This is a genomic window from Amycolatopsis stemonae (genome assembly GCF_054781455.1).
The window spans coordinates 56,561-111,809 of record NZ_BAAGUJ010000009.1; the positions used below are offsets into that span (position 1 = coordinate 56,561).

The 55,249-nt window shown below is 71.0% G+C and carries 53 protein-coding genes (2 of these 53 cut by a window edge); 28 read left to right on the forward strand and 25 right to left on the reverse strand.

Annotated elements, in window-relative coordinates; genetic code table 11:
- The 3 genes in view from ACYVLJ_RS29930 to ACYVLJ_RS29940 are tightly spaced (at most 17 nt apart) and all read left to right on the forward strand, a layout consistent with a single transcriptional unit that may run on beyond the window.
- Window positions 1–1,555, forward strand: the 3' portion of a protein-coding gene (locus ACYVLJ_RS29930; protein ID WP_460441171.1) for a GMC family oxidoreductase. The gene continues 113 nt to the left of window position 1, outside the view; only the last 1,555 of its 1,668 coding nucleotides appear in the window; its start codon lies off the left edge, out of view; it ends in the stop codon at window positions 1,553–1,555.
- Window positions 1,552–2,370 (forward strand): Rossmann-fold NAD(P)-binding domain-containing protein, encoded by an 819-nt coding sequence (locus ACYVLJ_RS29935; RefSeq protein ID WP_460441172.1) that lies wholly within the window; start codon window positions 1,552–1,554, stop codon window positions 2,368–2,370. Before ACYVLJ_RS29930 ends, ACYVLJ_RS29935 begins: the two co-directional genes overlap by 4 nt.
- 17 nt (window positions 2,371–2,387) lie before the next feature.
- Window positions 2,388–3,566, forward strand: coding sequence for a Gfo/Idh/MocA family protein (locus tag ACYVLJ_RS29940; protein WP_460441173.1), 1,179 nt, complete (start codon window positions 2,388–2,390; stop codon window positions 3,564–3,566).
- 768 nt (window positions 3,567–4,334) lie between these two features.
- On the opposite strand, the gene ACYVLJ_RS29945 is transcribed toward ACYVLJ_RS29940, so the two are convergent.
- Genes ACYVLJ_RS29945 through ACYVLJ_RS29955 form a run of 3 tightly spaced genes read right to left on the reverse strand, consistent with a single transcriptional unit; the run spans window position 4,335 to window position 6,867 of the window.
- On the reverse strand, window positions 4,335–5,198 hold the full coding sequence (locus ACYVLJ_RS29945) for an esterase/lipase family protein (protein ID WP_460441174.1): 864 nt from the start codon (window positions 5,196–5,198) through the stop codon (window positions 4,335–4,337).
- Between the two features lie 14 nt (window positions 5,199–5,212).
- Complete coding sequence (locus ACYVLJ_RS29950) at window positions 5,213–6,088, reverse strand: amidohydrolase family protein (protein WP_460441175.1); 876 nt, start codon at window positions 6,086–6,088, stop codon at window positions 5,213–5,215.
- Window positions 6,085–6,867 (reverse strand): HpcH/HpaI aldolase family protein, encoded by a 783-nt coding sequence (locus ACYVLJ_RS29955; protein WP_460441176.1) that lies wholly within the window; start codon window positions 6,865–6,867, stop codon window positions 6,085–6,087. Before ACYVLJ_RS29955 ends, ACYVLJ_RS29950 begins: the two co-directional genes overlap by 4 nt.
- 176 nt (window positions 6,868–7,043) lie before the next feature.
- On the opposite strand from ACYVLJ_RS29955, the gene ACYVLJ_RS29960 reads away from it, so the two are divergent.
- The 4 genes from ACYVLJ_RS29960 to ACYVLJ_RS29975 are packed head-to-tail and all read left to right on the forward strand — an operon-like array spanning window position 7,044 to window position 11,153.
- Window positions 7,044–8,129, forward strand: a complete 1,086-nt coding sequence (locus ACYVLJ_RS29960) for a hypothetical protein (RefSeq protein WP_460441177.1) — start codon at window positions 7,044–7,046, stop codon at window positions 8,127–8,129.
- Between the two features lie 18 nt (window positions 8,130–8,147).
- The gene (locus tag ACYVLJ_RS29965) at window positions 8,148–9,311 is read left to right on the forward strand and encodes a DUF5624 domain-containing protein (protein WP_460441178.1); all 1,164 of its coding nucleotides are present in this window, start codon (window positions 8,148–8,150) and stop codon (window positions 9,309–9,311) included.
- Entirely contained in the window at window positions 9,308–10,153 is an 846-nt protein-coding gene (locus ACYVLJ_RS29970; RefSeq protein ID WP_460441179.1) for an alpha/beta fold hydrolase, read from the forward strand. The genes ACYVLJ_RS29965 and ACYVLJ_RS29970 overlap by 4 nt, the downstream gene beginning before the upstream one ends.
- 22 nt (window positions 10,154–10,175) lie before the next feature.
- Window positions 10,176–11,153: an alpha/beta hydrolase fold domain-containing protein gene (locus ACYVLJ_RS29975; RefSeq protein WP_460441180.1), complete on the forward strand. Its 978-nt coding sequence runs from the start codon at window positions 10,176–10,178 to the stop codon at window positions 11,151–11,153.
- Here the strand turns inward: ACYVLJ_RS29975 and ACYVLJ_RS29980 are convergent.
- A complete protein-coding gene (locus tag ACYVLJ_RS29980) occupies window positions 11,135–11,764 on the reverse strand; it encodes a TetR/AcrR family transcriptional regulator (protein ID WP_460441181.1) in 630 nt (209 codons plus the stop codon). The genes ACYVLJ_RS29975 and ACYVLJ_RS29980 overlap by 19 nt on opposite strands.
- Window positions 11,765–11,846: 82 nt before the next feature.
- On the opposite strand from ACYVLJ_RS29980, the gene ACYVLJ_RS29985 reads away from it, so the two are divergent.
- Window positions 11,847–12,488 carry a cysteine hydrolase family protein gene (locus tag ACYVLJ_RS29985; protein ID WP_460441182.1) on the forward strand — a complete coding sequence of 214 codons (642 nt, stop codon included), beginning with the start codon at window positions 11,847–11,849 and terminating at the stop codon, window positions 12,486–12,488.
- An 11-nt stretch (window positions 12,489–12,499) separates the two neighbouring features.
- Here ACYVLJ_RS29985 and ACYVLJ_RS29990 read toward each other — a convergent pair whose 3' ends face one another.
- Entirely contained in the window at window positions 12,500–13,135 is a 636-nt protein-coding gene (locus tag ACYVLJ_RS29990; protein ID WP_460441183.1) for a TetR/AcrR family transcriptional regulator, read from the reverse strand.
- Between the two features lie 102 nt (window positions 13,136–13,237).
- Between ACYVLJ_RS29990 and ACYVLJ_RS29995 the strand changes: the two genes are divergently transcribed.
- Entirely contained in the window at window positions 13,238–13,750 is a 513-nt protein-coding gene (locus ACYVLJ_RS29995) for a YceI family protein (protein ID WP_460441184.1), read from the forward strand.
- Between the two features lie 137 nt (window positions 13,751–13,887).
- Here the strand turns inward: ACYVLJ_RS29995 and ACYVLJ_RS30000 are convergent, their stop codons facing one another.
- Entirely contained in the window at window positions 13,888–14,253 is a 366-nt protein-coding gene (locus ACYVLJ_RS30000) for a winged helix-turn-helix transcriptional regulator (RefSeq protein ID WP_460441185.1), read from the reverse strand.
- A gap of 111 nt (window positions 14,254–14,364) precedes the next feature.
- Here ACYVLJ_RS30000 and ACYVLJ_RS30005 point away from each other — a divergent pair, with 111 nt between their 5' ends.
- The 4 genes from ACYVLJ_RS30005 to ACYVLJ_RS30020 all read left to right on the forward strand — a co-directional run bounded on the left by ACYVLJ_RS30005 (window position 14,365) and on the right by ACYVLJ_RS30020 (window position 18,582).
- Window positions 14,365–15,309, forward strand: coding sequence for a carboxymuconolactone decarboxylase family protein (locus ACYVLJ_RS30005; protein WP_460441186.1), 945 nt, complete (start codon window positions 14,365–14,367; stop codon window positions 15,307–15,309).
- A gap of 41 nt (window positions 15,310–15,350) precedes the next feature.
- On the forward strand, window positions 15,351–17,048 hold the full coding sequence (locus ACYVLJ_RS30010; RefSeq protein ID WP_460441458.1) for an FAD-dependent monooxygenase: 1,698 nt from the start codon (window positions 15,351–15,353) through the stop codon (window positions 17,046–17,048).
- Complete coding sequence (locus ACYVLJ_RS30015) at window positions 17,045–17,950, forward strand: fumarylacetoacetate hydrolase family protein (protein ID WP_460441187.1); 906 nt, start codon at window positions 17,045–17,047, stop codon at window positions 17,948–17,950. The genes ACYVLJ_RS30010 and ACYVLJ_RS30015 overlap by 4 nt, the downstream gene beginning before the upstream one ends.
- A 62-nt stretch (window positions 17,951–18,012) precedes the next feature.
- Window positions 18,013–18,582 carry an NADPH-dependent FMN reductase gene (locus ACYVLJ_RS30020; protein WP_460441188.1) on the forward strand — a complete coding sequence of 190 codons (570 nt, stop codon included), beginning with the start codon at window positions 18,013–18,015 and terminating at the stop codon, window positions 18,580–18,582.
- Window positions 18,583–18,691: 109 nt separating this feature from the next.
- Here ACYVLJ_RS30020 and ACYVLJ_RS30025 read toward each other — a convergent pair whose 3' ends face one another.
- Window positions 18,692–19,111, reverse strand: coding sequence for a hypothetical protein (locus tag ACYVLJ_RS30025; RefSeq protein ID WP_460441189.1), 420 nt, complete (start codon window positions 19,109–19,111; stop codon window positions 18,692–18,694).
- 38 nt (window positions 19,112–19,149) lie between these two features.
- On the reverse strand, window positions 19,150–20,121 hold the full coding sequence (locus ACYVLJ_RS30030; protein WP_460441190.1) for an Lrp/AsnC family transcriptional regulator: 972 nt from the start codon (window positions 20,119–20,121) through the stop codon (window positions 19,150–19,152).
- Window positions 20,122–20,238: 117 nt separating this feature from the next.
- On the opposite strand from ACYVLJ_RS30030, the gene ACYVLJ_RS30035 reads away from it, so the two are divergent.
- On the forward strand, window positions 20,239–21,861 hold the full coding sequence (locus tag ACYVLJ_RS30035) for an amidohydrolase (RefSeq protein WP_460441191.1): 1,623 nt from the start codon (window positions 20,239–20,241) through the stop codon (window positions 21,859–21,861).
- A 455-nt stretch (window positions 21,862–22,316) separates the two neighbouring features.
- Here the strand turns inward: ACYVLJ_RS30035 and ACYVLJ_RS30040 are convergent, their stop codons facing one another.
- From ACYVLJ_RS30040 to ACYVLJ_RS30055, 4 genes are read right to left on the reverse strand one after another with little or no spacing between them, the layout of a single operon-like run.
- A complete protein-coding gene (locus ACYVLJ_RS30040; RefSeq protein WP_460441192.1) occupies window positions 22,317–24,299 on the reverse strand; it encodes an acetoacetate--CoA ligase in 1,983 nt (660 codons plus the stop codon).
- Window positions 24,289–25,212 (reverse strand): VOC family protein, encoded by a 924-nt coding sequence (locus tag ACYVLJ_RS30045; RefSeq protein ID WP_460441193.1) that lies wholly within the window; start codon window positions 25,210–25,212, stop codon window positions 24,289–24,291. The genes ACYVLJ_RS30040 and ACYVLJ_RS30045 overlap by 11 nt, the downstream gene beginning before the upstream one ends.
- A 26-nt stretch (window positions 25,213–25,238) precedes the next feature.
- The gene (locus ACYVLJ_RS30050) at window positions 25,239–26,102 is read right to left on the reverse strand and encodes a fumarylacetoacetate hydrolase family protein (protein ID WP_460441194.1); all 864 of its coding nucleotides are present in this window, start codon (window positions 26,100–26,102) and stop codon (window positions 25,239–25,241) included.
- 26 nt (window positions 26,103–26,128) lie between these two features.
- Window positions 26,129–27,910 carry a Rossmann-fold NAD(P)-binding domain-containing protein gene (locus ACYVLJ_RS30055; protein ID WP_460441195.1) on the reverse strand — a complete coding sequence of 594 codons (1,782 nt, stop codon included), beginning with the start codon at window positions 27,908–27,910 and terminating at the stop codon, window positions 26,129–26,131.
- A 182-nt stretch (window positions 27,911–28,092) separates the two neighbouring features.
- Between ACYVLJ_RS30055 and ACYVLJ_RS30060 the strand changes: the two genes are divergently transcribed.
- Window positions 28,093–28,791 (forward strand): GntR family transcriptional regulator, encoded by a 699-nt coding sequence (locus tag ACYVLJ_RS30060; protein ID WP_460441196.1) that lies wholly within the window; start codon window positions 28,093–28,095, stop codon window positions 28,789–28,791.
- Window positions 28,792–28,843: 52 nt separating this feature from the next.
- On the opposite strand, the gene ACYVLJ_RS30065 is transcribed toward ACYVLJ_RS30060, so the two are convergent.
- Window positions 28,844–29,785, reverse strand: coding sequence for an amidohydrolase family protein (locus tag ACYVLJ_RS30065; RefSeq protein WP_460441197.1), 942 nt, complete (start codon window positions 29,783–29,785; stop codon window positions 28,844–28,846).
- A 74-nt stretch (window positions 29,786–29,859) separates the two neighbouring features.
- Between ACYVLJ_RS30065 and ACYVLJ_RS30070 the strand changes: the two genes are divergently transcribed.
- Window positions 29,860–30,624: a helix-turn-helix domain-containing protein gene (locus ACYVLJ_RS30070; RefSeq protein WP_460441198.1), complete on the forward strand. Its 765-nt coding sequence runs from the start codon at window positions 29,860–29,862 to the stop codon at window positions 30,622–30,624.
- Between the two features lie 738 nt (window positions 30,625–31,362).
- Here ACYVLJ_RS30070 and ACYVLJ_RS30075 read toward each other — a convergent pair.
- The 3 genes from ACYVLJ_RS30075 to ACYVLJ_RS30085 are packed head-to-tail and all read right to left on the reverse strand — an operon-like array spanning window position 31,363 to window position 32,932.
- Window positions 31,363–31,506 (reverse strand): hypothetical protein, encoded by a 144-nt coding sequence (locus tag ACYVLJ_RS30075; RefSeq protein WP_460441199.1) that lies wholly within the window; start codon window positions 31,504–31,506, stop codon window positions 31,363–31,365.
- Window positions 31,503–32,324 carry a hypothetical protein gene (locus tag ACYVLJ_RS30080; protein WP_460441200.1) on the reverse strand — a complete coding sequence of 274 codons (822 nt, stop codon included), beginning with the start codon at window positions 32,322–32,324 and terminating at the stop codon, window positions 31,503–31,505. Before ACYVLJ_RS30080 ends, ACYVLJ_RS30075 begins: the two co-directional genes overlap by 4 nt.
- Window positions 32,321–32,932, reverse strand: coding sequence for a hypothetical protein (locus ACYVLJ_RS30085; protein ID WP_460441201.1), 612 nt, complete (start codon window positions 32,930–32,932; stop codon window positions 32,321–32,323). Before ACYVLJ_RS30085 ends, ACYVLJ_RS30080 begins: the two co-directional genes overlap by 4 nt.
- A gap of 211 nt (window positions 32,933–33,143) precedes the next feature.
- Here ACYVLJ_RS30085 and ACYVLJ_RS30090 point away from each other — a divergent pair, with 211 nt between their 5' ends.
- On the forward strand, window positions 33,144–33,593 hold the full coding sequence (locus ACYVLJ_RS30090; protein WP_451981676.1) for a DUF1931 family protein: 450 nt from the start codon (window positions 33,144–33,146) through the stop codon (window positions 33,591–33,593).
- A gap of 8 nt (window positions 33,594–33,601) precedes the next feature.
- Here ACYVLJ_RS30090 and ACYVLJ_RS30095 read toward each other — a convergent pair whose 3' ends face one another.
- Both ACYVLJ_RS30095 and ACYVLJ_RS30100 read right to left on the reverse strand, forming a co-directional pair.
- Window positions 33,602–34,636: a hypothetical protein gene (locus ACYVLJ_RS30095; RefSeq protein WP_460441202.1), complete on the reverse strand. Its 1,035-nt coding sequence runs from the start codon at window positions 34,634–34,636 to the stop codon at window positions 33,602–33,604.
- Window positions 34,636–35,136, reverse strand: coding sequence for a SigE family RNA polymerase sigma factor (locus ACYVLJ_RS30100; RefSeq protein ID WP_451981682.1), 501 nt, complete (start codon window positions 35,134–35,136; stop codon window positions 34,636–34,638). The genes ACYVLJ_RS30095 and ACYVLJ_RS30100 overlap by 1 nt, the downstream gene beginning before the upstream one ends.
- A 129-nt stretch (window positions 35,137–35,265) precedes the next feature.
- On the opposite strand from ACYVLJ_RS30100, the gene ACYVLJ_RS30105 reads away from it, so the two are divergent.
- Window positions 35,266–36,660 (forward strand): M1 family metallopeptidase, encoded by a 1,395-nt coding sequence (locus ACYVLJ_RS30105; protein WP_460441203.1) that lies wholly within the window; start codon window positions 35,266–35,268, stop codon window positions 36,658–36,660.
- Here the strand turns inward: ACYVLJ_RS30105 and ACYVLJ_RS30110 are convergent.
- Window positions 36,657–38,024, reverse strand: coding sequence for a serine hydrolase domain-containing protein (locus ACYVLJ_RS30110; RefSeq protein WP_460441204.1), 1,368 nt, complete (start codon window positions 38,022–38,024; stop codon window positions 36,657–36,659). The genes ACYVLJ_RS30105 and ACYVLJ_RS30110 overlap by 4 nt on opposite strands.
- 142 nt (window positions 38,025–38,166) lie before the next feature.
- Between ACYVLJ_RS30110 and ACYVLJ_RS30115 the strand changes: the two genes are divergently transcribed.
- The 6 genes from ACYVLJ_RS30115 (at window position 38,167) to ACYVLJ_RS30140 (ending at window position 44,962) form a co-directional block, all read left to right on the forward strand.
- Complete coding sequence (locus ACYVLJ_RS30115) at window positions 38,167–39,582, forward strand: amidohydrolase family protein (protein ID WP_460441205.1); 1,416 nt, start codon at window positions 38,167–38,169, stop codon at window positions 39,580–39,582.
- Window positions 39,582–40,526 carry a dipeptidase gene (locus ACYVLJ_RS30120; protein WP_460441206.1) on the forward strand — a complete coding sequence of 315 codons (945 nt, stop codon included), beginning with the start codon at window positions 39,582–39,584 and terminating at the stop codon, window positions 40,524–40,526. Before ACYVLJ_RS30115 ends, ACYVLJ_RS30120 begins: the two co-directional genes overlap by 1 nt.
- A complete protein-coding gene (locus ACYVLJ_RS30125; protein WP_460441207.1) occupies window positions 40,523–41,713 on the forward strand; it encodes an NAD(P)/FAD-dependent oxidoreductase in 1,191 nt (396 codons plus the stop codon). The genes ACYVLJ_RS30120 and ACYVLJ_RS30125 overlap by 4 nt, the downstream gene beginning before the upstream one ends.
- Entirely contained in the window at window positions 41,710–42,072 is a 363-nt protein-coding gene (locus tag ACYVLJ_RS30130; protein WP_451981700.1) for a RidA family protein, read from the forward strand. The genes ACYVLJ_RS30125 and ACYVLJ_RS30130 overlap by 4 nt, the downstream gene beginning before the upstream one ends.
- A gap of 47 nt (window positions 42,073–42,119) precedes the next feature.
- A complete protein-coding gene (locus ACYVLJ_RS30135; protein ID WP_460441208.1) occupies window positions 42,120–43,325 on the forward strand; it encodes a PucR family transcriptional regulator in 1,206 nt (401 codons plus the stop codon).
- 200 nt (window positions 43,326–43,525) lie between these two features.
- Window positions 43,526–44,962, forward strand: coding sequence for a sialidase family protein (locus ACYVLJ_RS30140; protein ID WP_460441209.1), 1,437 nt, complete (start codon window positions 43,526–43,528; stop codon window positions 44,960–44,962).
- 16 nt (window positions 44,963–44,978) lie between these two features.
- Here ACYVLJ_RS30140 and ACYVLJ_RS30145 read toward each other — a convergent pair whose 3' ends face one another.
- From ACYVLJ_RS30145 to ACYVLJ_RS30155, 3 genes are read right to left on the reverse strand one after another with little or no spacing between them, the layout of a single operon-like run.
- Window positions 44,979–45,728, reverse strand: a complete 750-nt coding sequence (locus tag ACYVLJ_RS30145) for an MBL fold metallo-hydrolase (RefSeq protein WP_460441210.1) — start codon at window positions 45,726–45,728, stop codon at window positions 44,979–44,981.
- 12 nt (window positions 45,729–45,740) lie between these two features.
- Window positions 45,741–46,967, reverse strand: a complete 1,227-nt coding sequence (locus ACYVLJ_RS30150; protein WP_460441211.1) for an RNA polymerase sigma factor — start codon at window positions 46,965–46,967, stop codon at window positions 45,741–45,743.
- Window positions 46,964–47,287 carry a YciI family protein gene (locus ACYVLJ_RS30155; protein WP_460441212.1) on the reverse strand — a complete coding sequence of 108 codons (324 nt, stop codon included), beginning with the start codon at window positions 47,285–47,287 and terminating at the stop codon, window positions 46,964–46,966. Before ACYVLJ_RS30155 ends, ACYVLJ_RS30150 begins: the two co-directional genes overlap by 4 nt.
- A gap of 246 nt (window positions 47,288–47,533) precedes the next feature.
- Between ACYVLJ_RS30155 and ACYVLJ_RS30160 the strand changes: the two genes are divergently transcribed.
- Entirely contained in the window at window positions 47,534–48,256 is a 723-nt protein-coding gene (locus tag ACYVLJ_RS30160) for a dienelactone hydrolase family protein (protein WP_460441213.1), read from the forward strand.
- Window position 48,257: 1 nt separating this feature from the next.
- On the opposite strand, the gene ACYVLJ_RS30165 is transcribed toward ACYVLJ_RS30160, so the two are convergent.
- The gene (locus ACYVLJ_RS30165; RefSeq protein ID WP_460441214.1) at window positions 48,258–49,166 is read right to left on the reverse strand and encodes a class I SAM-dependent methyltransferase; all 909 of its coding nucleotides are present in this window, start codon (window positions 49,164–49,166) and stop codon (window positions 48,258–48,260) included.
- A gap of 45 nt (window positions 49,167–49,211) precedes the next feature.
- Window positions 49,212–49,598, reverse strand: a complete 387-nt coding sequence (locus ACYVLJ_RS30170; protein ID WP_451981724.1) for an STAS domain-containing protein — start codon at window positions 49,596–49,598, stop codon at window positions 49,212–49,214.
- 262 nt (window positions 49,599–49,860) lie between these two features.
- Here ACYVLJ_RS30170 and ACYVLJ_RS30175 point away from each other — a divergent pair, with 262 nt between their 5' ends.
- The 3 genes from ACYVLJ_RS30175 to ACYVLJ_RS30185 are packed head-to-tail and all read left to right on the forward strand — an operon-like array spanning window position 49,861 to window position 54,190.
- Window positions 49,861–51,243, forward strand: a complete 1,383-nt coding sequence (locus ACYVLJ_RS30175; protein WP_451982241.1) for an FAD-binding oxidoreductase — start codon at window positions 49,861–49,863, stop codon at window positions 51,241–51,243.
- On the forward strand, window positions 51,240–52,625 hold the full coding sequence (locus ACYVLJ_RS30180; protein WP_460441215.1) for a carboxylesterase/lipase family protein: 1,386 nt from the start codon (window positions 51,240–51,242) through the stop codon (window positions 52,623–52,625). The genes ACYVLJ_RS30175 and ACYVLJ_RS30180 overlap by 4 nt, the downstream gene beginning before the upstream one ends.
- Complete coding sequence (locus ACYVLJ_RS30185; RefSeq protein WP_460441216.1) at window positions 52,625–54,190, forward strand: helix-turn-helix domain-containing protein; 1,566 nt, start codon at window positions 52,625–52,627, stop codon at window positions 54,188–54,190. The genes ACYVLJ_RS30180 and ACYVLJ_RS30185 overlap by 1 nt, the downstream gene beginning before the upstream one ends.
- A gap of 57 nt (window positions 54,191–54,247) precedes the next feature.
- Here the strand turns inward: ACYVLJ_RS30185 and ACYVLJ_RS30190 are convergent, their stop codons facing one another.
- Window positions 54,248–55,249: the end of a bifunctional YncE family protein/alkaline phosphatase family protein gene (locus ACYVLJ_RS30190; protein ID WP_460441217.1), read on the reverse strand. Its footprint extends 1,740 nt past the window's final position; the window shows 1,002 of its 2,742 coding nt (coding positions 1,741–2,742); its start codon lies beyond the right edge, outside the window — the gene reads right to left on this strand; the stop codon is at window positions 54,248–54,250.

Below are 55,249 nucleotides of genomic sequence, written 5' to 3' on the forward strand. Positions count from 1 at the left end.
CTACACCCAGGAGGACTTCCTGGTGAAGCAGGACGAGCTGCGGTACTACCAGCGCGGCGCCATCGTCGCCGGGGTCGACGTCGACCCGGTGACCTGGCGGGCCGGGGAAAACCAGTCCGCAAGCGTGCTGCCGTGGTCCGCGGGCGAGCTCGGCTCCGACGAGCCGCTGTACGGCCTGCCTTCCATCGGCACCGGGGGCGGCACGCTCCACTGGGGCTGCGCCGCGTACCGGTTCCGGGAAGCCGACTTCCGGATGCGCTCGGCGATCGCCGAGCGGTTCGGGAAGGAGGCGCTGCCGGAGGGCACCCTGGCGGACTGGCCGATCAGCTACGCCGATCTCGAGCCGTACTACGAGAAGGTCGAGCGGGAACAGGGCATCTCGGGCCGGGCCGCGGACAACCCGTTCGGGCCGCCCCGCGAGCACGACTACCCGATGCCGCCGGTCACCCAGGGGCCGGGCGACGTGCCGTTCGTCGAGGCGACCCGGCGCCTCGGGCTGCACCCGTTCCGGCAGCCGCTGGCGATCAACTCGGTCGAGTACCGCGACCGGCCCGCCTGCGTGAACTGCGGGTTCTGCCACGGGTATCCCTGCCACGTCGGTGCGAAGTCGACCACGCAGGTCACCTCGGTGCCGGCCGCCAAGGCGACCGGGAACCTCGACCTGCGCCCGTTGAGCCGGGTGCTGCGGATCCACCGCACCGGCGATGGCTCCCGGGTCACCGGAGTGACCTATGTGGACGCGACGGGCACCGCGCACGAGGTCCGGTCCGACCTGGTGGTGCTGACCGCCTACGCCCTGGAGAACGTGCGCCTGCTGCTGGTTTCGGGGATCAACCGGGACGGCCAGGTCGGCCGGAACTTCATGACACACAACTTCGGCTGGTTCACCTCCGTCCTCCCCGAGCCGACGAACCCGTTCCTCGGCACGTTCAACGCCTCCAGCGCGGTCGACGACTACACCTCGGAACTGGTGCCGGACAACGACCTCGGCGTGCTCTGGGGTTCGCCGATCATCAGCGTCACCGGGGACCTGCAGCCCATCGAGGCCTACCACCTGATGGACCCGAAGGTGCCGAAGTGGGGCCTGTCGCTCAAGCACTGGCTGCGCGACAACTACCTGCACCTGCACCGGATGTATTCGCAGACCACGAACTTCCCGCACCCCCGCCACTACTGCGACCTCGACCCGGACGTCAAGGACCGCTGGGGCCAGCCCGCGCTGCGGATCACGCACGACTGGGAGCCCCACGACGCCAACTCCGTCACGCTCATGGGCCGCTACAAGGAGAAGATCGCCCGCGAGATGGGTGCGAAGGACTACTGGACGGACGCCCCGCGGCCGCCGTACCACCTGTCCACCCACGACGTCGGCGTGCACCGCATGGGCGAGGACCCGGCGACCTCGGTCACGAACGTCTACGGCGAGGTGCACGAATGCCGCGGCCTGTTCGCGGTCGGGGGCGGGCAGTTCGTCAGTTACGGCGGGTACAACCCGAACCAGACGATCCAGGCGTTGGCCTACCTGAGCGCCGAACACCTGCTGGAGCGGGGATGAGCGGCCGGTTCGACGGCAAGGTCGCCTTCGTCACCGGGGCGGGGCGTGGCCAGGGGCGCAGTCACGCCGTGCGGCTCGCCGCCGAGGGTGCGGACGTCGCCCTGCTCGACCTGGGCCGCGCCGGAACGGTGGAGCACCCGCCGTACCGCACCGCGACGATCGACGACCTCGAAGCCACCCGGGCGGAGATCGTGGCACTCGGCCGCCGGTCCGAAGTGTTCGAAGCGGACGTTCGCGACCACGAGTCCTTGGTGCGGGCGGCGGACGAGACCGTCCGCCGGCTCGGCGGGATCGACTACGTGATCGCGAACGCGGGCATCACCGACGGCTTCCACCGGACCTGGGAGCTGCCGCCGTCGCACTGGCGGACCATGATCGACATCAACCTCACCGGCGTCTTCCACACCTGCCACGCGACCGTGCCGCGGCTCATCGAGCGCGGCGCCGGTTCGGCGCTGGTGCTGATCAGCTCGGGCGTCGGCATCAAGCCGGTGCCGCGGCTCGCGCACTACGTCGCGGCGAAGATGGCGTTGCGCGGGCTGAGCGCTCTCCTCGCCGCCGAGCTCGGCCCGTACGGCATCCGGTGCAACACCGTGCACCCCGGCGGCATCGACACCGAGATGACCACCGCGATGGTCGAGCTGAACCAGGTGCCGCGCGAGGAGCTGCTGGCGGGCTTCCGGGCCGGGCAGCTGCTGCCGGGCGACCTCGGCATCGGCGACTCGACGGCCGCCGTGCTCTGGCTGCTCTCGGCAGAGGCGCGCATGATCACCGGCCTGGAAATGACCGTCGACGCCGGCGAAAGCAAGAAATGAACCAGAAAGGGCAAGGCATGTCTTCGGAGAAGGTGCTGCGCGTCGGCATCGTCGGGCTGGAGTTCGGCGCGGAGTTCATCCCGATCTACCAGCGTCACCCCAACGCCGAGATGTACGCGATCTGCCAGCGGACCGAGTCGAAGCTGAACGAGGTCGGCGACCGCTACGGCGTCGACGTGCGCTACACCGACTACGCGCGGATGCTCGCCGACCCGGACATCGACGTCATCCACATCAACACCCCGCTGCAGCTGCACGCCGACCAGGTCGTCGCCGCGCTGGAAGCCGGCAAGCACGTCGGGTGCACCATCCCGATGGCCACGTCGGTGGCGGACTGCCGCCGGATCGTCGAGGCGCAGCGGCGCACCGGGCTGACGTACATGATGATGGAGACCACGGTGTACAGCCGCGAGTTCTTCTTCCTCGAGCAGAACTACCTCGGCGGCCACCTCGGCCGGCTGCAGTTCTTCCGGGCGTCGCACCACCAGGACATGACCGGCTGGCCGTCCTACTGGGACGGGATGCCGCCGATGTACAACGCCACCCACGCGATCAGCCCGACGCTCGCGCTCGCCGGGCACCAGGCCGAGTACGTGCAGTGCCTGGGCTCGGGCTCGGTGTTCGACCGCATGAAGGATGCCTACGGCTCGCCGTACGCGATCGAGTCGACGCATATCAAGTTCCTCGACAGCGACGTCGTCGCCGAGGTCACCCGGCACCTGTGGGCCGTCGCCCGCGAGTACCGGGAGAGCTTCGACGTCTACGGCTCGATCCGCTCCTTCGAATGGGCCCAGACCGAGGACGCCGCCCACGTGCTCTACCTCGGCGAGACGCCCGAGCGCGTCGAGGTGCCCGACTTCGCGCACCGGCTGCCCGAGGAGATCCGCTCGTTCACCACGGCCGGTGTGTACACCGACGACGGCGAGACCGAGCACCGTTCGTTCGTCCAGGGCGGCGGGCACGGTGGTTCCCACCCGCACCTGGCCCACCGGCTGCTGATGTCGGTGCTCGGCGAGGCCGAGCCCTACCCGAACGCGGTGCAGGCCGCGAACATCACCTGCGCCGGCATCCTGTCCCACGAGTCCGCCCTCCGCGGCGGCGAACGGGTGCACCTGCCGGAGTGGACCTTGTCCGACGCGAAACCGCACGTCGTCGAGCTGGCGCAGGACGTCGAACCCCCGTGGGCCGCGGCCTGAAGCACCGGGGTCCTCCCGGCGGGGCACCCGCCGCGCCGGGAGGACCCCGCCGCCGTGCCTCGACCGGTGGCAGGCTTCCCCGTCGACAGCGGCTCGTTCGCGGGAGCAGCGATGGCGGGTACGGCGTCGACGATCGGCCTCCTATCGAGAGCCGACATGCGCTCGGAGGTGATCCGCGCATCGCCGCAGGGGACTTTTCTTTGCCACAAAGGCCAGGAGCACTACTCGGGCGGTGCGCCGGCTGACCGTCGACCGGCCGCAGCCGTCGGGCAGCATGCGGTGCAGACCGGTCGCGACAACGGACGCGACATCGAGGTCCGATCGAGCGCCGCGTTGATGATGATGCCGTCGATCAGCGCCGTCGCGAGTACGTCGCGATGGCCTCGCGGCATCCATAGCCTACGCGCGACATGTCCCGCTCGACGTCCTCGCGGCGGCGGCCGGTTAGAGCACGGTACAGCCGATGCCGCAGTATGGGACTTCTTCGGCATCACGAAGGACGGTCACGCGGCCGTTTGTGCGCATGAACATGACCCTCTCACGCCATACTCGCTCAGCCGCGGGTTTACCTGATCAGGAGTAACCTCGGCCGCTCTGAACTAGCCGGCAGCGAGCGGACGCCAGTTTCCGGCTGGCCCGACGACAGCTGCGTTGACATTCGCAGATCGGGTTGTCAGCTGGTGGTCTCCTGTTCCCGATCGTCCAAGTCGACACCAGCAGACCAGGCCGTGCCCCACAGCGCCGGAGGAGGCCGCACAGCAACGTGGCTTAAATCGGCAGACCAAGAGCGCACACCACCGGGACCGGGTGCGCCGGGTCCAGCGCGTTGCGGGCCATGGTCACGACGCCGGTGTCGTAGACGAGCCCGACATGGCCGACCGGGTCGAGGGGGCAGGTGTCCTGGACGTAGGCGTTGCGGACGCCGGGTTCGGTGATGAAGGCATTGCCGGGTGGGGTGACCACCTCATCGTGCCGGGTTTCGAGCACGGTGTATTGGACGCCGGATTGGGCGATCGGGCCGGCGGTGAGGGCTTGGACGGCGCTGCCGTCGGGCTCGACTTCCGCGCACGGTGCGCACCCGGCTTGCAGCAACTGGTCGAGCTGGGGGCGCAGGCCGAGCAGGTCCGCGACGGTGACCAGGTTGCTGAAACTGGTGCCGTGGGTGGGTGGGGCGAGGGCGACGACCCGGCCGGTCCGGTCGGCGTAGCCGAGGATCTTGGGGATGTAGAGCGCGAGGAAGGCGCCCTCGGAGTGGCCGAGAATGTCCACTTTGGCCGCACCGGTGGTGGTGCGCACCCGATCGATGAAGGCGGCGATCTGCTGGGCGGAGGTGGCGATCGGCTTCAGCCCACCGAAGGGCAGCGCCGGGTCGGGCCGGCCGTAGGTGAGTGCGAACACGCAGTAGCCTGCGTTGGCGAGGTACGGTCCGAGCACCGGGAAGCTGTCGTCCGCGGTGCCGCCCAAACCGTGCAGGGCGACGACGGGATCCGGGTGCGCCGCCGACGGGCGGCAGTTCCAGTCGTCGTACCCGGAACTTGGTGCCGACGCTGCGTCGGCGACGCCGGCGCCCGTCAGCAGCGCACCGGCCGCGACCAGCGCGGGCAGGATAGTCAAGCACTTCTTTGTGCGCATGAGAACTCTCCTGATCAGTCCGAGTAGAACAACTTTTCCGGTGTTCCGACGAGGATCCGGTCGCGGTCGGCGCCATCGGGGGCCCAGTCCGCGAGCAGGTTGAGCACCTCGCCGGTGTCTCGCTGCCCGTCGGGCAGATGCGGCCAGTCCGAACCCCAGATCAGGCGGTCGGGGCGGGCCTCGACGAGCGCCCGGCCGATCCATTCCACAGTGGACAATGGCTGGTCCTTGGCGATCCGGTACGGCCCCGACAGCTTGATGTGGCAGTAGCCGCCGGCCAGGACCGTCACGAGCCGGTCGAAGTCGGCTCGGGTCAGGCCGTCCGATTCCTTCATGTAGCCCATGTGATCGATGACGAAGGGTTCTTCGAACCCGGCGAAGAACGGCAGCAGGTCCCGCACGATCGTGCCCGGCGCGTAGAACTGGAGGTGCCAGCCGCGGGGCCGGGCCCGGTCCGCCATGCTCCTGATGTAGGCGATGACATCCGCGATCGGCCAGGTGGCGCGGGCGAACAGGTCCAGCCGGATCGCGCGCACGCCCGCGGCGTGGAAGTCGTCCAGCTCGGCATCGCCGACATCGTCGGCGAGCCGGACCACTCCGCGGCAGCGAGGTCCGATCGCCCGCAATGTCCGCAGCAGCAGGCTGTTGTCGGTGCCGTAGAACGTCGGCTGCACCAGCACCATCCGGTCGATGCCGAGCCATTCGGTCAGGCGCAGATACTGCTCGACCGTGCCTTCGGGGAAGGTGTAGAGCGGGTCGGGCACGGAGGGAAAGCCGGGTTCGAAGACGTGGAAGTGGGTGTCGCACGCGTTGTGCGGCAGGGCGAAACGCGGTGGTGTGGTGGACTCCGCCGGCCGCATGGGCGTGGTCTGGAGGATGTCGGTGGTCATGCGCGGTCCTGGTGGTGGGGGGTTTCGCGATGTTCGGCTTGCGCGCGTGCGGCGGCGGCCGAGGTCGCCTGGTGGAGCAATGCGGTGTCGTTGCCGGTCAGCACGAGGGGGCACACGCCGAGCGGGACAAGCGAGCGGTGGATCGCGGGGTCGTTGATGCCGCCGACCATCAGCAGCTTGCCGTGGTCGCGGCAGGCTTGCGCGGCGGCGGCGACCGCGTCGCGCAGCCGTGGGTCGTCGTAGCGTCCGGGCACGCCGAGCTCCGCGGTGAAGTCGTTGGCGCCGAAGACGAGCATGTCGACGCCGTCGACCGACGCGATCGCGTCGACGGCGTCGATTCCCTCCGGGGTTTCCACCATGATCAGCACGACCACCTCGGTGTCCGGCGGCGGCATCGCGGTCGGCGAGCGCTGACCGCGCGGCGGGAACCGGCAGGCTCTCGCGATCCGTTCGGCCTCCTGCGCGGTGTCGACGCGGGGCGCGATGATCCCGCGGGCTCCGCCGTCGAGCAGCCGGCCGATCATGCCGTACTCGCGCTCCGGTATGCGCACGATCGGGGTCAGCCCCAGAGCGTCGGCCGCAGTGCACAGCGTGGCGGCGGTGTCGGTCGACATGGCGGAGTGTTCCAGGTCGACCATGACGGCGTGGTGGCCCGTCGACCGGGCTGTGTGGACGGTGTCGAGCGTGCGGCCGGCGCGGATTCCCAGCATCAGCGTCAGTTCGCCGGCGCGCAGCCGAGCGAGCAACGTGCCAGATCCGGAGCGGGGTGGCTGGAGCATGGGACCTCACTGCCATCGAGGTGAAGATGGATTCATCTTCACCACAGCGGGCGGGGCATGTCAACCCAGCCGAGGCGGGGCACCCGATCAGTGGATGCGACCACTCAGTCTGGTCACCACGGGTTGACAAGGATGCCGCAACACATGAAGATGAATTCAGATTCAGTGGAGGTCACGTGGTCCGATACCTCAGCGAAGTGGCAAGCGTGGCGACGTCGGGCGCCCGCGCGGTCGAACCAATCGAGCTCGACGGCCTGCGCCTGCTGGCGATTCCCCAGCTCGCCTACGACGTGCCCGGCGAGCCGGCGAACATGAACGGCGGCGACAGCAACACCGACCTGCTGCTCCTGTGCCACGGCGAGCAGGGCTACCACCGGTGGCAGACCCTGCCCGCGCCCGGCGGTGAGGACGCTGAGTTCTTCCGGATCGGCGACCGCGCGTTCCTCGCGGTGGCGAGCATCCGCCACGGCACCGGGCCGTACGAGTTCGGTGTCGATTCGTCGATCTTCGAATGGAACGGCGACCGGTTCGAGCCGTTCCAGGCTATCCCCGGGTACGCGGCCAAGCAGTGGAAGCACTTCGAACTCGACGGCCGGCACTTCCTGGCCCTCGCACAGGGTGTGGTTCTGCCCGGGCAGGAGGAAGAAAACCTCCCGTCGCGGATCTACCGCTGGAACGGCACGACGTTCGAGCACTTCCAGGACGTCGACTCACGATGGGCGTACAACTGGCACGCGTTCTCGGTGGACGGGTACCGGTTCCTCGCCCACGCCGATCACCTGTGCCCGTCGGTGCTGTACCGCTGGACTGGTGCGAAGTTCGAGCCGCACCAGCAACTCGCGCCCAGTCACGGCCGGGCCTTCGCACACTTCACCCACCAAGGTGCGGTCTACCTCCTGGTGGCCCGGCTCCAGGACGATTCGGTCCTGCTCCGCTGGGACGGTTCGCGATTCGTCGAGCACCAGATCCTGGCCGGGCCCGGCGCCCGCGAGTTCGCGGTGATCGAGAGCGAGACCGGGCTGTACGTGCTGCGGGTGAACTTCGTCCTCGGCACTCCCGCCGATCCGACGACCGCGCTCTCCTCCCAGCTCTACCGGTGGCAGGACGGCGCTCTGGTCGTGGTCGAGGAGTTCCCGACCACCGGCGGCACGGATGCCGCGGTGCTCCGCGACAAGGACGGCCTGCTGGTCGCGGTGTCCAACAGCCTGTCCGCCGACGTCCGGTTCTCGGCCCGGACCGTGCTCTACCGCTTCACCGGATGATCAGGGGAGAACCACGCCATGCCCGACAACCAGAGCCCCGAGCTCGTCGACCTGTTCACCACCTACACGGCCGCGGCCGACAGCCTCGGCGCGCACCTCACGCGCACCGCGACCGAGCACGGTGCGGCCGACCCGCTGATCGTCGCCACCTCCGCCGATTTCGCGCTCTACCCCGGCGACGGCAAACCGCCGACGGTCGAGGGATTCAGGTTCTCCACGCGCGGTTTCAAGGAACTTGCGGGTATCTCCCACCTCGGCCCGGCGGTGGCCAGCCTGGTCCAGCTCAAACAGCGGTACGGCGACAGTAGCTGGCGGGCCGAGGCGCAGCGCCTGCTGTCCCAGGTGGACCGGTCCCGGGCCGCGAACAGCGTCGAACTGTGGCGGGACACCATCGCGGTCGAGGCGTATCGGGGCCGGGAACAGGCGATCGCCGACATGGTCGACTACAGCTGCGCGGTCACCGCCCGCTACCTGCGCGCCGCGCTGGCCGATGCCGGCTACCTGAACGAACGCACCCTGCGGTCGGACTACCTGGACGGCGGCGCGGTCGGTGCCAACCGGATGATGATCGCGACGTTCTTCCTCGCCGGCATGGACATCTCCTTCCGCATCCTGCGCTGGTTCGACGAGCAGGACGTCGACTGGGACCGGGCGATGGTGGTCATCGCCGGCCAGCAAGGGCGTCCGACGGCCGGGGTCACCTGGAACACCTCGAGCATCGCCACGATGGTGCGCGGAGCGTCGCGCTACCGGCTCCCGCTGGAGCGGATGTACCTGGCGCCGCACGCGCCCACCTTCGCCACCCCCGTCGGCGGCGACCTGTCCGAGGTGATCGCGTTGGAGGAGCCGTTGCGCCGCATCTGGTTCTCCACCCGCGGCATCGTGGAACTGGGCGAGCTGATGTTTCCCGAGCAGCCGCGCTTCACCCCGGGCCAAGCCGACGTGCCGGATCTCGCGGCCGCCGGGGTCGCCGAGATCAGCGAAATGCCGGTCATCCACGGACCGGACGACTGGCCCGCGCTGGTCGCCCGGCTGCGCATGGTCCTGGAAGACCCGCGCCAGCTGTTGTCCGGCTGCGTGACCGATTACGCGGTCAGCCAGCTCGTGGCCGCCGGCAACGATCCCGCCAAGGTCGTCGTGCCCGGTCTGGACGGAGTCACCTATCCCCGGGGCCTCTCGTGATCGTGCTGGAGCTGGACCAGGCGCGCTTCCTCGACGTCGAGGCCGGCCGAATCGCCTACTACGAGAGCGGTTCGGGACTGCGGCCGATCATCTGGGTGCACGGCCTGCCGTTGGACTCGCGCTCCTGGGCGGCGCAGCAGGAGTTCTTCGACCGCGACGCCCGCAACGTGTTCCTCGACCTGCGCGGCTACGGAGCTTCCGACAAGCTCCCGTCCACTGTGGATAGCATCACCGCGCTCTACGTCCAGGACCTGGCGGAGCTGATCACTCGATTGCGGCTGCATGACCCGATGCTGGTCGGGTTCGCCTCGGGCGGGCATGTCGCCCTGCGCTTCGCCGCGCAGCACCCGGAACTGGTCGGGAAGCTGGCGGTACTCAACGGCTCGCCGAAGTTCCGGCGCGGCGAAGACTGGCCCTACGGCTTCGACGCCGCCGCCATCGGCCACTTCACCCAAACGGCGGCGCGAGGCGGGATCGAGGCGCTGACCGACGCCGTGCTGCACCCGGACGACGTCTTCGCCGACGTCTCACCGGAACGCAGCGCCGAACTCGCCGCGTGGTTCCGTTCGATGAGCCGTCAGGCCGGCGTCGGTACCCTGCTCGGCTTCTTCACCGACATCGCGGCGGACGATCATCGCGCCGACCTGGCGAAGATCGTGGCGCCGACCCTTCTGCTCAGCAGCGCCCTGGGCCGGGAGGTGCCGCTCGACGTCGCGCTGCAGATGCGCACCGCCATCCCGAACGCCCTGCTCGCCGAGCTGCCCGGCGCCGACCACTTCGCCTTAGCCACCCGGCCTGAGCTGACGAACCGGCTCCTGCACAACTTCTTCGTCACGCCATGAAACCCCACGAAAGGTCGGCGCCATGACCGTCCCGAGCCAGCCACTTCCCGCGTTCCCGCTCCCGATCGCGACCGACATCGCGCCGGCCGACACCACCGACACCGCCCTGCTGGACCCCCGGCCGGGCGAGCAGATCGGCGTCGGCGCCGTCGAACTGCGCCGGTACGACGACATCGTCTACCGCACCACCCCCCGAACCCTGTCGCTGGATCTTCTGCGCCCGGCGAGCGACGAACGGCTCCCCCTGCTGGTCTACCTTCCCGGCGGCGGCTTCATCATGGCCAACAAAGCCAACGCTCCCGTGCTGCGCACGTTCGTCGCCGAATCCGGCTTCGTGGTCGCGAGCGTCGAATACCGGACGGCGAGCGACAACGCGACCTACGCAGACTCGGTCCGCGACGTCCACGCCGCCATCGCCTACCTGCGGGGACACGCCGACGACTACGGAATCGACCCGCGTGCAGTCGGTGTCTGGGGCGAATCGGCCGGCGGCTACGTCGCGGCCATGACCGGCGTCACCAACGAACTGGCGCGGTTCGGCGCCGGACCGGGGTCCGGGGGCCGGGTGGACGCGGTGGTCGACAGCTTCGGCGCCTCCGACCTCGCCACGGTCGGCGCCGACTTCGACGCCGCGTTCCAAGCGCACTTCCGCGACACCGTCACCCATTTCTCAGCCTACCTGGGCGCCCCGGGCGCGGCCCTGCCGGAGATTCCCGAGGAGGTCACCGCGGCCGACCCGGCGACATACGCGAGCGCGGCGACCCCGCCGTTCCTGCTGCTCCACGGCAGCAAGGACATGCTCATCTCGCCCAGCCAGACCCAGCACCTGCACCAGGCCCTGCTCGCCGCGGGCGCGGACAGCACCCGTTACCTCCTGGAGGGCGCCAACCACGGCGACATCGCGTTCCTCGGCCACCCCGACAGCGGACTGCCCTGGTCGAGCACGACCACCATGGGCATCATCACCGCGTTCCTGCACCGTCACCTCGACCGGCCGTGACCGCCGCGCTTCCGAGGCGGCCCGAGCAGGCCGGTGGCGATCAGCGAGGTGAGGGTCTCGACCGCCACGTCGGCGTCGGGAGCGGTCCCGTCCTCGGCGAACTGGCTATAGCAGAAGGACTCCAGCAGGCACACCACCGCCAACGCCGCCATCCGTGCGCGCTCGGTGGGCACCTCGGCCCAGGCCGGGGTGGCCAGGATGTGATCGGCCCACACGTCAACCTGCCGATCACGCAGTCCGTGGTGGAACCGCTCGAACTCCGAGCTCAGCATGGACGCCTGGAGGATGCCCCGCCGTTCGGGCAGGTAGCGCTCGTAGGTGGCCCAGAACGCCTCGACATGAGCCCGGATGTCCCCGACCGTCGCCAAGGTGTGGTCCTCACCCATGTGCTCCACGACCACGGTGTGCAACGCCTCGTCGAAGTCCGCCGCGAGCGCCCGCAACAGCGCGTCCTTGTCGGTGAAGTAGCGGTAGAACACCCCTGCTGCCTTGCCGGCCTCGGAGGTGATGTCGGTGACCTTGATCTCCGCGTAGCTCCTGGACACCAGCAGCCTGCGGGCGGCGTCCTTCAACGCCGCCTCGGTCCGCTCGCCCCTGGTCGTCTCGGCCACCACAACTCCTAAAGGTGAAGATGGCGTCATCTTCACATCGTGTTGCCCACGTGTCAACCAGCCCATCACCGGAGGAACGACGATGTCACTCGAAGCCCTGACCCCGGACAACACCACGATCGTGCTCGTCGACTACGCCGTCGGATTTGCCACCATCCTCGGCTCGCACGACCTGTCCCAGCACCTCAACAACGTCGTCGGCTTGGCCAAGACGGCGGTCCTCTACGGCAGCGGTCTCGTGGTGACCAACGGGCTGCCGAGCAAGCCGTCCGGGCCGCTGTACCCGGAGCTGCTCGACGTCATCGGCGACCGGCCGGTGATCGAGCGCGCGACCCAGTTCAACAGCTTCCTCGACGAGGATTTCGCCGCGGCGGTCGCGGCGACCGGCCGCAAGAAGCTGGTGATCGGCGGCGTCGCGACGGACGGCTGCGTGCTGCAGACCGTGCTCGGCGCCCTGCGGGCCGGCTACGAACCGCACCTGGTGGTCGACGCGACGGCGAGCACGTCCCGCGAGGCTCACGAGACCGCGATCACGCGCATGGTGCAGCTCGGAGTCGTGCCGCTCACCTGGTTCTCGCTCGCCGCGGAGTTCCAGCTCGACCCGCGTTTCGACAACGCACCGCACCGCGGGAAGCTGATGGCCGACCACATGCCCGCCATGATGATGGGCGCCCGCACGTATTTCGCCGGCCAGGCGCTGGCCGCCGGTGCGACGGCGAAGTGATCCGGCTCGCGCTAGAGCCCGCGACCGTCCGGGCTGATGCCGCGCAGCGTGATGTCGAAGTGGGCTCGGCACAGCGCCGGCAGGTCCCATGCGGGTGAGAGCAACCACTGCGCCTTCAGCCCGTCGGTGATCGCCACCAGCGACCGGCCGAGGCCGACCGGGTCGACGCCGGACCGGATGTCCCCGGCCGCGATCGAAGCCCGGACGGCCTCGGCGTTGTTCTGGCACATGAGCTGATAGCGCTGCGCGAAATAGGAGGCGGCCGGATGGCCGGGCACTGTGGCCGCGGCGGCGGTGGTCACGAACAGGCGGGTGAGGCCCGGCTGCGCCACCTCGTCCGCCAGTACCTCCAGGACGTGACCCAGCAGCACCCGCAGGCCCAGCTGTGGGTCGCTGAAGCGCGACGCCCAGTCGATGTCCTTCGCCCGCAGGACCGCCAGTAGCAGCGCATCCTTGCCGTTGAAGTGGTGCAACAGGCCGGTTTGCGACGTTCCGGCTTCGGCCGCGATCCGGGCAACCGGTGTCTCGTGGAAGCCGTGCTCGGCGAACAGGCGGGTCGCCGTCTCCACGATGGCGATCCGCTTGCCGTCCGCCGCGTGGTAGCTGCCGGTGCGGCGCCGGGTGCGAGTACGAGGTGCTGGCTCCACGCATGAAGCCTACGTGGTCGAAGGCTTCCGGAATAAAAGCAGAGCGGTACTCTGTTTTTAACGGTGCTGCCGTCCCGGGCAGCCCTCACCGATGGAGACCCCATGTCCGTGACAACCCGGCCCGGCACCTGGACCGTCGATCCGACCACGAGCTCCGCCGAGTTCGCCGTCCGCAAGATGCTGGTCAAGACCGTGCGCGGCGCGTTCCCGATCCTCGAAGGCGCGGTGCGCATCGATCCGGACGGCACCCCGGACAGCGTCACCGCCACCCTTGACGCGACCGGCTTCGCCAGCGGAAACCAGCACCGCGACGACCACATCCGCAGCGCCACCTTCCTGGACGCGGCGACACACCCGACACTGTCGTTCATCGCGACAGCGATCAAGCCGGGCGAAACCGGCACCTGGCACCTCGACGGTGTGCTCACCGTCCGCGGCACGCGCAGCGCGGTCACTCTGATCGCGACCATCGACCGGCTCGACCCCGAAACGGCCGACGTCACAGCCACCACAAGCATCAGCCGACGGGCGGCCGGCGTCGCCACCTGGCCCAGGTTCATGATCGGCGACCGGGTGGACATCACGCTGACCATCGCCCTGCGCGCGCAAAAGTGACCGCGGCCTGACGCTCGCCCGGTGGGCGCGTGCGACGCCTACCGCGCCGTTCACCGAGCATTCCGGCGGCGCCGTCCTTGACCGGGGCGCCGTTGGCCGGAACCGCGCCGGCGCCCCTGGCCGCCGCGAGCGCTTCGTCACTGCCCGGGGTGCTCGGCGTCGTAGCGCGCACGGCTGCGACGGATGTGGTCCTCGTGCTGGAGCGCCCAGCCGATCAGTTCTTCGAGCTTGATCTCCAGTGAGCTGCCGACGTCGGTCAGCGCGTACTCGACCTGCGGTGGGGTCGCCGGCGTGACCGTGCGGTCGATGAGGCCGTCCCGTTCGAGCTTGCGCAGGCTCAGGGTGACCATCCGCTGGGACACCCCGGGCAGCAGGCGGGACAGCGCGGAATACCGCAATGGCCCGTCCTTGAGCAGGGACAGGATCACCACGCCCCATTTGTCGTCGACCCGGGCCAGAACGTCCCGCATCCATTCGTTGCGCTCGTCGGGCCGTGCGGGCACGCGAACACCGATGTTCGTTTCCCACAACGATGTGCCGTCTTCCGCCATCGGTCATCGCCGTCCACACTCGAAGGTCCGATCTCCGGTCCAGATTACCCGGGAGGACCCCGCATGGCATCAGCTCAATGGCACGAAGACGAGCTGTACGAGCGTGGGTTGCGCATCCGCCGTGAGATGTTCGGACCGGCCGGCGCCGAAGAACAGACCGACTCCGCAACCGAATTCACTGCCAAGCTGCAGGACATCGTGACCCGGCACTGCTACGGCGACATCTGGGCGCGGGCCGGCTTGGACCGCCGGGAGCGCAGCCTGGTCACCCTGGCCTTCCTGGTGGCACTCGGTCGCCGGCACGAGATCGGCATCCACGTCGAAGGCGCGGTCGCCAACGGCGTGACGGTCGAGGAGATTCGCGAGCTGCTCCTGCAAGCCGTTCCCTACTGCGGCCTTCCGGCGGCCGTGGACGGATTCGCGGTGGCTGAGCGGATCCTCGCCGTCCCCCTGCATCGGACTGAACCGACTCCGAAAGACGAGGCCCCCATGGGCAAACCGAGCAAACTGGCACACGTGGTCCTGCAGACCAACCAGCTTCCCGCGCTCCGCGACTGGTACTGCACCGTCCTGAACGCCGAGCCGGCCTTCGACAACGGAAAGCTGGCTTTCCTCCGGTACGACGACGAGCACCACCGGATCGGCATCGTCGCGCTGGACGACTACGAGGAGCACGAGCGGCCGGCCGTCGGTCTGCAGCACATTTCCTTCACCTACGAGTCGTTCGAAGCCTTGCTCGAAAACTACGAACGACTCAAGGCCGCCGGAATCCGGCCGACGGTGGCCGTCAACCACGGGCCCACCATCTCGATCTATTACGCCGACCCCGACCGGAACACGATCGAGACTCAGGTCGATGTGTTCGAAACCCCCGAGGAGGTCGACGATTTCATGAACGGGCCGCTCTACCAGAACAACCCCTGGGGCACGGACCTCGATCCCGAGGACATGCTCACCCGGCTGCGAGGCGGGGAGACGTTCGAGTCCCTGACCGCCCGGCGGAGCTGAGGGTGGACCGAGCGACCGCCGACATCGAGGTCCCGGTCCTCGTGATCGGCGCGGGCCCGGCGGGCCTGACCGCAGCTCATGTTCTGGGACGCCTGGGCACCCGGTGCCTCCTGGCGGAGCGCCGGTCGGCGGTGGGCACGCTACCGCGGGCGACCGGCATCCGGATCCGGACGATGGAACTGTTCCGCGCCTGGGGAATCGACGACGCCGTCATCCGGCGCTCGTTCCCGGTACGCGACGGCGGCGAGTTCGCGTGGGTGCACACGCTCGCCGGCGAGCAGTTCGGACGGACCAGCATGGCCGAACTGCAAGACGGTGGTGCCCGGCGTGCGGCGACCCCGATGGAGGTCGTTTTCAGCCCGCAGGACCAGATCGAGCCGGTCCTGCTGGACGGGCTCGACCACAATCCGAACGCTGAAGTCCGGCTCTCGACCGAGATCACGTCCCTGACCGAGGACGACGACGGGATCGTCGCGACGGCCGAGGACCAGGTGACCGGCGCGGTGACCCGGATCCGCGCCCGGTACGTGCTGGGCGCCGACGGTGCGGGCAGCTTCACCCGCAGGTGTCTGGGCGTGGTGTTGGCCGGGCCGGACGCGCGAGCCTCCTTCGTCAACATCGACTTCCGCGCCGATCTGCAGCTGTATGCCGGGGATCGTCCCGCTGCCTTGTATTTCGTCCTGAACAGCCGGTCCAGCGGCACGATCGCGGCCCGGGACGGCAGGCACCGCTGGTACTTCAGCGTGCTGGCGGGCGGCGCGACCACAGTGGACGCCGCCGACCCGGAAAGCTGCGTGCAGGCGGTCCGCGATGCGGTCGGCGTGCCGGATCTCGCGGTGGAGGTCGAAAGCGTCCGGTCGTGGCAGATGGACGCCAAGGTGGCCGCGCACTGGCGCCGCGGCAACGTCTTCCTGCTGGGTGACGCCGCGCACCGTTTCCCGCCGACCGGTGGTTTCGGGATGAACTCGAGTATCCAGGATGCGCACAACCTGGCCTGGAAGGTGCACGCGGTGCTCGCCGGCTGGGCCGGTCCCGGACTGCTCGACTCCTACGAGGCCGAACGAAGGCCGATTGCGCAGTTCAACGCGAAACAGTCCTGGCGCAACATGGACCTGATGACCGAGACCGGCTTCGACCCGCAGGTCTACGCCTTCGCGGCCGGGCTCGAGGCCGAGTTCGACGCTCCGGAGCGTCCGCTGCGCGCCAGGATCCGCCGTGGGATTCCGGTGCAGCGTCCGCAGTTCGACGGGCTCGGGCAAGACATCGGATACGCCTACACGTCGTCCGCGGTGATTTCCGATGTCCCGGCGCCGAGCCTGGAGCAAGATCCGGAGTTCGAACCCTCGGCCGCGCCGGGACGGCGAGTCCCGCACCACGCAGTGCTCCGCAACGGCGTCGAGGTGTCTCCGCTGGATCTCGTGGAAGGCCGGTTCACGCTGTTCGCCGGCGAGGACGGCGCGCGCTGGGCGGACGCAGCCCGCGAAGCCGCTCGACTCCGTGGCGTTCCCCTGCGCGCGTTCCGGGTCACCTCGGGACCGGAAACCGGAGCCACCGAACTGCAGGACCCTGCGGGGACATGGGGAAAGTCGGCCGGGGTCGAGGCCGACGGAGCCAGCTTGGTCCGACCGGACGGTCACATCGCGTGGCGCACCTCCGCGGCGGCCGGAGCCCGAGCCGTCGCCGAGGTCGGAGCTGTGCTCGACGCGATCCTGGATCGTCACGAGGAGGTGCTTCGGTGAGGCTTGTGAGCTTCGGCGAGCCCGGCCAAGAGCAGCCCGGAGCGCTGCGCGACGACGGAGCCATCGTTCCGCTGCGCCCATTATTGAACGAGTTGGACCCGGGCGCGGCACCCGACATGACCACGGTCCTGTCGCGCCTTTCCACGCTCCAGCCACGCATCACCGATCTGATCACCGCACCCCGCACGGCGACACTGGCCGCGGATGCTGTTCGCTTCGGTCCGCCGGTACCGACCCCTGGCGCGATCGTCGCCGTCGGCGCGAACTACACCGACCACGTCAAGGAGATCACCGGATCGGCCGCCGGACTGCCCGCAGAGCCGATCCTGTTCCTCAAACCCGCATCGTCCCTGGCCGGACCGCGCGATCCCGTCATCCGGCCGCGCGAATCGAAAGGCCTCGACTACGAGTGCGAGATCGCGGTGGTGATCGGCCGCGGCGGTCGCCGCATTCCCGAAGCTCGCGCGCTGGAGCACGTCGCCGGATACATGATCGCCAACGACGTGACCGCACGGGACCTCATGCTCAAGGACATCGGGAAGGGTGCCGCGTTCATGCAGATTCTGCGCGGCAAGGGCGCCGACACGTTCTGCCCGGCCGGCCCCTGGCTGCTGACCGCCGACAGCGTCCCCGACCCCACGACGCTGCGCCTGCGGACGTGGGTGAACGGTGAGCTTCGTCAGGACGCGCTCGCCGAGCAGATGGTGTTCGGTGTTGCGGCGATCATCGCCTCGGTCAGCGACTGCATGACGCTGCACCCGGGTGACGTCATCCTGACCGGGACCCCGAGCGGCGTCGGCACAAGCAGGCAGCCACCCGCCTTTCTGGAACCCGGCGACACGCTCCGCCTGGAGATCACCGGGCTCGGCCACATGGAGACCCCGATCGAGGCCGAGCCGTGAGCGGCGGACGCCGGCCGACAACACCCACTGCCTCGGAAAGGCCGGACCGAATGTCGTCGAAAGTGCAGATCATCATCGCCAGCACCCGGCCCGGACGGGTGGGACCGTCCGTGGCGCGATGGCTCGAAACCTCGGCCAAGGCCCACGGGGCGTTCGCCGAAGTCGAGCTGATCGATCTTTCGACGGTGAACTTGCCATTCATGGACGAGCCCTACGCACCCCGCGAGGGCCGCTACGTCCACGCACACACCAAGGAATGGAGCGCGAAGATCGCCGAGGGCGACGCTTTCGTCTTCGTGACCCCGGAGTACAACAGCGGATTCAACGCACAACTGAAGAACGCGATCGACTACCTGTTCACCGAATGGCGGCACAAGCCGGTGGGCTTGGTCGGTTACGGCGGCACCGCCGGAGGCGCCCGCGCGACCCAGATGCTCAAATCCGTCGTCTCCGCGGTCGGTATGACCCCGGTCGAAGGGCCGCACTTCGCGTCCGTGCACCAGCTCCTCGACGAGAACCTCGAGCTGCAACCAACCGACCCGGCACCAGTGATCACCGGACGGATGTTCGACGACCTGCACTCGCTGGCGACGGCGCTGAGGCCCCTCCGCGACCTGCGAAAGGAGCATTGACCGGGAGCGGTCGTGTTGCCCGGGCAGGCCGAGCTCGCCAGATTCACCATCGCCATGGCCCGCATCGCCAAGGTGGCCCGGATCAGCACCGGCCGCGTCCACGCTTACTTCAACGGCGGCAGGGACGCCTGGTCCCATTCGTCTCCGCCCGCTCGCTCGCCGCGACCGGAGCACAGGCGTCCTGCTCAAGAAACAAGGGCTCGATGACCGCGTGCGGGTCACCCACGACTTCGAACGACAGCATCAGGCCGCCGCCACGCATCTGCTTCGGGCGGCCGCCTTCGAGGCCCGGGTAGTGCACCCGGGTCGCGGCCGGGTGTCCGGTGAGCCGGGCTGCCAGTTCGGCCGCGGTCGCGGACGCGTTGGGCCGGAGACGACCCGAGACCGCGCGGACGGTCGAGGCCGAGCTGTGGTCGAGGACTGCGCCACGACGTCGATCAGCTCCCCCGGGCGGCTCGCTTCCCACGTCCCGCACGCGTTGTGGACGTTCGCGGACCTGGTCGAGGCCGCGGACCACACGGGCCGTCACGGGGAAGCCGCAGCCCACGCGGCTTCCGTGCCCGGCCGTCAGCCGGGCACGGGGGCGGTGCGGCGGACGAGACCGGTGCGTTTCGCCGTTGCCAGCAACGGAGTCGTCTCGATCGCCGTGATTCCGCCCAACGGTCCGATGGTGGCGACGAGGAACGAGTAGACCGCGTCGAGGTCGGTGGCGGCGACGGCGACCAGCAGATTGGCCGGGCCGGTCGTCGCCGCGACGAACCGGACCTGCGGATGGGCGGTGAGTGCCTCCGCCGTCTCCTCGAGCGCTCCTGGTTGCACGGCGATCCACAGCAACGCCTCGGCGTGCACGCCGAGCAGAGCGAGGTCCACCTCCGTCGCCAGCCGGGCCACCTGGCCGCGCAGAAGCACGTCGAGGCGCCTACGGGCGGTGAGTGCGGTGACGCCGGCCTGGCTTGCCAGGTCGGTGTAGGTCATGCGGCAGTTCTCGGCCAGCGCCGCCAGCAGGCCGGCGTCGATGTCGAGCGGCGCGGGCGGCGTGACCGGCGGATCCGGCATGAGTTGCGCGGTTTCCTCGGCGGACAAGAGGCCGGCTGTCCAGCGGAACGCGACCGGGAAGACGCGAAGCAGGGTGTGTGCGGTCCACGAGCGCACGGCCTCGGTCGCGGGCAGGTCCCGTAGCAGCAGGGCGTTGCGGGCCTCGGCGCCGTCGAGGAAGAAGATGGCGGAAACCTCGTCGCCGCCGCCGAGGATGTCGACCCAGACGGTGTCGGCGCGGCGAGCCAACACGGCGGCCACCTGGCGGATCCGGGTCGGCCGGCACCGGATCCGCAGGGCCATCGGGACCGTTCCCGGGAAGCAGGCCGGGTTGCGCACGACGGTGCCGCGCAAGGTGCCGTCGGCGTACAGCGGGGCCGCCCGCCGGACGACAGTGCGTTCCGACAGCCCCAGGCAGCGGCCGATCTCCCGCCACGAAGCGCGCGGCGAGGCGAGGAGCACGGCCACGATCCGGCGCTCCGTATCGTCCAGCTCCTGTCGCATGATCTGCATCCTAGACGTTCATTCCGACGTGTTTCCTGCATATCTCGCCGACAGTTGGCGGTCAACCTGCGTTCCGGCCGTAGAAAAGACGGGAAACCTCGATTCTGGGAGCAGACCATGACCGAGCACGGTGCCGACGTACTGATCCGGGCCGCCGCGGTGCACACCCTGGTGCCGGGCCAACACCCGCAGCGAGCTGTCGCGGTGCGAGGCGATCGCATCGCCGCCGTCTCCGCGAAGCCCGACGGCCTCGACGGCTGGGTGGGCGCGCACACCGCGGTTCTCGACCTGCCAGGGGCCACCGTCCTGCCCGCGTTCGACGACACCCACACCCACCTGATCTTCGCCGGCCTCAGCGCGCACGACGTCCCCGTGCACGAGGCCCGCACCATCGCCGAGTTCCTGGACCTGATCCGGCAGCGCGCCGCCGTCACCCCTGCCGGCCAGTGGATCCGCACGACCACCAACTGGCAGGAATTCACCCTCGCGGAACGGCGCATGCCGACCGCCGCGGAACTCGACCAGGCCACCGACCGCCACCCTGTGCTCGTCAAGCGGGGCGGCCACAACGACGTCGTCAACACCCACGCGCTGCGCCTCGCGGGCATCACCGAAGACACCCCCGTCCCGCCCGGCGGGGTGATCGGCCGCGACGCCGACGGACGCCTCGACGGCCGGCTGATCGACACCGCCCAGGCTCTGGTGGAGCGACTCGTCCCCGCCGAGGACCGCACCGGCCGCATCGACGGGCTTCGCCTCGCCAGCGGCCAGTACGCCGCCACCGGGATCGGGACGGTCCGTGACTGCGCGGTCTTCCCCCACGACTACGCCGTTCTTCGCGCCGCCCGGGACGCCGGCGCGCTCCACACCCGCGTCCGCGCCCTGATCGCGACGTTCGGGCTGACCAGCGCGGCCGAGGTGGAAGACCTGCTCGACACCATGGCGGACTGGCGGTCCACCGCCGACCCCTGGCTGCAGGTGTGGGGCGTGAAATTCGGTCTTGACGGCGGCTTGGAGGCCGGCGCCACCGAAGAGCCCTACGCCTGCGACCACAGCTTCTTCGGCACCCTGATGTGGGAACCCGACGCACTGGTCGAAGCCGTCGAGGCCGTCGTCCGCCGCGGCTGGCGAGTCGGCACCCACGCCTACGGCGACCGCGCCGTGCGCACCCTGCTGGACGTCTACGAGCGCGTGCTGGAGAACAACCCCGGTCTTCCCGACGGCACCCTGGTGATGGAGCACGGCGGCCTGGCGGCCCCGGAACAACGCGCCCGCGCCGTCGCGCTCGGCATCCCCGTCACCATCCAGCAGCCCCTGCTGCACGACACCGCCGAAGTCGAACGGGAATTCTGGGGCCCGGAACGTGTCGCCGCGCTGTTCCCCGCCCGCGGCTGGCTCGACCAGGGTGCGCTCGTCACCGCCGGCTCCGACTTCCCCGTCGGCCGGTTCGGTGCCATGCGCTCGGTCTGGGGCATGACAACCCGCCAGACGGTCATCGGCGTCCAGGGTCCGGAACACGCCATCACCCGCGACGAGGCCATCGCACTGCACACCACCTACGCCGCGCGCCTGCTCGGTGAAGCCCACCTCCGCGGCACGCTCACTCCCGGCCGCTTCGCCGACCTCACCGTCTGGGACCAGGACCCGACCCGCTGCCCGGACGACGGCCTGCGTGACCTCGAGCCCACGCACACCCTGGTCGGCGGCCGCCCGGTGCACGGTGACCAGCCCGCTGCCTGAGCTATCGGCGCGGGAGTCTCCGCACCTCGATCAGGTCGAACCCGAGCGCCTCGAGTTCGGCGAGAACGCCGTACAGGGCCGAGGAGTCCGGCAGGTCCCCGGTGAGCACGGTTCCAGGCCCTGCTTGCGGGATGTCAGCGCCGGGAACGCGGTCAGCGGGGGCGGACCGAGCACCCGTCGACGCGGATCAGGTACGGCACCATCACCTCATCGAGCGGCCCGGGAAGGTGACCCGGCATCGCCGGGATGCGGTGATCTCAGCCGCGACCGGTCGCCAGGAGCCGCAGTTCGCGGCCGCGCTGGACGGCCGCCGACCGGTCCGAGCCTGGCGCAGATCCGGCGGCTGTGGGTGTTGACGGTGTTGAGCGAGACCGACAGCTGCCCGACGATCTCGGGCCGGGTCAGGTTGTGGGAAGTCGTGCTGCTGCCTTCGCGAATGCTGCGACGACTGGTGGTCAAGGCGCGTGCGTTCGTTCGGAGGTTCCACTCGAATCGTCCCGCCCTGCCCGGTTGCTCGCGATCGTGGCGAACTGCGCGAGTGCGTCGGCATTGTCGAGGGCAGCGAGGTTTACGACGCCGGCCGGGGCGGCTCCTTGGAGGATGCGCTTGACGGGGACTTCGATTCTCTTGCCGGTCATGGTGCGGGGCAGTGCGGGCACGCCGATGATCTGGTCGGGCACGTGGCGGGGTGAGACTTCGGCCCGGATGCGGTCGCGGATGCGGGTGACGAGGGCGGGAGGCAGGTCGTGCCCGTGTGCCGGCACCACGAACAGGGGCATCCAGTAGCCGCCGTCGGGTTCCTCGACGCCGACGACGAGCGAGTCGGCGATTTCCTCGAACCGGTCGACGACTTCGTAGATTTCGGCGCTGCCCATGCGGACGCCGTAGCGGTTCATGGTGGCGTCCGAGCGGCCGTGGACGATGACGCCGCCGCGGCTGGTGACGGTGGTCCAGTCGCCGTGGCGCCAGACGCCGGGGTAGGTGGAGAAGTAGGCGTCGTGGTAGCGCGCGCCGTCGGGGTCGTTCCAGAAGTACAGCGGCATCGACGGCATCGGCCGGGTGACGACCAGTTCGCCGACCTCGTCGGTGCGGGCGTTTCCTTGCCCGTCCCAGGATTCGAGGGCGACGCCGAGGATCCGGGCCTGCATTTCGCCCGGGTACGAGGGGAGCGTGGGGACGCCGCCGGCGAAGCCGGAGACGATGTCGGTCCCGCCACTGGCCGCGGCGAGCCAGGTGTCGGGCAAGGTCTCGTGGATCCATTGGCTCGTGCCGGCGGGCAGCGGCGAACCGGTGCTGCCCAGGCCGGACAGCCGGAGGTGGTGGGCGGCGAGATCGGTTTCGGCCTTGTGGGCGGCGATCAGGTAGGCGGCGCTGGTGCCGAGGAAGGTCAGCTGCTCGTCGGCGGCGAGCTGCCACAGCGCGTCGGGACCCGGCCAGCTGGGGCTGCCGTCGTAGAGCACGACCGTGGCCCCGAGCAGCAGGGCGGAGACCTGGATGTTCCACATCATCCAGCTGGTGCTGGTGTACCAGCTGAACCGAGACCCGATGTCCAGGTCGGTGTGCAGTCCGAGGTACTTGAGGTGTTCGAGGGTGACGCCGCCGTGGCCGTGGACGATGCCCTTGGGCCGGCCGGTGGTGCCGCTGGAGTACAGCACCCACAGCGGGTGGTCGAACGGCACCGCGGTCGTTTCGAGGTCGTGCGCGTCCCTGGTGAGGGCGTCGAAGTGCGCGGTCTCGGATGGCTGGGTGCTGCCGAGGTGCGGGACCCACACGGTGGCCCGGACCGAGGGCAGCAGGCGGCGGAGTTCGTCGTTCTGCGCGGAGCGGTCGTGTTCTTTGCCTGCATAGCGGTAGCCGTCGGCGATGAAGAGCACGGCGGGTTCGAGCTGGCCGAGGCGGTCGGCCGCGCCCTCGGGCGAGTACTCCGGGGAGCAGGCCGACCAGATGGCGCCGACAGCGGCCGTGGCGAGGAACGCGACGACGGTGGCAGTGATGTTCGGGAGGTAGCCGACGACGCGGTCGCCCGGGCCGATTCCTTGCCGCCGGAGCCAGTGCGCGAGGGAGGCGACCTGGCCGCGGAGTTCGTCGCGGGTCACCTCGTTCCGGTGCCCGCCTTCGGAGACGGCGACGATCGCGGTCTGGACCCCGGTGTGGCGGAGCGCTTGGTCGGCGTAGTTGAGCGTGGCGCCGGGAAACCAGGTCGCGCCTGGCATCTTGTCGTCGGCCAGCACCCTGGTCGCCCGCGTGTGGAACGGGACGTCGTAGAAGTCGGCGATGGCCTGCCAGAACTGTTCGAGTTCGGTGGTCGACCAGCGCCAGAGCGCGGTGTAGTCGGCGAAGTCATGGTCCTGGTCGGCCAGCCACCGGACGAACGCGGCGATCCGCGTGCGGGCTGCGGCTTCCGGCGCGGGTGTCCACGCGTCGGGCTCAGCCGGCATTGTGGGCCCCGGTCATCATCGCCGCGACGTCCTCGGGCATGAGGAACGACGGCGGCGGGGGCGGACCCCAGTTGAACAGGCTTCGGGCGCCTTCCCAGGTGCCGGGGGTCCAGAGCGCGTCGTCGACGATGCAGTCGATGTCGGAGTAGTACTCGGAGAAGTTGCCCGCCGGGTCTTTGAGGTACCAGAAGAAGTTCGACCCGACGTGGTGGCGGCCCAGGCCCCAGACATGCCGCTCGGGATGCTCCTCCAGCATCGCCATCGCGCCGCGGCCGATCTCGTCGATGTCCTCGACCTGCCAGGAGGTGTGGTGCAGGAAGTTCACCGGCGCCTGCTGGACCAGCACGTTGTGGTGGTCGGTCGAGCAGCGCATGAACGCGGCGATCGACGGGACGGCGTCGCTGACCTTGAACCCGAGGCCTTCGGTGAAGAACCGCTGGGTCGCGGCCTGGTCGGTGGAGCCGATGACGACGTGGCCGAGTTTGCGCGGGGTCACCCGGCCTTCGCGCAGGATGCCCGGTGCGCGGGTGTTCGCGCGGTCGATCCGGCCGGGTCCGTTGTAGGGGGCCGGGTCGGCGGGCTGCTGCGCGATCCGTGGCGCCACCGAGATCACGGCGCGGAACCCGGCGATCGGTTCTTCGGTCACGAGCCGGTCGGCGGTCCGCTCGACGGGCAGGTCGAGGGCGCGGATCCGGTGCTCGATCCGGTCGAGGTCGTCGGGGTTTTCGGCGCCGACGCCGAGTTCGAGCAGGCGGCGCCGCGGTGCGTGCGCGAGTTTGAACTGTTCCCCGCCGTCGGCGGTGGCGAACGCGTTCCCGCCGAGCGGTGCGAGCCCGAAGTCGGTGTAGTAGGCGGCGGTCTGTCCGACGTCGGGCACGCCGACGGTGATGGAGGTGAGGCGGTGCAGAGCCATGACGGGTTCTCCTTCCCTGACCGGTTTCAGGCGGATGCAGTGGTGTGCGGAGTGCCGGGCACGCACCGCTGGCGGAGCTCGCCGATTCCCTGTGCCCACGTGACGACCTCGTCCCCGGCGGAGAGGAACCGCTTCGGGTTCCGGCCGCCGCCCACGCCGCTGGGCGTGCCGGTGAAGATCAGGTCGCCCGGCAGCAGCGGCAAGACCGCCGACAGCCGTTCGATCAGGACCGGAATCGGGAAGATCAGGTCGCTGGTCCGGGCCTTCTGCATCTGTTTCCCGTTGACGGCGCAGCCGATTTCCAGGTCCGCGGGGTCGTCCAGCTCGTCGAGGGTCACGACGACCGGGCCGAGCGGCGCGAACCCGGGGAAGGACTTGCCGAGACTGAACTGGGGCGCGGGCGGCACGAGCTGCCGGGTGCGCTCGGAGTAGTCCTGCCCGAGGGTCAACCCGGCGACGTACTGCCACGCGTCTTCAGCGGCGACATGGCGGGCTTCGCGGCCGATGACGACGACCAGCTCGGCTTCCCAGTCCACGGTGTCACCGGGCAGCGCGAGGTCGCCGACCGGCCCGGCAAGGGAACTGCGGAACTTGGTGAAGACCGGTGGCTCGACGGGGAAGTCGAGCCCGCTCTCGATGGCGTGCTCGCGGTAGTTCAGGCCGATCGCGAACACCTGGGCGGGCTCCGGGATCGGTGCGCCGAGGGACGTCTGGTCGAAGGGCTCCCCTGCGGGCAGGGAGGCCGATTCGGCCCAGGCCGCGAAGGCCGCCCAGTCGCGATACACAGTGGACGGATCGGGCCCGAACTTGCCGTCGCTGACCGTTTCGACGTCGACGGCGCCGTTGTCGGTGACCAGGACGAGCCGGCCGGAGAGGTTGGCGATGCGCATGGGAATTCTCCTCCTGCAATCAGGAATCAGCGAAGGTCGGCGGCCAGCACCTGGGCCAGGGCGGCCCGCAGCACGGCGTGCGGGTCGTCGACGCCCTCTGCCGAGCGGAACGCGATGTAGCGGTCCGGGCGCACCAGGACCGCGCCGGTCGGGGAGACGCCGCGGTTCTTCAGCCAGGAGCAGCGCACGTCCACGAAGTCGGAGCCGAGGACGCCGATAGTGCCGGCCACGAGCGGCAGGTCGTTCTCCGCGGAGAGCTTGTTGGCGGCTTCGACCCAGGCCTGGCCTTCCTCCGCGGCCAGCAGCAGGAACCTGCCGCCGTGCACGAGGGTCCCGAGCGCGAGGCGCTCGCCTTGGCTCTCGACGAACGCGTGCGGCATCGGATGTCCCGGTTTGGTGCTGGGCTCGTAGAGCCGGACCGGGTCGAGCGGCACGTACTCCGGGCTCCCGTCGGGCACGATCGCGGCGGAGTCGTAGCGGTAGCCGAATTCGACGTTGTGGTGCCGGAACTCCATGGTCTGCGAGCCGATCGCCCGGTTGAGCGCGTGCCGCTTCTCCGCCGAACCCGGCAGGTCGTGCCACAGCGGGGCGAGCTCGGCCCAGTTCTCCTCCGCGGTTTTCTCCGTCGACAGGTTGAGGGCCTGGTCGAGGGTGAAGTGGTTCATCGCGTTGGCGATCGCGTTGTCGATGTTGTTCTGGTCCACCGGCTTGCGCTCGGCCTCGTAGGTGTCCAGCAGGCCGTCGCCCGCGCGCCCGGCCAGCACCGCGGCCAGCTTCCAGCTGAGGTTGTAGACGTCGTGGATCGCCGAGGTCAGGCCGAGACCGCCGGTCGGCGGGTGCCGGTGCGCGGCGTCGCCGGCGAAGAACACCCGGCCGACGCGGAACTTGTCGGCGATGACGCCTTCCATGACCCATTGGCTGATCCGGTGCACCGTGGGCACGAAGTCCTCGGGCAGCCCGAGCGTGGCGCGCATCTGGGCGATGACCTTGTCGTCCTGCATCGCGTCGGGGTCGTCGGTGGCGTACTGCATGTGGAAGACCCACTCCTCCGACTCCGGGCCCCAGTGGTCGGGTCCCATCGGGACGAGCACGCCGCTCCAGGAGCCGCCGAAATCGGGGTTGACCAGCCAGCGGATCAACACGTCGTCGTCGGTGGCCCACGGCGACAGGTCCGCGGTCATGTGGATGGAGACCATCTTCATGAGGTCCCGCGGCCCGGTCATCCCCACGCCGATCAGCTTGCCGACCGTCCGGCCGCCATCGGCCGCGATCAGGTACTGCGCGTGCACCTGGTAGGTCGTGTCGGTGCTCCGGTCGCGGACGGTCGCGGTCACGCCGTCGGCGTCCTGCGTCAGGTCGACGAGTTCGTGGTTGAACCGGACCCCGCCCGGGTTGAGCTTCTCGGCGTGCGCCTTCAGCACCGGCTCGAGCCGGATCTGCGGCAGGTTGCAGGTTCGGCACGGGCTGGCCGCGACGTAGTCGGGGTCGGTGTAGCCGCCACCCCAGACCTCGAGTTCGCCCAGTTTGCGGCCGTAGCCCTCGTGCGGCCCGGCCAGCCCGGCGTACCAGCCGGTCGCGCGCATGTTCGCGGCCGGGGTGCTGCGCCGGTAGATCTCCGGGGCGACGCCGACCTCGGTGAAGATCTCCATCGCCCGCTGGTTGAGTACGTGCGCCTTGGGCAGCGTCGAGGTGGTCGGCAGCGCGCTGACCAGCAGTGATTCGACGCCGAGGGTGGACAGGGTCATCGACGCGGTGAGACCGGCGCCGCCACCGCCCACGATCAGGACGGGCACCCGGATGTCGGACATGAGCATCTCCTTGGTCGGGACCGACGATGCGCGGTCGAGAAGCTCCTGACGGGCCCGGCGCTGCAGTCATCGTCGATGCATGGCGTGGCTCACAGCATGCGCGCCGATTTTCGATCCGTCAACCAAAAATCGATATTCAGTCGAACTGCCTATTTTCTTCCGCGTGCCCGTAGACTGGCGGCATGGCCACCACCCCCGCCAAGCCCACGCGCGTCCACGAGGTCTACGACCGCATCCGCGGCAGCCTGCTGGGCGGCGAGCTGCCACCCGGGAGCAAGCTCAAGCTGAACGACTTCGCCGCGCGGTACGAGGTGAGCCTGTCCGTCGTGCGCGAGGCCGTGACCCGCCTCGCCGGGGAAGGCCTGGTCGAAGCGTCACCGCAGCGCGGGTTCGCCGTCGCGCAGCTGACGATCAGCGACCTGCAGGATCTGACCCGCACCCGCGTCCTGATCGAGACGCTCGCCCTCGCGGAGTCGATCAAGCACGGCGACCTGGCGTGGGAAGGCTCCGTCCTGGCCACCCACCACACCCTGGCGCGCACCCCGATGCTGACCGCGGAGGGACATGTCGACCCGGCGTTCACCCTCGCCCACCGCGCGTTCCACCACACGCTGCTTGCCGGCTGCGGGATCGCGCGGCTCGAAGCCATCGCGACCGGCCTGCGCGACTGCGCGGAGCTTTACCAGCACTGGTCCCAGGAACTCGCCGGCGACACCGACCGCGACGTCGCCGCCGAGCACAAGCTGATCGCCGACCTCACCGTCGCGCGCGACGAAGCCGGTGCGACCCAGGCACTTCGCGACCACATCGAACGGACGACCGCCGCCCTCGTCCGGTATGCCGAAGGACTCGACGGCACCGACGAACGGGCATTGGCCTGAACACCCTTTCGGCCCGCCCGCCGTTGCTCGGGGCGGGCCGCAGGGCAGCCGATCAGCCCAGCCGGGCGAAGAGCGCGCGGGCGTTCTCGGAGTCGATCGCGCGGGATTGTTCGGGGGTGAGCCCGCTGCCGGTGTCGAGGATTTCGGTGAAGCGGGTGGCCACCGGCAGCGGGGCGTAGGGGAAGTCGCTGCCGTAGAGGATGCGCGTGGGGTCGGCGAACCGAGTCAGCGCGCCGAAGGCGTATTCGCCCGACGACAGAGCGGTGTCCCAGTAGAAGCTGCGGAACCGGGCCAGGAGCTCGTCTTCGTCGGGCCCGGTGGGATCCATCGCGACCTCGACCTGGCAGAACCGCAAGGCCGCGTAGGGCACGAAGCCGCCCGCGTGCGACAGGATGATTCGCACGTTCGGGTACCGTTCGGTGATCCCGTGGACCACCATGTGCACCGCGTTGCGGGTGGTGTCGAACGGATAGTCCACCATCGGCCCCGGAACCTCGGGCAGCACGGGGAGCAGCGGGTGCGCCGGGTGGATGAACACCACCGCGTCGCGCCGGTCCAGTGCCTCCCACAACGGCGCGTACCGGTCGTCGCCGAGGTAGACGCCGTCGTAGTTGGACAGCAGCACCACGCCGTCGGCGCGCAGCTGGTCGAAGGCGTAGTCGACTTCGGCGACCGCGCCTTCGACGTCGGGCAGCGGGAGGGTCGCGAAGTTCCCGAACCGGTCCGGACGCTTCCGCACCAGTTCGCCGGTGTAGTCGTTGACCCGCCGCGCCATCTCGCGACGCGCGGCGCCTTCCCAGCCCGCCACGCTCGGGGCGGTCAGCGACAGTACGCTCGTGGCGATGCCGTTGGCGTCCATGAACTTCAGGTGGTCGTCCGGCGTCCACGACGGGACTGTCCAGCCCGACGGGTCACCGCCGTGCTGCGCGAGGGCCTCGCCCCAGAACGGAGGGACCAGGTGGGTGTGGACGTCGATGCGTTCGTGTTCGATCATGACTCCACCGTCTCTCCCGGGAGCCGGCGGCGGGAGGGGGAGGATCCGATCCCCCACCCGATCGGGTCACGCTGATGGCCCGTGACCCGCGGCTCGCCCAGCTCGGCGCGTTCTTGCACGCCCGCCGCGACGAGGCCCCGCCCCCGGCCGACGCGGACCCGGGCCGCCGCCAGGTGCCCGGCCTCCGCCGCGCCGAAGTCGCCGCCCGCGCGTTCGTCAGCGACGAGTACTACACGAGGATCGAGCAGGGCCGGGTCCTGCCCAGCGCCGACGTGATCCGCCGCGTCGCCGCCGCCCTCGAGCTGGACGACGACCAGACCCGGTACGCGCTGGATCTCCTCGCTGACCCCGTCGCCCCGCCGGACAACCCCGAACCGAGCGATCCGCTGCGTCGCCTCGTCGACCGGATGGGCGAGGTCCCCGCAGTCCTGGTCGGACCGGCCACCGCGATCCTCGCCTGGAACACCGCCGCCACCGAGCTGCTGACCGACTTCGCCGCGATCCCGCCACAGCAGCGCCGGTACGTGCAGATGCTGTTCACCGACCCGGTCCTGCAAAGCCGGTTCGCGGACCTGGAAGCCATGCGGTGCACAGTGATCGGCATCGTACGCGCGAGCACCCCGGCCGGCCCGCACACCGAGGACTGGATCGACGAGCTGACCCGCACGAACCCCGACTTCGGCGCCCTCTGGAAACGCAACGACGTCGTCCGGCCACACACCTCCCTCCGGATCCGCCTCCGCACGCCGGAAGGCACCGAAGAGACTGTCGACCAACTGGTCCTGCAGGTAGTCGACGATCCCCACCAGCGCCTGATCGCATTCGTCCCGGCCATCTAGCCGCGGATGTCAGGCCCTGCTCGTTGACAGCATCCACTCCTACGCGCCTGAGCGAGAATTCCGCTCCGGGCAGCCGGCGGCCCACGACGTGAGCTGCCCGAGTGACTCAACAAGATCCGGCGCGCAACTGATGCCGCGGCCCCGACTACCTGGCTTGCCTGCCAAATCCACTGATGCCCGAGACCAAAACCGCTAACTCTCTCACCAATTTCGCTGGGGCACAGCTGGGGCAAACCCCTGTCACAACCGGGCTCAACAACACGCGGTTGCAAGCAACGACCCCGAAGCGCATCCTTTTACCAGGCGATTCTCTATCGCCGCAGGTCAGGACCATGATCGACCCACACTGACAGTGAGGGGGTCAGGGGTTCGAGTCCCCTTAGCTCCACACTCACGAAACCCCCTCGGCTGGCCGGAGGGGTTTCTTGTGTTCTGGGGCCGATCTTCGGTGATCGGCTTGCGGCGCGCTCTTGGTGGTGCAGAACTGGAGCACTCCCCCAGCCGCGGCGCACCGGCGGTGCGATCTGCCCGCTGATCTCGGGCGCGGCCGGACGGGGACAGCCGGGGCCCATCCCGCACCGTCGGCTTGCATCAATTTGAAAGGGTCGCCCCACGGGCTACGGCAGTCCGACGGGCGATCGGTTTACGGCGCACTGCGGATCTGGCTGCTGGCAGTCAAGGCCGTCTTTCGTCTCTGAATCAGCGGTGAATCGCGGCGCTCGTCTCGTACGGTGGCTGTCAGCTGGCGTCGGCTTTGCTGGTGCGAGCGAAGTCCGACCACGCGGTGTCCTGCTTCAGCGTCGGTGCCGGCCCGAAGAAGACCTCCTTCGCCGTCTGGTCGCCCGCCAGCTGGTACTGCAGCCAAGCGGTGACCGTGTTCAACGGTCGATGGCCGCTGACGTCGGATACGGCTCGTGCCGGCTCCATCCGTCTTGGTGCGACCACAGCAACACTCGGCGGCCGAACACCGGGGCGACCCACAAATGCGAGAGGTCACCGCGATTTCGCAGCGGCTCCTGCGGAACTCCGTCGGCTCGCACGAGCGCGTCGAACGCGTCGGACGCCAGCCCGGTGTAGTCCACGGTCAGGTAGAGGTGCCGTTCGTCGGCTCGGCGCCGGGCCAACGTCGCCAGGGCGCGGGCCGCTTGCGCGGTCACCAGCCACCGTTCCAGCGCGGGCGCCACGGTGGCCATGTCCGCGGGTGCCCGGCCGTGGGCGGGCGTCACGCTGACCGTCGCCGGCTCGTCCAGCTTCTCCGGGTGGCCCACCAGCCGGGCCGGCGCCGTGTGCACCAGCCAGTGCAGGTCGGGTACCGCGGCCGTCACCGGCACCGGGAGCTCGGCGGGCGTGGTCACGCCGTGCGCTTCGCACGCCCTTGCCGCCACGGGGAACACGTCCCGCACCCGGGACAGGCACCGGACGTCGCCGACCGTCACGAGCCACCACCAGCGGGCCGGTGCCGTCCACCGCAGGTCCGACTCACGCCGCAGGTGGGCAAGTCCGAGCTCCCGCTGCTCCCCGACGGTCGACTCGGCCAGAGCCACCCGTCGGCCGTCGGGACGGACCAGGGAAATCCCTCTCCCGTCCTCGCCCGGGTGTGCCGTCGCGTCGAGCACCCGGCCCACCACTTCGACGGCCGCCGTCTCCTGGGGTGAAAGCGCGGCATCCACGCGGTCGACGTCGAGCTGGAGAACGTTCACTCGGCCAGACCCGCCGTGTCATGGGCAGCTTCGTCGACTGCCTTGCTCGCTTCGGCCGCCAGGCCGGCCAAGTCGGGCAGGTCCGGGTTCAGCTCCCTGGCTCGGCCGGCGAGCCGCTCGACCAGCGCCGCCGAGTTCCGTGCCAGCCGTACCGCGTCGGCCACCCGGTCGTCGGCGACCAGCCGTTCGATGTGCCAGGCCAGCCCGGCGAGCGTCTCGTCGTCGGTGTCCGGGGACAGGTAGCCGGCCAGTCCCGGCGGGTACCGGGTGCCGGCGCGCAGTTCGGACAGCGCGGTCACCACCGCGGGCTCGGCGCTGACCGTGTCCAGCAGGTCGATCAGCGCGAAGAGCCTGGCCACGATCTTCGGGCGGCCGGGGAAGCGGTCCAGCCACCGCACCAGCCCGGCCTCGCCGCCGAGGTGCCGCACGATCCGGGTCATCTGCGCGGCGAGCGCGGTGGGCAGCTCCGCGTGGAACATGACGAGGACGGCCACCTGGCCGGCCAGCTCGGCCTGGCCGGCCTCGTCCAGCTCGCCGGCGACGAACTTCTTGGCCAGCTTCGTGTCCAGGACGAAGCCCGGTTTCGGGGACTGCTCGTGGTCGGACATGGGCCTCCCAGGTTCGGGACTACGTCCGGTGTGGACGGCCTCCTCGGATCCCGTCCGCTCTTCCCGGTCTCACCAGCCTGTCTCGGCAACGTCTCCGCCGTACCGACCTGGCAGGGTGAATCGGCCCGGCAAATTCAGTCCCCGGTGTGTGAGCCGCCGCCCGCCCGCGGCGGCCATGCTTCCTGTACCCACACCTTTCCCAGGAGGTCTGATGCCGGTCATGGGTGCGGCGAGGTTCGAACGGTTCTTCCGGATGGCCGCGAGCCTGGACGTCGACAAGAGCGATCTGAAACGGTACGACGAGTTCCTGGACCGCAAGATCCACGACCTCTTCGTGGTCGCCAAGGCCACGGCCAAGGCCAACCTGCGGGACGTCATCGAGCCGCGGGACCTGCCGATCACCAAGGGACTGCAGGAGCGCATGCACGAGTTCTCCAAAATGGACGAAGACCTGGAGGTGGTGCCGCTGCTCGAGCAGCTCCTCGCGCGTCCCCCGCTCGGGATCGCGATCTCCGAGGACGCCGAGGCACGGCTCCCGGCCGTCGCCGGCGGTCTCAGCGTGGCTCTCGCCCAGGCGTTCAAGATCGTCGACCCGCGCGTGAAGAACCCCGGCTCCGCCGAGTGGGACCAGGTCTTCCGGATTTTCGACCTGCTCGTCTGAACGCCTGGTTATCCTTGGGGCAGCACGAGATTGTCGGCGATGGCGTACAGCTCCGCCTGCGCGCCGGAGCCCGCGACGGCGACCGGCGCGTCGTGGACGGCCTTGAGGATCCAGAGCGTGCGGTAACCGTTCTCGTCCTGGTAGCGGGTCGCGTGCCCCTGGACCGGGTGCCCCGCGGTGCCGCGCACCTGGCCGGGCTCATCGCCGCGCACCTGGACCGGTGGCCGGGTGGCGCAGGTGCCCACCGAGTAACTCGTGCGCGGGCCGCTCGGGCCGCTCTTCTCGACGTCGAACGCGCACATCCGCAGGCCACCGGGCAGCTTGCCGAGGCCGAACGCCGGGGTGACGGTCGTCGTGCCCGGGAAGGCGACGTTCTCCGCGACGCGGCGGCCTGCGTCGACCAGCTGCTGCGCCGACGCCGTGCTGCCCGGCTGCGCGGCCACGTTGACGTACAGCGAGCCGCCCTCGGGGTGGGTCAAGTACACCTCGTACCCGCCCGGGCCGTCGGAGCGCGAACTCTCCACGCCGGCCCGCCCGCCGAGGGTGACGTGCCGGCCCGGACCGGACTTGAAGGCGGCCTGTTCCACCGGCATCATCCGCATTTCCTGCACATCCACCAGCAGGACCTGGGGTCCGGAGGTGACGGTCAGCAGGTACTCGCCGCCGTACACCGGCTTGTCGGGGTCGGCCGCGCTGCCACCGGTGTTGATCCGGCGCGCGAGGTAGTCGGCCGTGCCCGGCGGCAGCCAGCCCAGCGAGAAGGGCATGGGCAGCTCCGCGATGGCCGCCTTGGCGGGCGCCTCGACGGCGGCCGGGCCGGTGCCCGCGGCGGCCTGGGTGTCCTGCGCGGGCCGGTTCAGCGCGGCGACGGCGACCGCGGCCAGGACGAGCAGGGCCACCCCGGCGCCGACCACGAGCGGACGGCTCACCACGGGCCGCCTTCGGTCGAGGCGCCGGCGTGTGGCCGCCAGGACCTGGTCGCTGTCGGGAGCGTCGGGCTCGTGGGCGGTGAAGGTGTCCTTGATCAGGTTCTCGAGGTCCATCAGCTCTCCTTCGCCTGAGCCACGCGCTCGATGCTCAGGCCGTTTCGCAGGGTCGTCAGGGCTTTGCGGGCGTGGGCCCGCACGGTGGCCTGGGCGCAGCCGAGCAGGTCGGCGATGTCGGCGTCGGCGAGCTGCTCGTAGTACCGCAGCACCACGACCGCGCGCTGGCGCCGGGGCAGCCGCGCCAGGCGCTGCCACATGTCCTCGCGTGCCGCGTGGTCCGACGCGAAGTCGTCCGGCCGCGCCTCCTCCGGCGGGTCGCCCACGGCGATCAGCCGCGCCGACCGGCTGCGCCGCCAGGACAGGTAGTCGTTGGTCACCATCCGCAGGACGTAGTGGTCGGGGTGGTCGGCGTCGCTGACCCGCGACCACCGCCGGTACGCCTTGACCAGCACGTCCTGCACCAGGTCAGCCGCCTGTTCCCGCTCCCCGGTCAGCATCGTCGCGTAGCGCAGCAACCGCGGCAGGTGCGCCCGGACGAAGTCCTCGTAGTCAGCCATCACCAGGAAGACTCCCGCCGCGCGCGATCCGTGTACTCCCCCGCGGAACTTCTTCGCGGCCGGCAAGAGGGTTGATCCGTTTTTCCGGCCGACCTACTCTTCAGCGTCGATGCTTGCCGAGGAGGACCGATGCCTGGCTTGGTGATCATCTCTTGTGCACTGGCCGCCGGGCTGGTGGCCGCCACGAGTCCGGTGGCGGAGGCGGCGCCCCGGTACTCCCCCGGTGCGCCCGGCGCCGGGGATCCGTACTTCCCCGACATGGGCAACGGCGGCTACGACGTCGGCCACTACGACATCCGGCTGACGTACAGCCCGGCGACCCAGGCGATCGACGCCACCACGACGATCCTCGCCACCGCCACCCAGGACCTCTCCCGCTTCGACCTGGACTTCCAGGGACCGCTGACCATCAGCCGGCTTTCGGTGAACGGGCTGGACGCCGCCTTCACCCGCAGTGGGGCCCAGGAGCTGGTGATCACCCCGCCGTACGGGCTGCGGAAGGGCAGCCCGTTCGTCGTCTCGGTGAGCTACGCCGGCGTGCCGCAGAAGATCGAGGATCCCGCGCTCGGCCTGTCCGGCTGGGTCGCCACCAAGGACGGGGCGGTCGCGCTCAACCAGCCGATCGGGGCCGCGACCTACTACCCGGTGAACGACACCACCGACGACAAGGCGACCTACACCCAGACCATCACCGTGCCGACCGGGCTCACCGTGCTGGCCAACGGCGAACCCGGGCCCACCACCACGCACGATCACCAGACCACCTTCCGCTGGTCCATGAACCGGCCGATGGCCAGCGAGCTGAGCATGCTCGCGATCGGCGACTACGACGTCACCCGCGGCGTGACGGCCGGGGGCCTGCCGAACATCACCGCGATCGGCATGTCGATCGACACCCAGCCCGGTCAGGGCAAGGTGTTCAACCAGACCACGGCACAGATCGTCCAGTGGGAGTCCTCGGTGTACGGGCCGTACGCGTTCGACTCGACCGGCGGCATCCTCGCCGACGTCGGCGTCGGGTACGCCCTCGAGACGCAGAGCCGGCCGGTCTACGACCAGGGCACCAGCGACGTCGACGGCGACCTGCTCGCCCACGAGCTCGGCCACCAGTGGTTCGGCGACAGCCTCACCCCGGTGCACTGGTCGGACATCTGGCTCAACGAAGGCTTCGCGACCTACTCGGAGTGGCTCTACCAGGAGAAGTTCAACGGCGTCCCCGTGCAGCAGACCTTCGCGAAGACCTACGCCGACGAGAAGGACTGGACCGGGAAGGTCGCCGACCCCGGACGCGACCACATCTTCGACGACCTCGTCTACAACCGCGGCGCGATGACCCTGCAGGCCCTGCGCACGAAGATCGGCGACCGCGACTTCTTCCGGGTGCTGACGCAGTGGCCGACGGCAAACCGCTACGGCAACGTCTCGACGCGGCAGTTCGTCCAGTTCGTCGAGCGGCTGACCGGCCGCGACCTCGACGCGTTCTTCCGCACCTGGCTCTACCAGCCGGGCAAGCCGGCGCTCTAGCCCCGTTCGTAGAGCGTCCCCAGCCGGACCAGGGCCGGGCGGCCGTCCGGGCCGGGGTCGTGGAACTGCACCGCCGCGACGCTTCCCGGGCTGCCGAGGTCCATGACGAACCGGCTTCGGTCGCGGTCGATGCACGTGATCGGCCGTGCCTGGCCGCCGCCCGCCGGGCTGCCCATCAGGCGTTCCCATTCGGCCAGGCCGGCGTCGGGGATCAAGCGCACGTGGAGCCGGCCGTCGTGGTCCTCGACGGACACCTGGCCGTCGGACGCCCGGTAGCGGCCGGTGAACTTGCCGTTGTCGACCTCGAAGGTGGATCCGGGCGCGGTGACGGCCGCCGGGCCGCGGACGGAGAAGTACTCGTCGAGGATCTCCGTGCACAGGGTGGAATGCAGCATCGCTCCCGTACTGCTGTTGGTGAGCACCGCGAGCACGACCTGCTGCCGGGGAATGACGTAGAGGGTCGAATGCATCCCGAGGTTGGCGCCCGAATGCGTCAGGACCGGGTCGTCGCCCTCCCGGAACAGGCCCCAGCCCAGGCCGAAGTTCGCGCACCCGCGCAGGCAGCCCCAGAACTCGTCGTACTGGGGTGTGCGCATCTGCTCCACGGCTTCCGGCGAGAGGAGGCCGTGGCCGTCGATGTGCGCCCGGCCGAAGCGGACCAAGGACTCGACGTCGAGCCACAGGCGGGACCCCGCCGGGCCGTACTCGGGCCAGACGCGCAGGCGGGGCACTCGTGAGACGGTGCCGTCGACGACGTGCCCGACGGCGGTCGAGTGGAGGAGCATCTCCTCGGCGTCCGCGGTCGCGGTCATCCCGAGCGGCCGCAGGACGCGCGTGCTCAGGGCGACGTCGAACCGTTCGCCGGTGAGCACCTCCACGATGCGGCCGAGCGTGCTCATGCCCATGTTGCTGTAGGAAAACCGCCGGCCGGGGACGCCCGTGACGGCCAGCGCCGCCAGCTCGCGCTGCAACCGCTCGAGGACGTCGTCGCCCGGGGGCAGGTTCGGCAGGTAGTTGCCGGGCAGCCCGGACGAGTGGTTGAGCAGCATGCGCACGGTGATCGCCGCCGAGCGATCCGGAGTGGCCGTCGTGAAGCCCGGGAGGTACGCCGGCACCGGTGCGTCGAGGTCGAGCCGGCCTTCGTCCACCAGGGTCATGGCCAGGGACGCGGTCAGCACCTTCGTGACGGATCCGGCCGCGAACAGCGTGTCCGGCCGCACGGGAGCGCCGGTCGTGACGTTGACCGTCCCGGTTTCGGCGCGGACGAGGGCGCCGTCGTGCCACAGCGCGGCCGACGCACCCGTCACGGTGAACTTCTCCGCCAGCCGTGACAACCGACCGGCGAGTTCGTTCGATGTGAGCATCGGGCCATCCTGTCAAGCGAAGGGCCACGACGCATGCGACAGCTGTCGAACGGCCGTCCGTGGCCGCGCGACTCCTGTCCATACCTGGGCGGTGCCGCCGGTTCTACCGTGAGGGGAAGAGCTGGAGAACGAAAGGACGACGATGTCACTCCTGCTGACTGGCGCGACCGTCATCGACGGCGTTTCCGACAAGGGCATCGACGGTCACGCGATCCTGATCGACGACGGCCGCATCGTGGCGATCGGGCGCCCGGACGAGCTGACCGGCACCGAAACCCTCGACCTCAGCGGGAAGTTCGTCATCCCCGGGCTGATGAACGCCAACGTGCACCTCCTCGTGAACGTCCTCTTCGAGACGCTCGTCCGGTACGAAGGGCGCTACGAGGACCTGATCGTCGAGGCCGCGCAGGTCGCCCTGAAGAACGGGATGACGACGGTCTTCGACACCTGGGGCCCGCGACGCGCGCTGACGGCGGTCCGCGACCGGATCGACCGGGGCGAGACGACCGGCAGTCGGATCCGCTGCGCGGGCAACATCATCGGGTTCGAGGGCCCGTTCTCCGACGACTTCGACAAGCGGATCCCCGGCGTCGGGAGCACCCACTTCGTCGACCGGGTGAACGCGACGTGGGTCGAGAACGTCGGGCGGCACCTCATGTGGCTCACGCCCGAGGACGTCGGCAAGGAGGTCCGCGCGTACCTCGAACGCGGCGTGGACTTCGTCAAGTACGCGTCGAACGAGCACGGCGGAGCTTCGGCCGGTGCCTTCCTCCAGTTCTCGGAGCGCACGCAACGCGTCATCGTCGAAGAGGCCCACCGCGCCGGGTTGACCGCGCAGTCCCACACCGGGACGGTCGAGGGCCTGCGGATGGCCCTGGAAGCGGGCTGCGACCTCGTGCAGCACTGCAACATGACCGGCCCCACCGAGATCCCGCGCGAAACCCTCGACCTCTTCGCCGAGAAGAACTGCGGCGCCGTCGTCTTCCCCTTGACCGACAACGGGATCAAGGTCCTCAAGGAGTCCATTTCGGACTTCGAATGGACCCTGTGGAAGGCCTCGGACGCCAACGCCCGCAACCTCGTCGACTCGGGCGCGTCGATCCTCCTCGCCAACGACGGCGGCATCTTCGCCCCGGAGGTCATGACCGAGCCGATGATCAAGGGCACCTGGAACGGCCTGCCCGAAGAGGAGGGCCTGGGCCGCCTGGCGACCGGCCACTTCGTCTGGCTCCGGGCCATGGAGGAAAAGGGCATGTCGCCGATGGCCTTGCTGCACGCGGCGACCCGCAACGTCGCGAAGGCCTACCACGTCGATGACGATCTCGGGACGCTCGAACCCGGCAAGATCGCCGACATGGTGGTCCTGGACGAGGATCCGTTGCGCGGCGCCAAGAACTACCAGAGCATCCACGCCGTCATCAAGGACGGCGTCGTGGTGGACCGCGACGCGCTGCCGGAGCGGCCGTTGCTGACCGCGGACCTCCCGCCTTCGCTCGAGGAAGAGGCCCGCTACAAGAAGGCCCTCCACCACGGCGCGCGGCTGCCCGGGTGCCACTGATGCCGGTGTGGGAGCAGCACTGCTGCCTGCCGCTCGACCCGGACACCGACGTCGGCGCGTTGTTGCGGTACGCCGAGGCGGGCGCGTCGTTCGTGTCGGTGAACGTCGGCTACGCGCCGCACGACATCGCCGGCACGATCCGGGTGTTGTCGGGGTTCCGGCGGCAGCTGCTCGCCCGGCCCGACCGCTACGTCCTGGCCCGCACGGCCGAGGACGTGCGCGAGGCCGAGGCCACCGGACGGCTCGCGGTCGCGTTCGACCTCGAAGACACCAACCCGCTCGGCGGGCGGCTCGACCTCGTCCGGACCTACTACGACCTGGGTGTGCGCACGATGCTGCTGACCTACAACCAGCGCAACGCGGCCGGCTCGGGCTGTCACGACGAGACCGACGGCGGCCTCACGAACTACGGCCGGGCGGTGGTGGCCGAGATGAACCGGGTGGGCATGGTGGTCGACGTCGCGCACTGCTCGTACCGGACGTCGATGGACGTCTTCGCGGCGTCGACGGCGCCGGTGGTGGTGTCCCACACCGCGGCGCGAGCGGTGCACGACGACCCGCGCAACGTGGGGGACGACCAGCTGCTCGCGTGCGCGGCGACCGGCGGGGTCGTCGGGATCGACGGCGTGGGGATGTTCCTGGGACACAACGACGCGAGCACCGAGACGCTCGTCCGCCACGTCGAGCACGCCGTGAAGCTCCTCGGCTGGGAGCACGTGGGCCTCGGGCTGGACTACTGCTTCGACCAGGCCGGCGACGAGCTGGCCGCGAACCCCGACCTGTTCCCGGCGAGCTACGCGCGGTGGGACCGGCTGGAGTTCGTCGAGCCGGAGCGCCTGCCCGGCATCGCCGAGGCCCTGCTGGAACGCGGCCACGCGCCGGAGGCCGTCGACGGGATCATGGGCGGGAACTTCCTGCGCGTGGCGGAAGCGGTGTGGCGATGACCCGGGTGGTGGTCGTGGGCGCCGGCGTCGTCGGGCTTTCGTGCGCGTGGTTCCTGCAGGAGCACGGCGCGGAGGTCACCGTCCTGGAGCGGTCGGTCGTCGGGGCGGGTGCGTCGTGGGGCAACGCCGGCTACCTCGTGCCGGCCATGGTGGCGCCGCTGGCGGAGCCGGCCCTGCTGCGGGAGGGCCTGCGCAGCCTGCTCACCCCGGGCTCGCCGGTCTCGGTGAGCGGGCGGCCGTCCGTGGCGTTCCTGGCCGGGTTCACCCGGAACGCGACCGCGTCCCGGTGGCAGCGCGGGATGGCCGCGCTCGGGCCGCTGGCGGCCGACAGCCTGGGCGCGTTCGACGAGCTGATCAAGGGTGGTGTCGCGGCGGAGGTCCACGAGCGGACCGTCCGGATCGGGTTCACCGCCGGCCAGGACACCGCCGGGCTCGAGCACGAGCTCGCCGGCGCGTCCTACCGGATCTCGGCGGGCCACGAGGCGCCGTTCTCCGACCTCGTCACGCAGGTCCTGCACCTGGAGGGCCAGCGCTTCCTCGCGCCGGGCGCGTTCCTCGACGCGCTCGCCAGGTCGGTGCGCGAGCGCGGTGGCGAAGTCGCCGAGGGCGCGCACGTGCGGTCGATCGGGTTCGGGCCGGGCGGGCTGCAGGTGGACACCTGGGCGGGACCGCCGAACCGGGCCGACGCCGTCGTGCTCGCGACAGGTGCGTGGCTGCCGGAGCTGGGCCGCCGGCTGGGCGTGCGCGTGCCGGTGCAGGCCGGGCGCGGGTACTCGTGCAGCGTCCGGCTCGCCGGACCGCTCCCGGGTCCGGCCTACCTGCCCGGCGCCCGGGTGACGCTCACGCCGTACGGAGACCGGGTCCGCGTCGCGGGCGCGATGGAGATCGCCGGCCGGGACGCGCCCTTCGACGGTCGCCGCCTGGACGCTGTCCTGCGTTCGCTCCACCCCCTGATCGACGCCGGCTGGGACGACGTGCGCGAACCGTGGGTCGGGTCCCGGCCGCTGACGCCCGATGGCCTCCCGGTGATCGGCGCGACGAAGGTTCCCGGCGTCCACGTCGCGGGAGGCCACGGCATGTGGGGCGTGACGCTCGGACCGGTCACCGGGAAGCTGCTGGCCGCGCAGGTCGTGTGCGGGACACCCGCCATCGCCCCGTTCGACCCGCTGCGAGGAAGGCTTCGATGAAACCGAACGCGATCACCCCGCCGCCCGCGCCGGCGTTCCGCCGTCAGGGCGACCTCCTGCTGCTCTCGGGCCAGGTCGGGGTCGACGACGGCTGGCGGCCGGTGACCGGGGCCTTCCAGGACGAGGCCCGCGCGGCCTTCGCGAACGTCCGGCGGGTGCTGGCCGAGGCCGGCGCGCGGCCGGACCAGGTCCTCAAGGTCACCGCCTACCTGGCCGACCTCGGCGACTTCGCCGGCTACAACGAGGTCTGGATCGAGGAGTTCCCCGATCGGCGGCCCGCCCGGACGACGATCGGCGCGCCGCTCGTCCAGCCCTTCCGCGTCGAACTCGACGTCGTCGCGTGGCTCGGCGAAGACTAGGCCGACCGGGTTACATTCACGGGCGTGATGCGTCCGGACGCGGTTCCGTGAGCGAAGACCTGCAGCGGGTGGTCGACACGCTGGCCCGGCAGCTGGGCCGGTCGGTCGCGGTCGACGACGTCCACTTCCGGCTGCTCGCCTACAGCGCGCAGGCCGGCCCGATCGACGACATGCGCGCGCGGGTGATCCTGAACCGCGAGGCGCCACCGGAAGCGGTCGCCTGGTTGCGGCGGTTCCGGCTCCCCCGCGCCGACGGGCCGGTCCGCCTGCCCGCGTCGGCGGAGTTCGACCTGCTCCCGCGGGTCGCGATCCCGATCCGGTTCCAGGGCGTCCAGTTCGGCTACCTGTGGCTGATCGACGCCGACGACCCGGTCGACAACGCCGGGCTCGCGCTCGCCGGGGTCGCGGCCGGCGAAGCCGCGGAGGTGCTGTTCCGCGAGCGGGCCCTGGGCGAGTTGCACGACGCCCGCGTCGGGGAGCTCCTCCGCGACCTGCTGTCGGACGACGAGGCGGCACGCGCCCTCGCCGCCGACGGGCTCGTCGAGTCGGACCTCTTCGCGGCCCGCGGTGACGTCGTCGCCGTCGTCGTCGCGCCCTTGCCGGTGGCCGGGCAGGAGGTCGACGCGGGTGACCGCCTGGCGCTCGGCGCGGCGCTGCGTGCGGCCGCCACGGCCCTGCCGGTCCGCGAGAGCATGGCCCTGGTCCGCCCCGGCCACGGACTGCTCGTCGTGACGCGGCGCGCGCTGGACCGGCTCCCCCGGCTCGCGGACGAGCTGTGCTCGTCGGCGGTGCGGCGGCTCGGGCGCGCCGATCGGTGGCGGGCCGTGGTCGCCGGCGTGGGCCGTCCCGCGGCGCGGCTGGCGGACGTCGCGACGTCGTACCGGCAGGCGCTCGACGCGATCCGGGTCGCCGACGTCATCCCCGTGTTCCGGCCCGTCGCCCGCCACGACGCGCTGGGGATCTACGCCCTGCTGGCCGCCCAGCCGCGCGAGCAGCTCCGCGGCATGGGGGTCGCGCAGGCGATCACGGCGCTCGTCGAGGCCGACCCCGAACTCCTCGTCACGGCGGAGACCTTCCTCGACCGCGCGGGCGACTCCCGCGCGGTGGCCGAGTCCCTCGGCGTCCACCGGGCGACGGTCTACCACCGGCTCCGCCGCATCGAGGAACTCACCGGCTTCGACCTGGGCGACGGGGAACGCCGCCTGGTCCTGCACCTGGGCATCAAGGCGGCGAGACTGCTCGGCGACATCTGAGGCCTTCGACTGTCCACTTGCGACCAGGTAAGCGGTGGGCCAACTCCTGGGCCGTTCGGCCGCCACCGAACGGGTCTGGATCGGTCGAGAGCCTTTACGGCGCCCGCGGCGAGTGGCTGGATCGACAGTCGTCACGGCCCGCAACGGCGATCCCGCTGCCCGCCTCGGATTATTCACTCGACGGAGAAGGTGAACGCGCCATGCCGTTTTCCCGAAAACTCGTCACCGCCACCGCACTGCCCGCCGTCGTGGTCGGCGGGCTCCTGGTCGCCGCGACGCCCGCGTCCGCGAACGTCACCGTGACCCAGGTCAGCTCCGATCCGTTCACCGACGCGCAAGCCCAGCACAGAACCGAGGTCGAACCCGACACGTTCGCGTTCGGGTCGACCATCGTCTCCACCTTCCAGGTCGGGCGCGTCTCCGGCGGCGGCTCGTCCGACATCGGCTTCGCCACCTCCACCGACGGCGGCGCGACCTGGACGCAGGGCTTCCTGCCCGGCACGACCGCCAACACCGGCGGCCCCTGCGGCCAGATCAGCGACGCGGCGGTCGCCTTCGACGCCAAGCACGGCGTCTGGCTGATCTCCGCCCTCGGCGTCACCTGCCCGAGCGGCACGCCGGTGCTCACCAGCCGCTCCACCGACGGCGGCAAGACGTTCGGCACGCCCGTCACGACGGCCACCGGCTCGCTGGACAAGAACTGGATCGCCTGCGACAACACGGCGTCCAGCCCGTTCTTCGGCAATTGCTACACCGAATACGACATCACGAGCTCCGGTGACTCGATCCGGATGAAGACCTCGAGCGACGGCGGGCTCACCTGGGGCCCGGCCCGAGCTCCCGCCGGCACGCACACCGGGCTCGGCGGCCAGCCGGTCGTCCAGCCGAACGGCACCGTCGTGGTCCCGTACCTCTCGCTCAACGACCAGATCCGCAGCTTCCGCTCCACCACCGGCGGTGCGAGCTGGACCTCGACCGTCCAGGTCGCCGCGGTCAGCCACCACGACGCGGCCGGCGGCCTGCGCGAGGAAGCCTTGCCCACGGCCGAAATCGACGCCACGGGCACGGTCTACGTCGCGTGGTCGGACTGCCGGTTCCGCTCGGGCTGCCCGCGCAACGACATCGTGCTGAGCAAGTCCGCGAACGGCACCACGTGGTCGGCTCCGGCACGCGTCCCGATCGACGCCACCACCAGCACGGTCGACCACTTCGTCCCCGGCATCGGCGTCGACGCGTCGACCTCGGGCACGAGCGCGCGGATCGGCCTGACGTACTACTCCTACCCGGACTCCGCCTGCACCGCCGCGACCTGCCAGCTCGACGCCGGGTTCATCTCTTCGACCAACGGCGGCACGAGCTGGAGCACCGCCACCCAGGTCGCCGGCCCGATGAGCCTGTCGTGGATCCCGAACACCTCGCAGGGCCGGATGTTCGGCGACTACATCTCGACGTCGGTCCGCGCCGGCGGCAACGCGTTCCCGGTCGTCCCGATCGCCACCGCGCCGACCGGCTCGACGTTCAACCAGGCCATGTTCGCCCCGGCCGGCGGCCTGCCCCTGACCGGCGGCGCCCGCCGCGCGACGGACAATCCGGCGCCGCAACCGGCTGCGGCGCACTCGGCCCTGACCGCCTTCTGACCCCCGATGCGCCGGGTCAGCGTCGCGCCTGCTCCAGGTTCGCCTGGTGGGGGCGGGCGAGCCAGTCCTGTTCGAGACGGACGTCGACCGGGTCTTCACCTCGCCTCAGCGCGTCGAGGTAGGCGTGGTCGGCCGCGAAACGGGCTGCCACCTCCGGGCCCTCGGCGACCGCGCCGTGGCCGGGGATCACGACGCCGACCTCTCCCGCGGCCTCGGCCAGCCGGTCGAGGGCCGTCTGGTACGCGTCCGGCTGACCGGGGCGGCGGGGGTCGAGCAGCGGGATCAGGACGTCGGACAGCATGTCGCCGGCGATGAGGACGCCGCGGTCCGCGAGGAGGAGGGCCGCGTGGCCGGGGGCGTGCGCGTCGTGCTCGACGAGCTCGCCCGGCAGCGGTCCGCCGTCCCCCGGGAGCGGGGTGAGGAGCGCGACCAGCTCGAGCGGGATCCCTGACGCGCTTTCCGCGGCCATCGCCTGGGCCCGCTCGCGGGCTTCACCCGCGACCGAGGCGCAGGTGGACGTCGCGTAGCGCGGCACGTCGCCGAACCGCGGGTGCCAGAGGAGGTGGTCCCAGTGGGGATGCGTGGAAAACCCGGCCACCACCGGGACGCCGAGCGTTTCGACGTCGTCGGCGAGCTGGTCCAGGTCGGCGCCGGCGATGCCGGGGTCGACCAGGATCAGGCCGTCGTCCGCGCGGACCACGACCGCGTTGCTCCACACCCATTCGCTCTGCCGGACCCAGACGCCATCCGCCACCTGCTTCAGCACCGGACCACCCTGTCACACCACGAGGTCCCGGCGGCGGATCAGCGCGGCGGTTTCGGCGGTGTTGCCGGCCAGTTCGATCGCCTTGTCGTACGCCGCGCGGGAATCCCGCGTGCGGCCCAGCCGGCGCAGCAGATCGGCGCGGGTCGCGTGGTAGGCGTGGTAGCCCGCCAGCTTCTCCGCCAAGCGGTCGACGGCCGCCAGCGCGACGTCCGGGCCGTCGAGTTCGGCGACCGCGACGGCCCGGTTCAGGGCGACGACCGGTGACGGGTCGAGGCGGACGAGCTGGTCGTAGAGCGCGAGGACCTGCGACCAGTCCGTGTCGCGCATGGCGCGGGCGGACGTGTGCACGGCGTTGATCGCCGCGAGGACCTGGTAGGGGCCCGGCGCCGCCCCGGTGGCGAGCCGCTCGCGCACCAGCCGGTGGCCCTCGGCGATCAGCGTCGCGTCCCAGGTTCCGCGGTCCTGCTCGTCGAGGGCGACCAGTTCGCCGCCGGCCGAGACGCGGGCGGGGCGGCGGGCCTCGGTGAGGAGCATCAGGGCCAGCAGCCCGGCCACCTCGCCGTCGTCCGGCAGCAGGGCGCGGATCAGCCGGGTCAGCCGGATCGCCTCGGTGGTCAGGTCGTGCCGGACCGGGCTTGTGTCCGGGCCGGTGGCCAGGTAGCCCTCGTTGAACACGAGGTACAGCACGGTGAGCACGCCGGCGACCCGGGCCGGGAGGTCCTCCGCGGCGGGCACGCGGTACGGGATGCGCGCTGCCTTGATCTTGGCTTTCGCCCGGGTGATCCGCTGCCCCACGGCCGTCTCGGCGACCAGGAACGCGCGGGCGATCTCGGGCACGGTCAGGCCGCCGACCATGCGCAACGTCAGGGCGAGCCGGGCTTCCACCGCCAGCGCCGGGTGGCAGCAGGTGAAGATCAGCCGGAGCCGGTCGTCGTCGATGGCGCCCGGCGGCTCGGGCGGGTCGTCGTCGTAGCCCATCCGTGCCTCCTTCTGCTTGTCGTCGCGCTTGCTTTCGCGCCGGATCCGGTCGATGGCCTTGCGGTTGGCGGTGGTGGTCAGCCAGGCGCCGGGGCTGGGCGGCACGCCGTCGGCCGGCCACCGCTCGACGGCGATCGCGAACGCCTCGGCGGCCGCGTCTTCGGCGATGTCGAGGTCGCCGAAGCGCCTGGTCAGGCCGGCGACGACCCGGGCCCACTCCTCCTGGTGGGCCCGGGTGACGGCCGCTTCGACGTCGTTCACCGGAACGGCCGCACTTCGATCTTCCGGTCGCACACCTTCGACGCCTCGGCGGCGAGCTTGAGCGCGACGTCCAGGTCGGGGGCCTCCCACACCCAGACACCCGCGAGGTACTCCTTGGACTCCACGAAGGGCCCGTCGGTGACCACCGGCTGCCCGCCGCGGTTGTCGATCACCGTGGCCGTGGTGGTGTCGGCGAGCCCGCCGGCGAAGACCCAGTAGCCCTCGGCGATCAGGCGGTCGTTGAACTCGCCGATCGCGGGCTGCCGGTCCGTGCTGCCGGGGTTTTCCTTGTCGTCGATGACGGAAACCAGGTACTGCATCCGAAGCTCCTCCCTTGTCCGTGTGTCAGTTTCCCGTGCCGAGGAACGCCGCCGGCCCGATCCGACAACCTTGCCGGAAGGTATTTCGGTGGCGAGCCGTGGCCGTCGCTGCTACCTTTCGCCGGAGCCGTGCGAGAGACCGAGGAGGTGGTACCCGTGAACCAGACGACATGGGTGCTCCCCTCAGGGGTCACGGCCGGGCGATAGGTCGTCCGGGAGCGCCGAGCCCTCCCGAAAGGCACGACCATGCACTTCACTTCCGAACAGCGCCTCGACGACGGCGTCCTCGAGCGCGCGTTCACCCTCGGCGACATTCCCGGCGTCCTGTGGACGCCCGCGTCCGCACCGGCTCCGCTGATCCTGCTCGGCCACCCCGGCGGGATCGGCCGGATGCACCCCCGGCTGGTGGCCCGGGCCCAGGCCTGCGCGGCCGAGGGCTACGCGGCGGCGACCATCGAGCTTCCGGGCGGCGGTGACCGGCCGCGGCTGCCCGCCCTCGAAGCGGCCCGCGCCGACCTGCGGCGGGCGCTGGCCGCCGGCGAGCCCGTCGACGAGATCGTCGACCGGCTCATCCTTCCGCTGGCCGAGCAGGCGGTCCCGGAATGGCAGGCCACCCTGGACGCCCTCCTCGAGCTGCCGGAGATCGACGGCCCGGTCGGGTTCGCGGGCGGGGTGCTCGCCGTCGCCATCCGGCTGGCGGCGATCGACCCGCGGATCGTGGCGGCCGTGCTGTTCGCCGGGAGCTACGTGCCGCGCAGCATGCTCGAGGAGGCCCGGCAGGTCACCATCCCGCTGCTGGTCCTGCTGCAGTGGGACGACGAAGGCAACGACCGGCAGCTGGCCCTGGACGTGTTCGACGCCCTCGGCTCGAAGGAGAAGACGTTGCACGCCAACATGGGCGGGCACACCGGCGTCCCGCGGTTCGAAGGGGACGCCGGGAACCGGTTCTTCGCCCGGCACCTGAAGTGAGTCAGCCGAGGACGCCGCGGACGTAGCGCACGGTCCCCATCCGCAGGCCGTCGTCGTCCAACGGCGGCAGGGCGCTGGCCGCGAGCAGCTCGCCGACGCTGCTCCCGGTCAGCGCCCAGCCGCGTTCCACCAGGTACGGACCCGCTTCGTTGCGCTCGCCGAAGTAGCGCAGCTTCGCCATGTCCGGGTCGAACCCGCGCTCGCGCCAGCGGGCGGAGATGCGGTCCAGGCGTTCCTTCGTCTCCTCCTCGTCGCCGGGCTCCGGGTTGGGCCGGCTTTCCGTGGCCACGCGGCTGCCCGGTGCGCTGAGCTCGGTGATGGTGTCCAGCAGGCGGTCCTGCGCGTCCGGCGGCAGGTAGCCCAGCAGGCCTTCGGCGCTCCACGCGGCCGGCCGGGCCGGGTCGAAGCCGGCGGCGCGCAGGGCCGCGGGCCAGTCGTCGCGCAGGTCGACGGCGGCCACCCGCCGGTCGGCGGCGGGCTCGGCGCCCAGCTCCGCCAGCGCCCGGGTCTTGAATGCGACGACCGGTGGCTGGTCGACCTCGTACACCACCGTCCCGGCCGGCCAGGGCAGCCGGTACGGGCGGGAATCCAGCCCCGAAGCCAGGATCACGGCCTGGGTGACGCCCGCGTTCGCCGCGTCGAGGAAGAAGTCGTCGTAGAACCTGGTCCGCACCTTGGCGACGTCGATCGCGCTCCGCTCGACCAGGTCGCCGGGCGGGGTTTCGCCGCTCGCCAGCCGGGTGAGCAGGTCGATGCCGACCGCCCGGACCAGCGGTTCGGCGAACGGGTCGTCGACGAGCGAACGGTCCTCGCGGGTCGCGATCGCCCGGGCCGCCGCGGCGGCGGTGGCCGTCGCGCCGACGCCGGCCGCGAGGTCCCAGGTGTCTCCGTCGTGCCGGTGAGTCGTCATGGTCCGATCATGCCAACGAACCAGTCCGGCTGACCGGCGCGCGACCTAGCGGTCCCTGACCGGCTGGGGCAGCCGCGGCACCAACGCGAACCACGCCAGCGCTTCCGCCGTGCTGGCGTGCAGCGGGAGGACGTGTTGCAGGCTCAGCGCGGTGATCGGCCGCAGCAGTGCGCGGTGCCGGCCGACCACCGCGAACGGGACGGCGTTCCCCTCGGCGGCGGCCGCCGTGGCCAGCAGGATCGTCAGCGTGCGGGCGCCGCAGAACGTCACGGCCGAGGCGTCGAACACCAGGGCCGGCGGGGTCAGCCGGAGCTCGCGGTCCAGCAGGGTTTCCAGGCGGCCGGTCACGGTCAGGTCGAGGTCGCCGGCCGCGGTGACCGCGCTCGCGTCGGCGGTGGTCGTCACGGCGAAGGTGGCCGTCGGTGAGGGCATGCGATGCCTCCTCGGTGGGCACCGTGCGGCCCGGGTGCGGACCCACGGCAGCCCGGATCGGGGGCTGGGTGCGGGGCACGACGGCTGCAGGCTGAACCGCTGCACCGCCACCCTACATTCGATGCGAAAACGATGCATCCAGCCGACGTCGGACCACTGTGGGACGAGCACACTCGCCGGCCCGTCCAGTGGGGATTTTCCCCATGGCCACAGCGCCGCCTCCGCCCTAGCGTGGACCCCGGTGACGAGGAGGTTCCCGCTGATGGTGCTCGACGACCTGACCGCCGTGCTGCCGCCGGACCGGCTGGTCCGCGATCCGGACGTCCTGGCGGGCTTCGCCCACGACGAGGCCGAGTGGGCGCCCTACGCACCACCCGCCGTGGTCGTCCGGCCGCACAGCGCCGAAGAGGTCCAGGCCGTGGTGAAGGCCTGCCTGAAGAGCCGCACCCCGCTCGTCCCGCGCGGCGCCGGCACCGGCCTCTCCGGCGGGGCGAACGCCGTCGACGGCTGCGTCGTGCTGGTCACCGACCGGCTCACCGCGGTCAAGGAGATCGACGAGCGGGAGCGCTACGCGGTCGTCGAGCCCGGCGTCGTCAACGACGACCTGCGCGCGGCCTGCGCCGGGCGCGGGCTCTGGTACCCGCCCGACCCGGCCAGCTCGCCCTGGTCGACCATCGGCGGCAACGTCGCCACCAACGCCGGCGGCGTCTGCTGCGTCAAGTACGGCGTCACCCGCGACTACGTCCTCGGCCTGCAGGTCGTCACCGGCACCGGCGAGCTCGTCCGGCTCGGCCGCCGCACGGCCAAGGGCGTCGCGGGCTACGACCTGACCGGGCTGCTGGTCGGCTCGGAGGGCACCCTCGGCGTGGTCACCGAGGTCACCGTGCGGCTGCGGCCGGCCCGGGCCGCGGAACGGACGGTCGCCGGGTACTTCGACACGACCGTCGCCGCCGGGCGGGCCGCGGCCGCGGTCGCCGCGCGGGGCGTGCTGCCCTCGGCGCTCGAGCTGGTCGACCGGCACTGCCTGGCCGCCGTCGACCGGTGGAAGAACATGGGCCTCAGCGCCGACGCGAACGTCGTCCTCCTGGCCCGCACCGACGCACCCGGCGCCCTCGGCGAGCACGAAGCCGCGGAGATCCTCGCCTGCTTCGAAGGAGCGGGCGCGACGTGGGCGGCGCAGTCCACCGACCAGGCCGAGGCCGACGCGCTGTTCTCCGCCCGCCGCCTCGCCTACCCGGCGCTGGAACGGCTCGGCCCGCTGCTCACCGAGGACGTCTGCGTGCCGACGCAGGCCGTGCCCGAAATGCTCGCCCGCATCGATGCCGCAGCGCAGCGCCACGGCGTGCTCATCGCCAACGTCGCCCACATCGGCGACGGCAACCTGCACCCGCTGCTGGTCACCCCGGCCGGCGACGAAACCGCGAAGAAGAACGCCCAAGCCGCGTTCGACGACATCATCGCCGGCGCCCTCGACCTCGGCGGCACCGTCACCGGCGAACACGGCGTCGGCCTGCTCAAGCAACCCGGCCTCTCGCGCGAGCTCGGCCCGGCCGTGCTCGAAATGCACCGCGCGGTCAAGAAGGCCCTCGATCCGCACAACATCCTCAACCCCGGCAAGGTCTTCCCCGAAGGGACACCCGCATGATCGTCCGCACCCCCGCCGGCGAAGTCCGCGGCGAGCCGACCGCCACCGGTGTCCGGTTCCGCGGCCTCCCCTACGCCGCCGCGCCCGAGGGCGACCTGCGGTTCGCCCCGCCCGCCCCGGCGCCGTCGTGGGACGGCGTGCGCGACGCCCGCGAAGCCGGGCCCACCGCGCCCCAGAAGCGCCGCGAAATCCCGGGCCTCGACCTGTCGGCCGTGGTCGGCACCGGCTGGCGCAAGGGCGCGGAGTACCTGACGGTCGACGTCTGGACGCCGGACCCGGGCGCGTCCGGGCTGCCGGTGCTGGTGTTCGTGCACGGCGGCGCGTTCATCGGCGGGACCGGCTCGGCCCCGGTCTACGACGGGACGGCGTTCACCCGCGCCGGCGCGGTGCTGGTCACCGTGCAGTACCGGCTCGGCATCGACGGCTTCCTCCCGCTGGACGGCGGCGCGACCAACCTCGGCCTGCGCGACCAGCTCGCGGCGCTGCACTGGGTCCGGGACAGCATCGCCGCGTTCGGCGGCGACCCCGGCAACGTGACGTTGTTCGGCGAGTCCGCGGGCGCCATCAGCGTCGCCTGCCTGCTCGGTTCGCCGCTCTCGGCCGGGCTCTTCCGCCGCGCGATCGTCCAAAGCGGACACGCGAACATGGTGCGCGGGCAGGCGGAGTTCGAGCGGCTGACCAAGACGGTCGCCGACGTGCTGGGCGTCGAACCGGCCGCGGAGGCGTTCCGGAAGCTCTCGAGCGAGCAGCTGCTCGACGCGCAGGACGTGCTGCTGACCCCGGGGCGCGGCCCCGACCTGCGGGGCGAGGACGGCCGCGACCGCAGCTTCGGCCTCAGCCCGTTCCTCCCGCTGGTCGGCGACGACGTCCTGCCCGAGCACCCGGGCGAAGCGATCCGCAACGGCGCCGGCGCGGACGTCGACCTCGTCGCCGGGACCTGCCGCGAAGAGATGCTGCTGTACTTCGGCCCGACCGGGCTGCTCGACGTCCTCACCGACGAGCAGGCCGTCGCGACGCTGTCGGCGTCGCACCCGGACGCGGCGGGCGTGCTCGAGGGCTACGGCCTCGGCGGCGGCCGGAAGGCGGGCGAAGTGTTCGTCGAGGCCATGACCGACCTCGTCTTCCGCGACGGCGTCAAAGAGCTCGTCGAAAGCCACCGGGGCCGTTCGTTCCGCTACGAATTCGACTGGCGCGCCCCGAAACTCGGTGCCTGCCACGGCATGGAGCTGCCGTTCGTGTTCGACTCCCTGGCCGCGTCCGCCGGCCTCGTCGGCGAAAACCCGCCCGCGGAGCTGGCCCGCGAAGTCAACGGCGCGTGGGCGCGGTTCGCCGCCACCGGCGACCCCGGCTGGCACCCGCACGAGACCACGCACCTGGGCTGATGGACACCCACGGCCTGCGCGAGCTCTACGACCTCGTCCTGCGCCTGTCGGCGGTCCACGACCTCGACGCGCTGGTGCAGGAGGTCGTCGACCACGCGCGGCGCCTGCTCGGCGTCGACGTCGCGTACCTCGCGCTGGCCGAACCGGACGGCTCGCTCGTCATCCGGGTCACCGACGGCTCGCTCGGGCCGCGGCTGCGCGGGGTCGTGCTGCCGCCGCACGGCGGGCTGGCCGGGCAGGTGGCCGACACGGGCGAGCCGGTGCAGAGCGCCGACTACCTCGGCGACGCCGCGTTGACCCACTTCGGCGAGGTCGACCGCGTCGCCGAGGACGAGGGCCTGCGCACGATCCTCGGCGTGCCGCTGCGGCTGCGCGGCAAGGTGGCGGGCGTGCTGATGGTGTCGCAGCGCGCGGTGCGCCGGTTCACCGCCGCGGAGTCGTCGCTGCTGACGTCGCTGGGGTCGTTCGCCGCGATCGCCATCGAGAACGCCAAGCTGGTGACCGCGCTGGCGGCGGCGAACGACCGGCTGGAACGCGCGGTCCGGCTGCACGACCGGCTCTCGGAGGTGGCGCTGCGCGGCGGCGCGCCCGAAGACGTCGTAATCCCGCTTTCGGAGCTGGTGCCCGGCTTGGTGCTCGTCGCCGACGAACACGACGAGGTCCGCGCGGCCGCTCGCGCCGGAGCCCTCGTGGCGGCGCGGCTCGACGGGAAGCCGTCGACGCTGTTCACCGGCGCCCGGCGGACGCGCGCCGGCGAGCGGGCCGTGACCGTGCCGGTCGCGTCGGCGAACGCGTACTTCGGTGCCCTGCAGGTGGTTCCCGATGCTCCGCTCGACGAGGCCGACGTCCGGCTGCTGGAACGCTCGGCGATGACGGTCGCGCTGGTGGCGTCGGTCGAACGGGCCGAACGCCGGACGGCGGAGGAGCTGGTCGAGCACGTCGTGACCCGCCGCGTCCGCGAAATCCCGGCGTACGCCCGCGACCTCCGGCACCCGCACCTGGTCGTGGTGACCGAAGACCCGCGGCTGCGGGCCCTCGCCCCGCTCTCGTCCACAGTGGACGGCCGGGTGGTCGCCCTGGTCCGCGCCGGCGAAGGGACGGTCCGCGCCTGGTCACTGGGCACGACGGGCCTGGCGGGCCCGGCCACCGGGGCGGCCGAGCTGGCCGACGCCTACGACGACGCGGTCGCGTGCCTGCGGGCGTTGGAAGCGCTGGGCCGCACCGGGTCCACGGCGTCGCCCGCCGACCTGGGCCCCTACCGCTACCTGCTGAGCCAGACCGGCCGCGAGGAGGCGAACACCTTCGCCGGACGCACCCTCGCCCCGCTGCTGACCCACGACGAAGACCGCGGCACGGACCTGGTCCGCACCGCCGAGGTCTTCCTGCGCAACGGCCGCCGCAAGACCCCGGCGGCCGAAGAGCTGACGATCCACCCGAACACGCTCTACCAGCGCCTGGACCGCATCACCGCGTTGCTGGGCGAGGACTGGCAGGAGGGCGACCGAGCGCTGGACGTCCAGCTGGCGCTGCGCATCCACCGCCTCTCCCGCGGCCTGACGTCGTGAGTGTTCAGGGCGGTCAGAACCGCCCTGAACACCCACGACAAGCCGCGGCAGACCTGGTCAGCCGTCGGACTCCGCGGCGGGGAGGTACGCCCCCGGCACCTGATCCGGCGCCACGACCTGGGTCTCACCCGGGTAGGGCGTGGACCAGCCGTGCGTCTGGTACCACGTGAAGTGGTTCATCTGCGCGGGGTTGGCGTAGTCCGCGACGGCGCTCGGGCCGGTCAGCCGCTGGTGCGTCGTCCACTCCTGCCACTGCGCCGCCAGCTGCTTCTTGTCCGCCGGCACCGCCGAGGACGGCACCGGGGCCGCTGCCGGGTTCGCCGCGGCCGGGGTGTCCGGGCCGCAGGACGGCTGGGTCGCCAGGCCGCCGGTCAGCGACGTCCGGTTCGGCAGCGCGGTGAACGGCGTGTAGTCCGGCTTCGGGGTGAAGGCCGCACTCATCGGCGTCGCCGCGCTGTCCTTCTGGTTCATCGGCTTGACCCCGAGGATCTGCTCGATCGTCCGGATCATCGTGATCTGCGAGTAGTAGTGGCTGTCGACGACGCCGTGCTGGGCGTACGGGCTGATGATCTGCACCGGCGCCCGGTGCCCGTCGACGTGGTCGAGCCCGGCCTGGGAGTCGTCCTCGACGACGAAGATCGCCGAGTCCTTCCAGTACTGGCTGTGCGAGATCTCGTCGACGATCCTGCCGACGGCGAGGTCGTTGTCGGCGACCTGGGCGGCCGCGTTCGGCGGGCCGCCGGTGTGGTCGCTGGACAGCCAGAACATGTTGAGGTTGGCCGGGCCGTTCTTCTCGAAGTCGTTCTTCCAGACCTGGTACCGGTAGACGTCCGGTACCGAGGTGTCGAACTTCGGGAAGCCCGGCACCGAAACGTTGTTCAGCGACGGGATCGGCGACGACGACACCAGCGGGTAGGCCGTCGGCTGCCCGGTGGCCATGTTCTTCGAGTCGCAGTACAGGTTCTGCCAGCTCGCCCCGGCGGGCTTGGTCAGGAACTGCTGGAACTCGCCGAAGTCACGCACCGACTTCCCGGCCGCCTGCGCGCCGGTCCACAGGAA

What these genes read in the sequence shown, in the direction of transcription:
- ACYVLJ_RS29935 (WP_460441172.1), top strand. Translation starts at nt 1,552, where the DNA reads ATGAGCGGCCGGTTCGACGGCAAGGTCGCCTTCGTCACCGGGGCGGGG.
- ACYVLJ_RS29940 (WP_460441173.1), top strand. Translation starts at nt 2,388, where the DNA reads ATGTCTTCGGAGAAGGTGCTGCGCGTCGGCATCGTCGGGCTGGAGTTC.
- ACYVLJ_RS29945 (WP_460441174.1), bottom strand. Translation starts at nt 5,198, where the DNA reads ATGCGCACAAAGAAGTGCTTGACTATCCTGCCCGCGCTGGTCGCGGCC.
- ACYVLJ_RS29950 (WP_460441175.1), bottom strand. Translation starts at nt 6,088, where the DNA reads ATGACCACCGACATCCTCCAGACCACGCCCATGCGGCCGGCGGAGTCC.
- ACYVLJ_RS29955 (WP_460441176.1), bottom strand. Translation starts at nt 6,867, where the DNA reads ATGCTCCAGCCACCCCGCTCCGGATCTGGCACGTTGCTCGCTCGGCTG.
- ACYVLJ_RS29965 (WP_460441178.1), top strand. Translation starts at nt 8,148, where the DNA reads ATGCCCGACAACCAGAGCCCCGAGCTCGTCGACCTGTTCACCACCTAC.
- ACYVLJ_RS29975 (WP_460441180.1), top strand. Translation starts at nt 10,176, where the DNA reads ATGACCGTCCCGAGCCAGCCACTTCCCGCGTTCCCGCTCCCGATCGCG.
- ACYVLJ_RS29985 (WP_460441182.1), top strand. Translation starts at nt 11,847, where the DNA reads ATGTCACTCGAAGCCCTGACCCCGGACAACACCACGATCGTGCTCGTC.
- ACYVLJ_RS29995 (WP_460441184.1), top strand. Translation starts at nt 13,238, where the DNA reads ATGTCCGTGACAACCCGGCCCGGCACCTGGACCGTCGATCCGACCACG.
- ACYVLJ_RS30005 (WP_460441186.1), top strand. Translation starts at nt 14,365, where the DNA reads ATGGCATCAGCTCAATGGCACGAAGACGAGCTGTACGAGCGTGGGTTG.
- ACYVLJ_RS30030 (WP_460441190.1), bottom strand. Translation starts at nt 20,121, where the DNA reads ATGCGACAGGAGCTGGACGATACGGAGCGCCGGATCGTGGCCGTGCTC.
- ACYVLJ_RS30035 (WP_460441191.1), top strand. Translation starts at nt 20,239, where the DNA reads ATGACCGAGCACGGTGCCGACGTACTGATCCGGGCCGCCGCGGTGCAC.
- ACYVLJ_RS30040 (WP_460441192.1), bottom strand. Translation starts at nt 24,299, where the DNA reads ATGCCGGCTGAGCCCGACGCGTGGACACCCGCGCCGGAAGCCGCAGCC.
- ACYVLJ_RS30045 (WP_460441193.1), bottom strand. Translation starts at nt 25,212, where the DNA reads ATGGCTCTGCACCGCCTCACCTCCATCACCGTCGGCGTGCCCGACGTC.
- ACYVLJ_RS30050 (WP_460441194.1), bottom strand. Translation starts at nt 26,102, where the DNA reads ATGCGCATCGCCAACCTCTCCGGCCGGCTCGTCCTGGTCACCGACAAC.
- ACYVLJ_RS30055 (WP_460441195.1), bottom strand. Translation starts at nt 27,910, where the DNA reads ATGTCCGACATCCGGGTGCCCGTCCTGATCGTGGGCGGTGGCGGCGCC.
- ACYVLJ_RS30060 (WP_460441196.1), top strand. Translation starts at nt 28,093, where the DNA reads ATGGCCACCACCCCCGCCAAGCCCACGCGCGTCCACGAGGTCTACGAC.
- ACYVLJ_RS30065 (WP_460441197.1), bottom strand. Translation starts at nt 29,785, where the DNA reads ATGATCGAACACGAACGCATCGACGTCCACACCCACCTGGTCCCTCCG.
- ACYVLJ_RS30070 (WP_460441198.1), top strand. Translation starts at nt 29,860, where the DNA reads ATGGCCCGTGACCCGCGGCTCGCCCAGCTCGGCGCGTTCTTGCACGCC.
- ACYVLJ_RS30085 (WP_460441201.1), bottom strand. Translation starts at nt 32,932, where the DNA reads ATGTCCGACCACGAGCAGTCCCCGAAACCGGGCTTCGTCCTGGACACG.
- ACYVLJ_RS30090 (WP_451981676.1), top strand. Translation starts at nt 33,144, where the DNA reads ATGCCGGTCATGGGTGCGGCGAGGTTCGAACGGTTCTTCCGGATGGCC.
- ACYVLJ_RS30095 (WP_460441202.1), bottom strand. Translation starts at nt 34,636, where the DNA reads ATGGACCTCGAGAACCTGATCAAGGACACCTTCACCGCCCACGAGCCC.
- ACYVLJ_RS30100 (WP_451981682.1), bottom strand. Translation starts at nt 35,136, where the DNA reads ATGGCTGACTACGAGGACTTCGTCCGGGCGCACCTGCCGCGGTTGCTG.
- ACYVLJ_RS30105 (WP_460441203.1), top strand. Translation starts at nt 35,266, where the DNA reads ATGCCTGGCTTGGTGATCATCTCTTGTGCACTGGCCGCCGGGCTGGTG.
- ACYVLJ_RS30110 (WP_460441204.1), bottom strand. Translation starts at nt 38,024, where the DNA reads ATGCTCACATCGAACGAACTCGCCGGTCGGTTGTCACGGCTGGCGGAG.
- ACYVLJ_RS30115 (WP_460441205.1), top strand. Translation starts at nt 38,167, where the DNA reads ATGTCACTCCTGCTGACTGGCGCGACCGTCATCGACGGCGTTTCCGAC.
- ACYVLJ_RS30120 (WP_460441206.1), top strand. Translation starts at nt 39,582, where the DNA reads ATGCCGGTGTGGGAGCAGCACTGCTGCCTGCCGCTCGACCCGGACACC.
- ACYVLJ_RS30125 (WP_460441207.1), top strand. Translation starts at nt 40,523, where the DNA reads ATGACCCGGGTGGTGGTCGTGGGCGCCGGCGTCGTCGGGCTTTCGTGC.
- ACYVLJ_RS30130 (WP_451981700.1), top strand. Translation starts at nt 41,710, where the DNA reads ATGAAACCGAACGCGATCACCCCGCCGCCCGCGCCGGCGTTCCGCCGT.
- ACYVLJ_RS30140 (WP_460441209.1), top strand. Translation starts at nt 43,526, where the DNA reads ATGCCGTTTTCCCGAAAACTCGTCACCGCCACCGCACTGCCCGCCGTC.
- ACYVLJ_RS30155 (WP_460441212.1), bottom strand. Translation starts at nt 47,287, where the DNA reads ATGCAGTACCTGGTTTCCGTCATCGACGACAAGGAAAACCCCGGCAGC.
- ACYVLJ_RS30160 (WP_460441213.1), top strand. Translation starts at nt 47,534, where the DNA reads ATGCACTTCACTTCCGAACAGCGCCTCGACGACGGCGTCCTCGAGCGC.
- ACYVLJ_RS30165 (WP_460441214.1), bottom strand. Translation starts at nt 49,166, where the DNA reads ATGACGACTCACCGGCACGACGGAGACACCTGGGACCTCGCGGCCGGC.
- ACYVLJ_RS30170 (WP_451981724.1), bottom strand. Translation starts at nt 49,598, where the DNA reads ATGCCCTCACCGACGGCCACCTTCGCCGTGACGACCACCGCCGACGCG.
- ACYVLJ_RS30175 (WP_451982241.1), top strand. Translation starts at nt 49,861, where the DNA reads ATGGTGCTCGACGACCTGACCGCCGTGCTGCCGCCGGACCGGCTGGTC.
- ACYVLJ_RS30180 (WP_460441215.1), top strand. Translation starts at nt 51,240, where the DNA reads ATGATCGTCCGCACCCCCGCCGGCGAAGTCCGCGGCGAGCCGACCGCC.
- ACYVLJ_RS30185 (WP_460441216.1), top strand. Translation starts at nt 52,625, where the DNA reads ATGGACACCCACGGCCTGCGCGAGCTCTACGACCTCGTCCTGCGCCTG.